Genomic DNA, 57671 nt, shown 5'->3' on the forward strand with positions numbered 1-57671 from the left:
TAACAAATGATATTCTGCGAATGAGCGAGCTAGCGTAAGAAAAATGAAATATAAGGAGGGAGACAATCTTCAGAATCTCTCTGTCTCTTCGCTAGAGTTTAGGTTAAGCGGTCAAGCACTAATTTCAAGATTGAGGCATAAGCTGAGACGGGTTCACATATATTGTGACTCGTTTTTTTGTGTTAGAACGGTGCCATGCTCAAAGTGATTGGTTATAATTACATGCTTAAAATTTGAAATAAGTTCACACTTTTTGATCGCCCCGTATATACTTTGTGCTATACTTTTTTGTATGAAAAAGATATACACAAGGAGGGCAAACTTACTATGAAATTACGTATCATTCCGATCTTAGCAACTATTGTTCTCTCCGTTTGTATTTTATTTGGCGGTTGGTATGCGTATCGTATATACGCTGTTAATCAACCCTTTAACAAAATAATTACGCAACATGAAGGTGTAAAGGACGCCACATTTACTGTGGATCGTTCCGATGTTAATGTACAGCTTGACCTACAGTCAGGGGCAAATTTAGCTGATATTGTGAAGCAAATTGAACAACAAGGCAAAGATATTATTGGGAATCGTAAATTGAATATAGATATTAAAAACCATTCCTCTAAAAGTTTAGATCAATTATGGGAAAAGACGTTATTTACCGTTGCGCAAGCAATGGAAAATAAACAATATACTGAAATTACGGCTGCGATGAAGCAGCTAGAGAAAGGCAATCAGAATGTAAAAGCCGATGCACAAATCGATGATACGAATATATATATTAGTCTTATTGAGGGACAGCATAGCAAATTTGTCATATTACCTCGTATCCCACAAAAGATAGGAGTGTGGAGCAATGCGTAAGTGGATCCCAGAAATTTTGGTTGGCTTTACACCAGTGCTCCTTGTTTTCCTAGCCTTTATTGGTGTTAACATTATTCCACTCGTTGCAGCTCTCGTTTTTGTTCTAGCGATGTATGTAGTGAATAAATTGCGTGGTGGTGGCGTGGCGATTGGGGCGTCCCAAGGCCGGAATAAAAATAATAAGCCAACATCTAAGCTTACCTTTGATGAAATTGGTGGACAAGAAAGTGCGAAAAATGAATTAAGAGAAGCGCTCGACTTTTTGGTGAGACGTGATGAGATTGAGAAGTTTGGCATTAGACCAATTAAAGGGATTTTGCTCACAGGACCTCCAGGAACAGGGAAAACGCTTTTGGCAAAGGCTGCGGCAAACTATACGAATTCTATTTTTGTAGCAGCATCAGGAAGTGAGTTTGTTGAAATGTACGTGGGGGTTGGTGCAGGTCGTATTCGTGATTTGTTTAAGGATGCACGAAAGCAAGCAATCCAAGAGAAAAAGGATAGTGCAATCATTTTTATTGATGAGATTGATGTTATTGGTGGCAAGCGTGAAGGTGGCGGACAACGTGAATATGATCAAACGTTAAATCAATTGCTCACTGAAATGGATGGCATCTATTCCGTCGCTACACCGCGTATCTTGCTGATTGCTGCAACCAACCGGAAGGAAATGCTAGATAGTGCTTTGCTCAGACCAGGACGTTTTGACCGTCACATTCAGGTTGATTTGCCTGATAAGCGTGGACGCGAGCACATTTTGAAGCTACATGCACTTAACAAGCCTTTACATGAAGAAACAAGCTTAGCGAAAGCGGCAGAGGAATGTTATGGTTTTTCTGGAGCGCAGCTAGAAAGTGTCATGAATGAATCGGCAATTTATGCGATGCGTGAAAATAATGCTTATATTGAGCAACGTCATCTATCTATGGCGATTGATAAGGTGATGATGGGAGAGCAAAGTGATCGAAAGTCGACAGAGGAGGAAAAACGTCGGGTTGCTGTTCATGAGCTTGGACATGCAGTAGCGGCGGAAATTGTTGCACCAGGCAGTGTGAATCAAGTTGTACTCAGCCCTAGAGGACGTGCACTTGGTTATGTACGTCATAATCCTCAGGATGATAAATATTTATATACAAAGGAATATTTAGAGGGACAAATTATCGTCGCTTTAGCTGGGGCGGCAGCGGAAGAAATATATTATGGTGGGCGTAGTACAGGCTCAAGCAACGACTTTGAACAGGCATTAAAGCTTGTAAATACGATGATTACTTCTGGCATGACCTCGCTAGGTATTGTTAATATGGAAATGTTACCTCAAGACGTGTTATTAAAGGAGAGTAATCTTATTCTGGATCAGCTTGCTGATAGGACAAAAAGAAAAATGTTGGAGCATGCGATCGTCTTTGAAACGTCATTAGAGGTGTTAATGAGAGAGGAAAGATTATCTGGAGAGCAATTCCGATGTCAATTTAGTGACAGTATCAATTTACCGGCATAAAAATTTGTGCCGGTAATTTTTTTTACTTTTTCTTCGTGCTAAGATATTATTATATGTTGGGTACTATGTATCTTTCGACATAATCAGTACAATATTAAATGTGTAGCAAACGAAAGGATGGAGACATTAAAACAATGAACTTCAAAAAGATAGGTGTTATTGGCGGCGGAACAATGGGCCAAGGCATCAGTGAGATGTTGGCGGCTAAAGGTTTAGATGTACTACTAGTGGAAGAAACTCCAGAAAAATTAGATCATGCATACAATATGATCGAAACTAGTCTTGATAAGCAGCTCGAAAAATGGGCGATTACCAAGTCTGAAAAAAAACTGATTATGTCAAAAATTCATAAAGTAATCCATTTTGCAGAGCTTGGAACTTGTGATATGGTCATCGAAACCATCTCTGAGAATTTGCAAGCAAAACAAGAAGTATTCCATCAGCTTGATCAAGTATGCCCAAGTAACATTTTACTTGCAAGCAATACTTCCACATTAAGCTTAACTGAAATTGCAGGCTCTACGAAATATCCTGAGCGTGTAATCGGTATGCATTTCATTTACCCAGTGGCTAAAATCAACCTCGTTGAAATTATTCGTGGTCTTAAAACGTCTGACGAGACCTTTGAAGCTACAAAAGCATTTGTAGAAGAAATTGTGGACAAGCGTGGGGTAATGGTGCACGAATCTCCAGGATTTGTTACTTCTCGTATAATGTGTGTGATGATCAATGAAGCATTACATGTACTAGGTGAAGGTGTTGCAACAGAAGAAGATATCGATGATTCTATGCGTATCGGTTATCAGTTCCAATATGGACCTCTTGAAATGGCGGATCGTTTTGGACTAGATTCTGTACTCGCTGCTTTAGAGCGCATGTTCCGTGAGTTTGGCGAGCTTAAATATCGTCCATCCTATGTATTGAAGAAAATGGTACGTGCCGGACATCTAGGTGTAAAAACAGGTGAAGGCTTCTTTAAATACAACAAGGATGGTGAGCGAGTGTGAAAATTTTAGTTATTAATGCCGGAAGTTCGTCCCTTAAATACCAACTATATGATATGACAAACGAATCTGTACTTGCTAAAGGACTTGTAGAGCGTATTGGTATGGACTCCTCGATTTTGACCCATAAGCCTACAGGGAAAGAAGAAGTAACAGAAGTTAGCGAAATTTTAGAGCATAACACAGCGATTCGTAAAGTTATTGATATGCTTACACATGAAGAGCATGGTGTGCTTAAGTCTGTTAGTGAAATTGATGCTGTGGGACACCGCGTTGTTCATGGTGGTGAATCCTTCACAGACTCTACACTCATTACAGGTGAAGTTAAATCTGAAATTCGCAGATTGTTTGATTTGGCTCCGTTACATAATCCGCCAGCCATTATGGGGATTACTGCTGCTGAGAAAAATATGCCAAACGTGCCCCATGTGGCTGCATTTGATACGGCTTTCCACCAATCGATGGGAGAAAAAGCGTATTTGTATCCAATACCTAAAGTATTGTACAAAAAACATCATGTTCGTCGTTACGGTGCTCATGGTACTTCCCATTTTTATGTAAGCCATATTGCTGCTGAATATTTAAACAAACCACTTGAAGAGTTAAAGATTATTACTTGTCACATTGGTAACGGTGCTAGCCTTACTGCTGTACAAGGTGGTAAGTCTGTGGATACTTCTATGGGTCTAACTCCATTAGAAGGTTTGATGATGGGTACACGTAGTGGTGATATTGACCCCGCAATCGTTACTTTTGTCATGAACAAAGAAGAATTAAGCTTCAGTGAAGTGAACTCCATGCTTAATAAGCATAGTGGTTTGCTTGCGATTTCTGGTAATAGTAGTGACATGCGTGATATTGAGAATGGTGTACATGAAGGACAACCAAACGAAACGTTAGCATTTGAAATGTATGAATATCGTCTTCGTAAATATATTGGTGCTTATGCTGCTGCTATGGACGGTGTGGATGTTATCGTATTTACAGCGGGTGTTGGTGAAAACTCTTCCTTCGTTCGTGAACAGGTATGTAAAAACTTAACTTACCTTGGCGTTGAGATTGATCCTGAATTGAACTCAATTCGTTCCGGTGATCCACGTCGTATTTCTACACCAAATTCTAAAGTAGAAGTATTGGTAATCCCAACAAATGAAGAGCTTGTCATTGCACGTGATACACTTCGTATTGCACAAGAAAATAAGAAATAATAAAATATTGTATCGTTAGAGGAGAGGTTAAAGCATGGCGATCAAAACTGTGATCCGTCAGGTTAATGAGCACGTCGGGGAAACCGTCGTGATCGGTAGTTGGTTAAATAATAAACGTTCCAGTGGTAAAATCCAGTTCTTACAGCTTAGAGATGGAACAGGGTATATTCAAGCTGTTGTCGTAAAAAGTGAAGTGTCTGAGGAAACTTGGGATGCTGCAAAAAGCTTGACACAGGAATCCTCCATGTATGTCACAGGCGTTATTCGTGAGGAGCCACGTAGTGCCTCAGGCTACGAAATGACTGTAACCGAAGTGAAGGTGCTTCATTTAACTGAAAATTATCCGATTACGCCAAAAGAGCATGGTGTGGACTTCCTGATGGATCATCGTCATTTATGGCTTCGTTCTGCAAAGCAACGTGCTATAATGGTTATTCGCGCTCAAATTATCTCTGCTGTGCAAGAGTTTTTTGATAAAAATGGTTTTACTTTGGTAGATCCACCAATTTTAACGCCAACTACTGCTGAAGGCACAACAAACTTGTTCCAGACCAAATATTTTGATGAGGATGCGTATTTGACGCAAAGTGGTCAATTATATTTGGAAGCTGCTGCAATGGCGCTTGGCAAGGTGTATTCCTTTGGCCCAACGTTCCGTGCAGAAAAATCCAAAACCCGTAGACATCTTATCGAGTTCTGGATGATCGAACCCGAAATGGCGTTTGTAGAGCACGAAGAAAGTCTAGAGGTACAAGAACAGTTCATGAGCCATGTTGTACAATCTGTTCTTACACATTGTAAGCCTGAGCTTGAAGCAGTAGGTCGGGATATTAGTAAGCTCGAAAATATTCAAGCACCGTTCCCTCGTATTACTTACGATGAGGCGATTGAATATTTGCATACACAAGGCTTTGATATTCCTTGGGGCGAAGATTTTGGTGCTCCACATGAAACCGCGATTGCTGAACGGTATGAAAAGCCTGTATTCATTACTCATTATCCTGCAGGAATTAAATCGTTTTATATGAAACCAGATCCTGAACGTCCTGAAGTTGTATTGTGTGCGGATATGATTGCGCCAGAAGGGTACGGAGAAATTATTGGTGGATCTCAACGGATCGACGATCCAGCATTAATGGAAGAACGCTTCAAGGAGCATAACTTGTCTATGGAGACATATCAATGGTATATGGATATTCGTAAGTATGGTTCTGTTCCACATTCCGGTTTTGGACTTGGCTTAGAGCGGACAGTGGCGTGGATATGTGGACTTGACCATGTGCGTGAAACGATTGCGTTCCCTCGTATGTTGTACCGTTTGTATCCATAACCGTTGGTTTGTAGCTCTGCCTTCGGTTAATGTGAAGGAGGGTAAAGGATATGGCTATGAATGAGGCGTGGAAAGTATGGGCTAAAGGCATTTCCTATGGTCTTGAAATGGAGGCTGTCCAAGTTCCAGCTGTGTTGCTTATGCATTATCGTAAGCTTGGTTTACAAATGTCTGAGCTTGTCTTACTACTGGAATTGGTTGCTTTTAAACAAAATCAGCGTGATGAATTTCCTTCCATCCTACAATTAGAACAGGTCACAGGGATGACGTCAGACGAATTGTCCTTGTCTTTGCGACATCTTATGCAGAGCGGTTGGATTACGATCGAGGAAATGGAAGATCCAACAACGGGAATTCATTCTGAACGTTATAATTTAACCGGAATATATCAAAAAATAGGACAACATATGGCAGAAGAACGTGAGGCTGCTCATCAGAGCTCTAAAAACCTTAAATCTGGTACGTCTGAGGACTTACAGGATGATATCGACGAGGAATTAGAAGCTTCACGTAACTTGTTTGCTATTTTTGAGAAGGAATTTGCTAGACCACTCACACCAATGGAATGTGAAACGATTTCGGGATGGTTGGATCAAGATGCTTATCCTGAAGAGTTAATTTTGTTATCTCTTAAAGAGGCCGTCTTTGCTGGTAAAGTTCATTTTCGTTACATCGATCGGATTTTATTAGAGTGGAGTCGTAATAGAGTTAAAACTGCTGAGGATGCCAAGGCGTATACCCAGCGTTTCCGAGCGGGTAGAGCATAAGGCTTATTACAAAAACAGCGTGAGAACGATTGAGTTCTCACGCTTTTTGTTTGTTACTTTTCTTTTTAGAGGTACATATTAGCAAGATAAAGTTTCGCTATTTAAAACGTTAAAGGGTAGTATACTTATGTTAAGTATCCATTAGTAATGTAATGAACTGAAACTACCTTTATTTAAAAACTCAAGGGGTGTTTAGAATTTTATTCATCTAAACTACTATTAAACTTATTTTTCTTGGCTATAGATATATTCTATTAAAATTGGAGCAAAGATACTTGAGATGAAAGTAAAGAGCATGATTGTCGTAGACAAATGCCCTTTATTTTTGTTCTTACAGTTGTATTACACTGTGGATAGTCAAATAAATTCTGGTTTTCTAGCCAAATAAAATTCAATCGTATCATATACTTGTAACTCGTTCCCATGTGCTAGGATGACTTCTTTTATCCTATCTTCAAATTTACCCTTAAGGTCCTTTGAAAGCATTGCGTGGTCTGAATAAGTTTGAAGCAAAGCAACGTATTCCTCTGCATTAAATTGGCGCTCATGATGAAGCAAACGAAATTCTAAATCAGTGAAGCCGTAGTTTAAAATGTTACTAATCGTTCTCTCATAGCGCTTTGTTTCATGCTGAAGTACCTTTCGACTAGAATCTGGGCGTAAAGCTGTATAGATTTCCCCAATCGCTTGATGTAGTGGATCATCCTCTTTACCTACAAAAGGACGGTTCCAAAACAAAGCGATGGCACCACCAGGCTTGAGCAGGTTAAACAGCTTTGGAAATCCAAGCTCTACAGGAATCCAGTGAAATGCAGTTGCAGAATAAATGAGATCAAAACTGTCCTGATCTCCTTCGTATTCCTCGAAGGGGATATTTTTAATGTCTAAATTCGCATATTGACTAAATTTATTTCTTGAATAATCCGCAAGTTTGTCCCCAAGCTCAATTGCAGTAATCTGACAGCCTGTATCCAAAATAGGTCGTGTTGCTTGTCCTGTGCCAATGCCAATTTCAAGGGCATGAGATTTTCCATTAATATTGGAATATTCAATCAAGGTTTTGAATAAGGCAGGTACGTATTGTGGACGATACTTTTCATATTTATCGGCAACTTCATTGAAAATAAGCCGCTCATCCATGTTCATTTCCCCTTTATCTAGCATCAATTTTCCAATGTTGTTAAGCTATGCTCATTATAATGCAGGTGAAGAATCAAGTATACAAAAATTGGATGAAGCTTGACTTTTTGAATTTACATTTGTAATATTAATGCTAAAATAAAACTATTACACTTGTAAAAGGTGAAACTTGTTAGTAAATGATGGAGGTTACAGTATGGATATGATGCCTAAAATTTCTGAATCAGAATGGGAAATTATGAAGATCATTTGGAGGGAGAACCCAATTACAGCAGAGCAAATTATGGGCTTGCTTCCCAAGGAATATGGCTGGAGTGATCAAACCATTCGAACATTTATTAATCGATTATTGAAAAAAAAGGTTATTGGCTTTGAGAAAACAGGTCGAAGCTATAATTATTACCCACTACTATCTGAGAAAGAATGTGTGTGGGCAGAGAGCCAATCTTTTATTAAACGTGTGTTTGGAGGCAAGTCTAACAGGTTGGTAGCAAATTTTATTGAGGAAGTAGACTTATCTCAAAATGAAATTGAGAAGCTGCAAAAAATATTACAGGAAAAGCAGAAAAAGATGGATCAAACAAATTAAAATACTGAACAAGACTTATTTTTATATTTTTATTTATTTTTCGTAAACGATTTGCACCTCCAATACGTCTTATATTATGGTTAGGGCTTTACATATACGCCTGATGAAGCTAGCAGGGCAAGAATTGTATCGTTCAGACAGTTATAAAATTGATGGAGTACTTAGTAGCACAAATGAATGAGGTCGTCTCAGCATTAATTACGGAACGTCCATTAGTGCTAAGGTAAGTAAGAGCAAGAGGATGGTGTCAGATGAAATTAGAGGATAGGGTTACAATTTTAAAGGAGTATCAAGTATATTGCTATCAGGTATGTCTATGTCTCCTTCATGAACAAAGACGAGCTGAGGCGGCGGCATGTACTGCTTTATTAAATATTGCACAGATTTCTGAATTTTTTACTGCTGATCCTGTTAAGAAAAGGGCAAAAGTAAGGCAAGCAGCAATTCATGCGGCTAATGAAATAGCAATGGAGAAAAGCTCCACAGCATAAATTAGTCATTTTATTTAACAAATAAAGTAGCTATATTTTATATTGGGCTGATATACTGAGCTTGTAGCACCAATTCAAATTAGGGGGAGTTTCTCTGATCGGCTGGATCATTTATAGACCTTCAAATAATGAAGTGAAGGCGGAAACGTTTGAAATTGATCGCTTTGTTGAAGTAGCTCAGGAGCAGGACATTGAAATAAGGGTGCTTGCACCAGAGCAATTTGAATTAATTGTCACCCGGGATGATCGTAAAAGTGTGCTTGTAGATGGTGAAGTTCTCCCATTACCTGATTTTGTATTACCCCGTATGGGTGCAGGTACGAATTACTTTGGCTTAGCATTGATTCGTCATCTTGAACGATTAGGGGTCAGAACGTTTAATTCCTCACAAAGCATCGATACTGTAAAGGACAAACTGTATACGCTTCAAATTTTAGCCGAGCATAACCTGCCTGTTCCTAAAACAATTTTAATTCGTTCTAAGGTGGATGTTGAATTAGTTGAAAAGCATCTTGGGTTTCCGGCCGTGGTGAAAACCATTTCTGGATCGCAAGGTAGTGGTGTATTTTTAGCTGAGACGAAATCCAAATTTATTGATCTAGTAGAAATGATTAACGCCTACAAAGAAAATGCAACAATGATTATTCAGGAGTTTGTGGAATCTAGTCGTGGCATGGATTTGCGTGTAATAACGATTGGTGGCCGAGCGGTTGCAGCGATGAAACGCACTTCAGGGAATGATAGCTTTAAAGCCAATTATTCAAGAGGCGGTTTTGTAGAGCCGTTTGAGATGAATCCTGAGGTGGAGTGGTTGGCGCTTGAAACGTCACGTCTGCTGAATTTAGATATTGCAGGTATTGATTTATTGTTTGATGGGGAGCATTACAAAATTTGTGAAGCCAACTCTTCTCCTGGATTTGAAGGCTTAGAATCCTGCTGCAATGTCAATATAGCAGATGAAATTTATAACTTTTTAAGGGTAAGATTAAATCGTTTTTAGTGGGTAAGTATTTTGACTACATGCTAAGTCTCTTTAGCTCACAAGCAAAATCAAAGGCCTCCAATCTTTGTATCGCTTGGGGTAATGAGTCTCCCCACACGTATACGCCTTGCTGATGTCCTAATAAAATGGGAATGTCTGGCTGAAGCGTGTTCGCTACTATTTGAGTCGGAGTAATACAATTTGCTATTTCTTGCTGAGAGAGAGCTGGGAAAATTGGAATATTAAGTGTGTTATCTAGACTTGAATCTAAATCGGCACATCTCGTCACTTCGTTATGATCCAAGCTAACATAAGATTGCGTATGAAAGTGGTCGCTAATCTCGTAATGTAGTGGCTTATGGATATGCAAAATCGCATTACAGCCCGTTAACCGATATATTTTTGCATGAATAGAGGCTTCCTTGTCTGAAGTAACCTTGGTTGCTTCACAAGGTAAGCCTTTTTCATTTATAAAAATAAAGTTTGGTTGAAAAGGATAGGAGGCAGAGGATATGGAGCCAACAACGGGCTGAGAGTGTTCTTTTGGATTCATATTAATTGCAAAATAGTAGCTTAAAGGGTCATAAGGGCCAACTCTCATGGAAATGCTGCCACAGCCTGCAGGAAAACAATGTTTTTGTTGCAGGGCATGGTAGGTGCTCTGCAACGTGTTTAACACGGTTATCTTTTCTGCCGTTGAAATGAGACTAAAATCCATTTCCATCTTCTCCTTTCCTTTTCTGTGTACACATTAAGTTAACTTCAGCAAACTTATTTAAATTACCTATTTTACTAGTTATAGCTATAGCTACACTACAGCAACGATGTCTTGACAGCTTCGCCCATTTCGTGCGAACGTGCTGCACAACGATGAACAGCCGCCTTAACGGTATTTGTAAAATCACCTTGATCTAATACTGCAAGTGCAGCTTGAGTTGAGCCGTTTGGCGAAGTAATATCCTTCCGTAGCTTGGCAGGCTCTTCGCCTGTATGCAGCATCATCTCAGCAGCGCCTTTAACCGTCTGAACGGTCAGTTGCCTCGCTTGATCTGGAGACAAACCACCTTCGACCCCCGCTGCAATCATCGCTTCCATCATGTAATAAATATAAGCAGGGCCACTGCCGGATATCCCTGTTAAGATGTCTAGCTTTTCCTCCGGGATCACAGCTACCATACCTACAGCTTCAAAAATTGCTAATATCTGCTCAGTTGCTTGTTCATTAACTTCATCGGAAAAAGATAAGCCAGTTACACCAAGGCCAATTGAGCTTGATGTATTTGGCATCGTACGTGCAATCGGAAGTGATTGTCCTAGTAATGCTTGAATCGTCGCGATCGATAAACCAGCAATGAGTGAAACGATGGTTTGTCCAGCATGAAGGAGAGGGGCAACTGCTTTAATAGCGTTACCCGCATCCTTTGGTTTCATCGCAAGCACAACGATATTTGCTTCTTTTAACAGCTTATGCTTGGTCTGCTCTTCATATCCAACCTGTACACCATATTTTTGCTGGAGTTCATTTAATCTAGTCTCATTACTACGATTGAGCATTGAAATTTGCCCTGCGTCAACCACTTGATTATGAATGAGACCACGAACAATTGCTTCAGCCATCGAGCCTGCACCATAAAAGCAAATCGTGGGTGACGTATTCATTGCCACGTTTACATTATTACCTACATTTTTTTGATTCCCTAGGTTCTCGTTATCCCTTATCGTCATGAAGCATAACTCCTTTCCTTAGTTTGTTAACTCCTAATCTGTCCGTTGCCTTGAATGAAATATTTGCTTGAGGTTAGTGCTGGTAACCCCATTGGTCCTCTAGCATGAAGCTTTTGCGTGCTGATTCCGATTTCTGCACCAAATCCAAATTCAAAGCCATCTGTAAAGCGAGTAGAAGCATTATGATAAACTGCCGCCGCATCAATTTCACGTTGGAAACGAGACGCCAATTCATTGTCATTTGTTACAATACATTCAGAATGCTTTGTACCGTAGGTTGCAATGTGCTGTAATGCCTCATCCATGTTGGTGACAATCTTTACGTTTAAAATGTAGTCGTTATATTCGGTTGCGTAATCCTCAGCAGTTGCTGTCTTCGCCCAAGGTACAAGCTTTAATGTCTTTTCACACCCACGAAGCTCTACACTAGCCTCCTTAAAAGCAAATGCTAATTCATTTAAATGTTCATGTGCATAGTCTTCATGGAGCAGTAAGGTTTCCATTGCGTTGCAGACAGAAGGACGTTGAGCCTTGGCATTCAAGCTAATGGATGTTGCCATAGCAGGATCTGCATTTTTATCGATATAGGTGTGACAAATGCCTGCGCCGGTTTCAATGACAGGAACAGTCGCGTTTTTCACGACATGCTGAATTAAAGAACTACCCCCACGAGGGATGATGACGTCAAGTAGACCGTTTAACTGTAGCATATCGTCCACGGAGGAGCGATTTGAATCCTCAATAAGCTGAAGGGCGTCCGCAGGGATATCGCTTTGTGCAAGTGCTTCATGAATGACGGCTACAATTTGACGATTGGAGGAAATGGCGGCTGAACCCCCACGTAAAACTACGGCATTTCCTGTTTTTAAGCACAAGCCAGCGGCATCAACAGTCACATTTGGACGAGCCTCATAAATAATACCGATGACACCGATAGGCACACGACGTTGCACAATATGCAGTCCATTTGGTCGATCAATCGTGGCAAGGGTTTCTCCAACAGGATCAGGCAAGCTAACGATTTGTCTTAGACCATCTGCAATGCCAGCAATGCGCTCCTCATTTAAAGCTAAGCGATCTAACAAGGAAGGGGAGGTTCCGTTTTCCTTTCCATGCTTTAAATCCTCTTCATTTGCAGCAATAATCGAAGGGGCTTGTTCCACTAAAGCATCTGCGGCAAGTAATAAGGCTTTATTTTTTTGCTCTGTCGTATTTTGACTTAATCGATGTGCAGCTTTTGCTGCTAACTCTGCTTTTAACTGGACTTCACTCATGGATAAATCCTCCTTTTAAAATTCAATATACTCCTAAAGTGTAACGAAATTTATTTTAATGAGATCCATTCATCACGATGAATCACTTCAAGACGGTGTATGCCGTCGATTTTTTTAATAACGTCACCACTCGATAATCCTAAAATCCCACTAAGCTGTGCTGTATCATAGTTAACAACACCTCTACCTAACAGCTCTTGTTTTGCATTTACAACCTCAACCACGTCCCCTGCGTGAAAATGCCCCTTAACTCCGCATACACCAACAGGTAACAAGCTCCGTCCACCTTGGAGCAGGGCTTCTTCTGCACCTTGATCGACCTCTAGGGTACCAATTGGGGTGGATAAAAAGCCTAACCATTGTTTTTTGCGAGGTAAGGCATTTGCTTGTGTAGAGAAGTAGGTGCCTTTTCCTTTGCCTTGAATAATGTGGAGTAGCTCATTTGCTTGCTTCATTTTTCCGACAAAGACAGGGACACCACTACGGGTAGCAATTTTAGCGGCATCAATTTTGGAGCGCATGCCTCCTGTACCGACGGCACTTCCAGCCCCACCTGCAATGCTGTAAATATGTTCATTAATATCCTCTACAGTGCTAATTCTAGTCGCAGCAGGGTCGATACGAGGGTCCTTTGTGTATAAACCATCCATGTCTGTCAAAATGATTAATTGCTCGGCTCTAAGTAAATTCGCAACAAGCGCAGATAACGTATCATTATCGCCAAATTTCAGTTCATTTAAGGAAACCGTATCATTTTCATTAATGATTGGTAGAACAGCATGTTTTAAAAGCTCCTCAATTGCCATACTCGCATTGCCGGTATGCTTACGATTTTGAAAATCTGAACGAGTTAGCAAAATTTGTGCAGTGACGATACCATGCTGGTGTAACGCTTCTCTATACTTTTGCATTAATAAGGCTTGACCCACGGCTGCGGCGGCTTGCTTTTCATGTAATAAATGAGGGCGTTCAAGAAAGCCCATTTCCCTAAAACCTGCGGCAACCGCACCAGAAGTAACAAGTACAGGCTGATATCCTGCTGCGTGAATAGTTGCTAGCTCTGCTGCAAAATAAGTAATCGCTTGCTCGTTAATCCCCCCTTCAGGGGTAGTTAGCGAGCTGCTCCCGATTTTAATGACAATCCGGTGTAACATAGGTTCACTCCCTTAGTAACAACTTATAACAAAAAAACCTTCATCCATTTGCTTATGCAAAGGACGAAAGTTTAATTTCCGCGGTACCACCTTTGTTGATGAAAGATTTATCTGTTCATCCAACTCTAAGCCTGTAACAGAGGCACTGTCCGAAGTATATTCGGCCGTTCAGGGGTAGGATTCAGAGAATTCGCATTGTTGTAAATTCTTTCAGCCTGTGGAATTTACTCTCTAACTGCAATGCTGTGTTTTACTCTTACTGGTCCCTTCAACACGTTTCGTGTTTATTCATTTTATTGCTTTATTGCGCTAATGAATATTAATTATTGATAGAATACCACGGGGATGTAATCATTGCAAAACAATTCTAAACGAAACTTAAATACCTGACTCAATTAGGCGTGATCCGTATCCTTCTGCATTTCAATCATATGACTTGGCATAACGGCTTGGAACGTAGCAATAAAAGCTTCAGCGGCCTTGGATAAATAGCGTCCTTTACGATAGGCAATAATCAGGGTTCGGCTTGGTGATGGATCTAATGGAAGAAAAACCGGAGTTAATTCACTACTTTTGGCACGTGCAATTAACCGTGGTACAAGGGATACCCCCATGCCTGCTGCAACTAGTGATTGTACAGTCTCCATATTGTTGCTTTCAAACACGACATTAGGTTCAAAACCCGCCTCCTTGCACAATTCAAGCGCTAGTCTACGGAAACCTTGCCCCTTTTTCAACAAAATGAAAGGTTCATCTGCTAGCTGAGCAAGCTTAACTGACTTATGAAGCTGACCAGATTGGGCTAAAGGATGCTCAGGTGGAACCGCAAGATCAATTTTTTCCTCTCCTATAATTTCATAGGTTAATGTTGGTTCTTGTAGTGGCAGGGATAACAAGCTTAAATCGGTTCCCCCTCCAGCCGTTAGCTTTTCTAAATGTAAGGAGCTGTCCTCAAGCAAAGTAACGTCAATGTGTGGATAAGCGGCCTTAAAAGCAGGCAACACATACGGTAATAAATGGGAGCCTGTGATCGGCATACTACCGATATGTACACGACCAGCACGTAGCTGTGATATATCGTCCATCTCTTGTCTTAATTGCTCCACAGCATCCATGATCCCTCTAGCATGAGTGATAAAGCTTTCGCCTGCATGGGTTAGCTCAACAGAGCTTGTATTGCGGTGAAAAAGCTTAACTCCTAGCTCCTGCTCTAGTTTGGATAACTGCTGACTAAGAGAAGGCTGGGCGATATGTAGTTTTTCCGCTGCTCTTGAAAAGTTTTTGGTTTCTGCAATTTGTAATGTGTATTGAAGCTGTCGAAATTCCATTGTGTTGCTCACTCCTGATTTATGTTTTTTGCTATAGAATATAATATCATTATAGGTTCTACCTATCAATTAAGCTGTGACTTCAAAGAAATTAGAAATGAGACTAGGTGTTAGAGTATAATATAAAGCAACACTTGTTATAGGAGGTTTTTTTGTGAAAGTATGGAAGGAAATTCGTGGTTGGGGATTATCCATCATTATTGGGTTTGTGCTTAGTGTTATTATTGGTATTTTTGTTATCCAACCCTACAGAGTAGATGGGCATTCTATGGAACCTACTTTAAATGATACGCAACGTATTTTTGCTTGGAAAACAGTGCATACATTAAGTAAGCTTCCTGCTTATGAGGATATTGTCATTATTGATAGTCGTGTTGATCGTAAACGCACGTTGTTTGATGATATTAAAGAAAATCCAATTGTGCAATTGTTTTCAGGTAACGGATCAGATGAAATCTTTTTTGTGAAGCGGGTAATTGGTTTGCCTGGGGATAAAATTGAAATTAAGGAAGGGCATCTATATCGTAATGGAAAAGAAGTAGATGAGCCCTACATTAAAGAACCGATGATGGCGGGGATGGATCAAAGCTGGGAGATTCCAGAAAATCATATTTTTGTAATGGGAGATAACCGTAATCATAGTAAGGATAGCCGTATCATTGGTCCCATTCCGTTAACACATGTGATGGGTGTAGATTTATAAGCGGAATAGGCGTATACCTGTTTCGCTTTGTGATATAGTAATAAGCATAGAAAATCAAACATTCTAGGGTGAGAATGAAAAGCCGGCAGGGAGCAGATGTTGGTGAATTTTCGATCTATACAAGGCACTTTTACGTAGGCCTACTCTGGGTAAGTCAAGGAAAAGTAACACAGTAGAGGGCGAAAAGGCGGGAACAGATGAACCTGAATGAGATTTCAAACGCGCCCAAGCACAGACAAAGGAGAAGAATGACATGAGCGAAAAAATCTATTCCTTAGTAGTGATTGGATACGGGGGAATGGGCAGTCAGCATGTTCGTATGCTTGAGAAGGTGGATCGAATTAAAGTTACAGGTATGTACGATACTAAGCAAGCTAGATTAGATGAAGCTGCATCACAAGGCTTTAAGACGTATGATTCTCTTGAATCGGTATTAACTGATGCCACCGTAGATATTATGTTAATTGCAACGCCAAATGATAACCATCATGACATTGCTGTTCGTGGTATGCAAGCAGGTAAGCATATTATTTGTGAAAAACCAGCGATGCTTAATAGTGGGGAAATTGAAGATGTGATGCAGGTATCTGAAAAAACAGGCAAGCTGTTTATGGTACATCAGAATCGCCGTTGGGACGAAGATTATTTAGCTGTGAAGAAGCTGATGGACGAAAATACATTAGGTGAAGTATTTTACTTAGAAACAAGAGTACACGGCTCCAGAGGTATTCCTGGAGATTGGCGACATGAAGCAAGCCGAGGTGGCGGAATGGTGCTAGATTGGGGGGTACATTTACTCGATCGTTTATTACTATTGTTCCCTGAGCCTGTGACAAGTGTGTATGCGAAATTAAGTTATATTCTTGGACATCAGGTAGATGACGGGATGAAGGCTTACATAACCTTTGAAAGTGGTAAAACAGCGCTAGTTGAGGTTGGGACTACGAACTTTATTCCTTTACCATTATGGTATGTGACTGGACGTTATGGTTCAGCTGCCATACAGGATTGGAGTATGAATGGTCAAGTGGCAACGTTGGATCGTGTCGATGATCATAAAGATGCTGAGCCGATTGTTGCTGGAGCAGGATTAACTAAAACGATGGCCCCTAGAACGAAAAAGGAAGATACAATTACAATAAATCCAGTGCCTAGAGTAGAATCTGACGTACGAGAATTTTATTATAATTTTATTGATAGCATTGAACAAACTAGCCAGCCAATTGTAAAAAATGAAGAGGTATTACGGGTCATGAAGCTAATGGAGGCGATTTTCGAATCGCATAAGTTAGGACAGGCTGTTCAGTTAAACTTATAGGTGGCGTATAATTTAGGCTCAATTGTAATTAGTGTTGACCAATTCCGCTACAGTACAAAGGGTGGTTTCAACCGTTGTTAAGGTTCTGTTTTCTGGAATCAATTGTTTTTGTCTGATGAAAATATAACCTTAAAGGCGGCCGCTTTGCTTTTACACCATCCCTTTGCCCTTCCGCCAGTATTGTTTGTTGGTCAATAAAAATTATAGATTAAGCCTCAATTAATGGATTAAATACTTATAAATAAAATACTTAAGTACCCTTGTTAATTTGGGGTACTTTTTTAGTTTGATTCCCCTTATAGGAAATACCTATCAATACGATAGCATCTATGTATTTCTAACATAACTTAAAATCTGATATAGTAGGATCATTAAAGAAACGGGATTCATAGTAAGGATTTATAGCAATTATTTTAGAAATATTTCAATTCAAGATAACCTATCTGAGGTGATTAAAAATGACAACTAAAAAAACGATGTATGAAAAAATTTGGGACAATCACGTTATTTTTCAAGAGGAAGGCAAGCCAAGTATTTTGTATATTGATTTACATCTTGTTCATGAGGTAACTTCACCTCAAGCCTTTGAAGGCTTAAGATTAGCGGGACGTAAAGTACGTCGTCCAGAATTAACATTTGCAACGATGGATCATAACGTACCTACGAAAGATCGCTTCAACATTAAGGATCCAATTTCTAAACAGCAGATTGATACCTTATCTAAAAACTGTGCTGATTTTGGTGTTACCTTGTATGACCTAGATACGATTGACCAAGGTGTTGTGCATGTCATGGGGCCTGAGCTTGGCTTAACGCATCCAGGGAAAACAATTGTGTGTGGAGATAGTCATACTTCTACACATGGGGCATTTGGTGCATTAGCATTTGGGATCGGGACAAGTGAAGTGGAGCATGTACTTGCAACGCAATGCTTGCAGCAAGCGAAAGCAAAAACGTTAGAGGTTCGTTTCAATGGTAAACGTAAACCAGGTGTAACCGCAAAGGATATGATTCTTGGTGTAATTGCTAAGTATGGTACTGATTTTGCAACAGGTTATGTTATTGAATATACAGGTGAGGCTATTCGTAGCTTAACGATGGAAGAACGTATGACTGTTTGTAATATGTCTATTGAGGGTGGAGCAAGAGCAGGTCTGATTGCGCCAGATGAAGTGACATTTGAATATTTGCGTGGACGTGAGCATGTACCTCAAGGCGAAGCTTTTGAGCAGGCAGTTGCAGCATGGTCTCAATTAGTAACTGACGAAGGTGCTAGCTATGATCGTATTGTCGATTTTGATGTAGATAGCTTAGTACCACAGGTGACTTGGGGAACGAGTCCTGGGATGGGAACAAGCATTGAAGCAGCTGTGCCTAATCCAGCTGATTTTGAAACTGAAAATGAACGTAAAGCGGCTGAAAAGGCGCTTGAGTATATGGGCTTAACGCCAGGTACACCAATGAAGGATATTGCCATTGATTATGTATTTATTGGTTCTTGTACAAATGGTCGGATCGAGGATTTACGTGCTGCAGCTGAAATTGCTAAAGGCTATAAGGTTTCAGATAAAGTCACTGCGATCGTTGTACCAGGCTCTGGACGTGTAAAAATTCAAGCCGAACAAGAAGGATTGGATAAAATATTTACGGAAGCTGGCTTTGAGTGGCGTGAAGCGGGATGCAGTATGTGTTTGGCGATGAATCCTGACGTATTATCTCCAGGACAACGTTGTGCTTCGACTTCTAACCGTAACTTTGAAGGACGTCAGGGTCGTGGAGGAAGAACGCATTTGGTTTCTCCAGCAATGGCTGCGGCTGCCGCAATTGAAGGACGTTTTGTTGATGTACGTGAGTGGGATATTAAGCAAGAGGTTGCTGCTAATTAATATATTAGGATAGCAGTTAAGGACAGTAATTAACGATTAAAGGAGTGTATTCTGATGGAGGCATTTACTAAGCACACAGGGGTTGTAGGTCCTGTTGATCGAGTTAACGTAGATACAGATGCAATTATTCCTAAGCAGTTTTTAAAACGGATTGAGCGTACAGGTTTTGGACAGTTTTTATTTTATGAATGGCGTTTTGATCCAGAAGGTAACGTAAATCCAGAGTTCGAGCTTAATAAAGCACGTTATGAGGGCGCTTCTGTCCTGATTTCAAGAGTTAACTTTGGTTGTGGCTCTTCGCGTGAGCACGCACCTTGGGCGATTTTAGATTACGGCTTCCGTTGTGTGATTGCACCTTCATTTGCAGATATTTTTTATAACAATTGCTTTAAAAATGGGATTTTGCCGATTAAGCTGTCTGAAGAGCAGGTAGAGCAGCTATTCCAAAAAACAGCAGCGAAGGAAGGTTATCAGCTTCACATTAATTTAGAAGATAAAGTGATCACCGATGATGAAGGCTTAGAAATTAAATTTGAGCTTGATGAGCATCGTCGCCAATTTTTACTTCAAGGTCTAGATGATATCGGCTTAACGTTGCAGCATGAGGATTTAATAACAGCATATGAGCAAAAGAGAGCAGCCCAAGCGGTATAACGTTAACCATAAGTATTAAAAGTTAACCAATTTACAAAATTCCCCTTCTTTATCCTTTGGATTTAATTTTTTGCATAGGATGAAGAGGGGGTTTTTTGTTTTTTTTTGGATTGTAAAAAAAGAAGATCCTACTTAATTTGTTGCCTGGCCGCAACTTTTGTCATACCTAAACGTCTAATATGTCGTCTGGTAAAACACAGAGGTTGCGGGATTCTCTTCTTTATCAGAAAAAAATTGAGAATGGTAGGGGTGACGGATGAAAAAAACAAGTTGGTTCGTAATGTTTGTGATTGTTTTTTTAATGGCTTTCCCGCAAAATGGGTTTGCTGCTTCAAAAACAGGGATTGTGCTGGATGGTAAGACCCTTAATTTGCCCAAGGATGTGCAGGTACAAAATATTAAGGGAAATATAATGATTCCAATTCGTGTCGTTGTAGAGGAGCTGGGATTTGAGGTCAACTGGGATAAAAACACGCGCACGGTAACGATAAAGCAGGACGCAACTACTTTACAGCTTGTCATTGACAAAAATGTAGCGAAGGTAAACAGTAAAAATGTTACACTTCCTCTAGCACCAATGATTAGTAATGGGACAACGTTAGTGCCTCTGCGTTTTGTAAGTGAGCAAATGGGACTTGATATTAAGTGGGATAACACGGCTAAAGTTGTTTATTTAACAAGTCCTAAAAAAGAGAATCCAGATCCTAATCAAAATCAGGATTTAGCCAAAGTGGGCGGGATTCAATTTATTAACAATCAATTAAACATTGAAGTAAGCAAGAAGGTGAAACCAAGTATTTTTAAAATGACTGCACCTGATCGTATTGTAGTAGATTTACCATACAGTACATTTGCAGACAATTTTTCAGCTAATCAGGTTTTAGATGCTAACAATACTGGTTACATAGATATAGTAGACCATGCTAATGTCAATAAAATCCGGTATGCTATGTTTAGCCAAGATCCTTCTACTGTTCGTGTTGTGATTGATATGAATGGAGCAAGCAATTATACAATATCAACAAATAACGATAATTTGGTAGCAATTACATTAAGTGATGATCCATCTTTGCCTGTTAATAACGGTAAAAAGTTAGTCGTGATTGATGCAGGTCATGGTGGATCTGATCCAGGAGCAATTAGCGTCAAGAAACGTAATGAAAAAGATTTTAACCTTGCGGTGGCTTTGAAGGTGGAAGCCTTGCTTAAAAAAGAGTCAGAAATTGAATATGTGATGACACGTGACCGTGATGTTTATCCTACATTGCAGGATCGCGTGGATTTAGCAAACCGGATTGGGGCAACAATCTTTATTTCTATTCATGCGAATTCGTCTACAAGTAGCGCTGCAAATGGAGTTGAAACGTATTATACACGTCCTGACAGCTTACCTTTAGCAAATGTCGTGCATAAGTACTTAGTATCTTCTACTGGCTCAGTGGATCGTGAGGTTCGCGTTAAAAGTCTAAAGGTGACTAGAGAAACCCAAATGCCGGCTGTATTAATCGAGGCGGGATATCTCAGTAATGCGACTGAGGAAGCTAAACTTTATACAGAACAATTTCAAAACAAGCTTGCAGCAGGAATTGTGGCATCCATTAAAGAATATTTAGATGTAAAATAGGCTAAGGGTAAGGGGGAAACTAAAATGAAGAGAAAATTATGGATATCTAGCCTGATGTTATTAACTGTTATCGTATTAGCTACAGCTTGTGGACAAAAACAACAAACTGCCGGTCCTAATAATGAAAAGAATAGTAATGTAACAACACCTGCGGCGGCAGATCCACAAAAGCCAAACGAACAAGATGAAGATCAAACGAAAGAAACCATTGATGCCTATTTTACTGATGAGCAAATTATGGATTTGAAGAAGGAATCTAAAGAGATCACATATAAAGACAACAATGAAAAATATATTGCTGCTTTAAAATCTCTGCAATCTGCAAATGATGATAAACTAATTTCCTTATGGGCAAAAGTGATTTTTAAAACTGCCCAATTTAAGGACGGTTTAGTAACTGTGGATATCACTCTCCCTAATGAAGCTAGATTGGGCTCAGGTGGTGAGTCATTAGCAATTGATGCACTTAAAAGCACCTTGTTTCAATTTACAGAAGTGAAAGAGATTGAGCTGCTTGTAGATGGCGCCAAGGTGGATACATTGATGGGACATGTCGAGCTAGAGCATCCCATGACGAGATCACAATAACGAACTAACCTATAAACGAGACACTTAATTTTATTTTTTTAAAGGAAATGAAAAGAATTTGTCGAATAGAATAGTTTGGTGTGTTGTCTAATGCAAAAACAGAAAGTATAATATTATACTTTCTGTTTATTTTGAAATGAGCATTTTACATATGCTGAATGACTAAACTTTGATCTATGAACTTTTGATCTATGAACTGAAGGGAGATATAATTAATGGCCTCATTTAAACGTAATATTAAGCGTAATTCTAAAAAATTAGTTTCAACCGTCTTGATTTCTGCCATGTGTCTAAGTGGAGGTGTAGCTGCTTTTGCAGATAATACTTCAACTACTGGAAATACAAGCAATAATAGCTCAAATACAGCAACAAATGCTGTTTCTATATTTAATGATGTGAAAAGTGGCTTTTGGGCTGAGAAGCATATTTATAAGCTGGCTTCACAAGGGATTATTTTGGGGGATAAAGGTAATTTCCGCCCGGGTGATAGCGTAACACAACAAGAAGCAATCACGATGGCAATTCGTTTTATGAATATGGAGAATAGCTTAGGTAGTGGAGAAGCTGCTCCTACTGATTTGAAGGTAGACAACTATTTTAAGCCCTATTTAGAGCTTGCACTGAAGCAAAACTTAATTCAGAAGAATGAAGAGCTAAAGCTTACAGGAGCAAAAGAAACATGGGGTAAAAAGAAAGCATCAAGAGAATGGGTCGCTAAAATTTTAGTCCGTGCGATTGGACAAGAGTCTCAAGCGAAGTTAGCAGCAAATACGGCTTCTACTTTTGCTGATGCTAATAACATTTCCAATGAAAATAAAGGTTATGTGAATTTAGCTGTACAATTAGAGCTTGCTAATGGAGTTGCAGGTAACAAATTTGATCCAAAGGGCAACGTAACGCGTGCCCAAATGGCAACCTTTTTAAGTCGTGGTGGCGAGCATTTTGATGCTAAATACAGCACCTCCTTTGAAGGGGTAGTAACAGAGCTGTCTGATTCAACTATCACTCTACTAGTAGACGGAAAGCTAAAAAGCTTTAAATTAGATAATCGTTCTGTTTATTTCACGAAAGATTCCGAGACTAAAATTGCTAAAGCTGATGTACAATTGTTTACGAAAGTATTAGTTATCGACAAAGTGGGCTCTGCGGCATACGTTGAAGTGAGAGATGCTAAGCAACAGCTTACAAGTACAGAAGGAACATTGCTACGTGTATTGGATAAAAATCGTTTGCTGATGCTTGTAGACAATGAATCTGTAACGTATACGTATGATGATTCAACTGTATTTACCGATCAAAATGGGACTAAGATCAAGGCTTCTGATTTAATTCCTGATAGTACATTGGTTGTAAAGCGCGAAACGTATTCTGGTCTAAACAAACCAGTGGTTGTACAGGTGAAATCAGCAGTAGTGAATGCAAATGATACTGGTGTTGTTGAACAAGTGGATACTACTAATAATACAATTACGATCAAAAATAGCGCAGGAAATACTGAAACATTTAAGCTGGATAGCAGCTCATTAGTTCGTTATCAGACGCAAATCTTGACACTGGCTGATGTGAAGTCAGGCATGTCTATCAAATATAGCGTTAAAAATAGCATCGTTGATGCGATTGAAATTAACAAGGGCGTTGAGCGTACAGTTACAGGTACTTTGCTAAGTGTAGATGGTATAGCATTCATTACGTACAGTAATTCAGCAGGCACACCTGAGGTGAAGAAGCTAGCAGATAAGCCGGTAGTTGAAATTACAGGAATTACAGATGCAAAATTAAGTGATTTGATCGCAGATGTTAGAGGTGGCGATAAGATTGAACTTACAATCAGTGCTGATGAGCAAGTATCCAAGATTGTAGTGTTAGGTCGTCAATCCGAGCAATTGACTGAAGCGACTGTAAGTAAATATGATGCTAAGCTAAAAGCACTTATGGTTATTGATTCTAATAAGAAATTACATGCCTTCAAGCTAGATGACAAAACAAAGGTAGAATACAATTCTGCACAACCGACATTAGCAGGGGCAGAATCCTTATTAACAGAAGGTAGAAAAATTAGCTTAACTGTAATTGGAGATCGTGTATTATCATTAAGCGTAGTTTATAAATATGATGGTACATTTGTTTCCGCAAATACCGCTGCAAAAACGGTAACGATTCAAGTTGCTGATGGTAGCACAGTTACTGTCCCATATCAAGGTACACAGCCGCCAGTTTCCTTGTATGGCAAATCCAGTGCCACGATTTCAGACCTTCGTGTTGGCGATGCAGTGACATTGGTGTTAAGTACAAATCAAGATACATTACAAACGTTAGCTGTAAAATCAGCAGTTCAATTTGAGATTGTATCTGTAAATAGCTCTACTAATCGTATTCGTGTATTAGATAGTAATTCAGTTATTGACGAAATTTACGTGGATGGTACAACAATCACGGATTACAATGGCGTTATTTTAAAGGTTGCTGATTTAGCGCAAGGGCAAACGGTAAACATTAATTTTAGTGGTCGGACAGCAAATTCGGTACAAGTTGTCAAGCTTACTTTAGGAAAAGTGTTAAGTGTAGATAACAACACATTGCAAATTAAAACCTTTGCTGGTGGTACTGAATCCTTTGCAACAAACAATGTTAAAGTGATTAAAAATAATGGTGTTTCTAATGGTATTGGGGTACTAAATACTTCAGATCATGTTGAGGTTCGCAAAAGTCCAGAAGGCCAAGTCGTGGTTAAAGTGTTAACCTCACTTGAAAGAAAAGTATCTCGTTATGACAATTTAAATAAAGAAATACTTGTCATTAGATCAAGTTTGAGCGATAATAATTATCGCTTTGCTGTAACTGCTGACACTTATGTTCATCAGGGAGATACGACAATATCTGTACAAACTTTAAAGGAAAATGATAAAATTGTTTTATATTTCAATGGTGATAAATTAGTTGAGGTTGAAAAGCAATAATCATTTACGTGTGAATAACCGTCTTGATGCGGGCTCACCCCTGAGTCAAGACGGTTATTTTGAACGTGAGGGAGAGGGTGGAGACATGAATGCTGCTGGTGTCCGTTACATCTTGGATCAGATTGGGCTCATGTTTCCAGATGCACATTGTGAATTAGTGCACAATAATGAGTTTGAACTCACTATTGCTGTATTGTTGTCTGCACAATGTACCGATGCCACCGTAAATAAAGTGACTGTGGATTTATTTCAAAAGTATAAGCAGCCAGAGGATTATGTTGCTGTTCCAATCGAAGAGCTAGAGCAGGATATTCGCCGCATAGGTCTGTTTCGGAGTAAAGCGAAGCATATTCAAAAATTGTGTGCCATCCTTATTGAGCAGTACGATGGAAAAATACCTAGGGAGCTTAATGAGCTAGTCAAGCTGCCAGGGGTGGGACGGAAAACGGCAAATGTGGTTATGTCCGTTGCTTTTGGTGTACCAGCCATTGCTGTAGATACGCATGTAGAGCGTGTGAGTAAACGGCTAGCACTTGCAGCCTGGAAGGATAGCGTACTAGAGGTTGAGCAAAAGCTGATGAGAAAGGTGCCAAGAGAAGAATGGACGCTAACTCACCATCGCTTTATTTTCTTTGGACGTTATCATTGTAAGGCACAAAATCCAAACTGCGAGGATTGTCCACTTTTGGATGTGTGTCGTGAAGGAAAAAAACGTATGAAACAGCTTCAAGTCAGAAAAGATAAGAAGTAAAAAGTAAAAAGTAAAAGTGGTAAACCTTTGTATTAGATGCTGCAAAGAAATGAGTATTAAAAAGCAAAGAGATGAATAGTAGAGGATGGGAATGGCATGAGATGTATTTCTGTATACACTGACAATTTTGAATTGTTTTCAGATGTGTTTGAACAAGTAGTTGCCCTTGATTTGCAAGAAAATGATGAGCGTGAGATTGACGGTTTAATCGTCAGTGATTCTGGGGAAGTACCTGAGCATTATTTAGAAAGAATGGCAGTAAAACCAGAGGTTGTTGTGATGAAGGATAAACAAAAAGGAATTACTATTTTGCAGCATGGTAAAGTATTTGAAATTTTAATTCCTTCTGAATCAGATGTGTTGGAAGGTAATAAGGAAATCATCTAATTTTGGCAAACGAGGAACTGTTTGCTTTAAGGTAGATATAAAAAATCGGTCTTTCTCGCGAAGACCGATTTTTTATATGTATAAATATGATGTAATCCCTTCCATGAATGTTGTGGGTGAGGTAGAATAGTTATATTTCATGTAAAAGGTGTATTAAAAATAAAATGTGTTTAATTATAGGTGGTGGTTATAAAAGGCAACTCTATATAGATATCATGTCGCTGATGTACATAGTCTAGGATTAGAGATGTAGAGGAGGGAAAGACTTGGAGGTTTTAAGGCAATTACGAATCTATTATAAAGAAAAGTTTAGCTATTTAATATTATCGATGTTGTGCTTGGCAGCAGCAACCGCATTAGGATTAGTTTTGCCACAGTTATTACGAGGACTAATTGATGATGTTATTATACCTGGTAATTATGGCGACGTGATTTGGCTAGCTTTAACGGCGATCGTTATCGTTATTTTCAAAGCAATATTGCAATTTCTACATGGTTTTTTTGGTGGACGCTTAGGTAACTTTCTTGCTTATCGTCTTCGCAATGCCTGTTATGAGAAGCTACAATTTTTATCATTTCGTTATTATGATACAGCTAAAACAGGCGATTTAATGTCACGTTTAACGGGTGACCTAGAAGCGATACGTAACTTTATTGGGTTTGGCTTCGCCCAATTATTAAATTTATTTTTGATGGTTACCTTTGGTTCTGTTGTCATGTTGTCAATTAGCTGGAAACTAACGATTTTGGCACTCATAACGATTCCTTTTCTTGCAGTTGTGGCGTTAAGGTTTGAAGGTAAAATTCATCCAGCGTTCCAAGAAATGAGATTGGCACTGAGCTCATTAACAACAGCAGTTCAAGAAAACGTTACAGGTGTACGTACAGTAAAATCTTTTGCGAGAGAGCCGTATGAAATTGAAAAGTTTTCAACTCGTAATGAACGGTATAAGGAAAACCAAATATTTGCCGCAACGTTATGGAGTCGGTTTTTCCCTTTTATGGAGTTATTAGCTTCGATTAGTGTAGCTGTATTGCTAGCTGGTGGAGGAACATTAGTAATTAAGGGTCAGTTAACCTTAGGGGAATTTGTCGCATTTTTTAGCTTGATTTGGTATATCATTGGACCGATGTGGGGATTAGGTTTCCATATTAATAACTATACGCAATCAAAAGCTTCAGGGGAACGTGTCCTTGAAATTTTAAATCATGAAATCGATATTAAAGATGAACCACACGCGATTGTTCTTCAACCAGAACAGATTCAAGGAAATGTTAGTTTTGACCATGTTACATTTGCTTATGGCAATAAAATGGCGGCGGTTCAGGATATTAATTTTGAAGCACCTTCAGGTTCTGTCATCGGATTTTTAGGGGGAACTGGTTCAGGTAAATCCACAATTATTCAATTATTGATGCGTGCTTATGAAGTAAATGATGGACAGATTTTAATCGATGGACATAACATCAATGATATTGAGATTAAATCCTTGCGTAGTCAGATAGCTACCGTATTCCAGGAAACATTTTTGTTCTCCTCAAGTATCGTAAATAATATTGCTTATGGTATGAGTAACGTCACGATGGAGCAGGTTGTTGCTGTAGCTAAGTTAGCTAAGGCACATGAATTTATTATGGAGCTGCCAGATGGCTATAACACTGTCGTTGGTGAAAGAGGAATGGGCTTATCTGGTGGGCAAAAGCAGCGGATCGCCATTGCTCGTGCCTTATTAAAAAATCCTAAAATACTAATTTTGGATGATGCTACAAGTGCTGTAGATATGGAGACAGAACAAGAGATTCAAGCTGGCTTCCAAGAGGTGATGGCAGGTAGAACCACATTTATTATTGCGCATCGTATTTCCTCACTTAGACATGCGGATGAAATTCTTGTGCTAGATGAAGGTCGAGTTGTTCAGCGTGGTAAGCATACAGATTTAATTAACGTAGAGGGACCTTATCAGGATGTATACCGTATTCAGTATGCAGATCATTTAGAAAAACAGAAAGAACGGCAAAGTGAGGTGAAGCCTTGATGAGTACAGAGGCAACAGCACCCAAAAAGAAAGTAAACAAAGTAAACAACTCCATTGAAGGTCGATTTGTTTATCAGGATGATGAAATCATCGACAAAGCATTTAACTGGAAGCAGTTTAGACGGTTGTTTTCTTATATGAAGCCGTATGCAAAGCAACTATTACCACTAATTGCGCTTCTGACTATTTTAGGTACAATTACAAAGCTAACTGTTCCTTATTTAACGAGTCAGGCGATTGACAAAGCGATCGCACCCGTCAATGGCACACCAAGCTTATCCTTATTGTATATTTTAGCGAGCTCCATCGTTGTTTTATATTTAATCCAGTGGGCGGCAGGGATATATCGTATAAAGTACACCAACATTATTGGGCAACGTGTCATCTACGATATTCGTTCTGATCTATTTAAGCATATTCAGAAGTTATCCTTCAATTTTTTTGACAAACGTCCCGCTGGTTCCGTTTTAGTTCGTGTAACGAATGATGTAAACTCTTTGCAGGATTTATTTACAAATGGTGTAGTCAATTTGATGATTGACTGTGTTCAGCTTCTAGGGATCGTTATTATATTATTAATTATCAATTGGAAGCTTGGTTTAGCCGTGATGATTACAGTACCAATCATGTTCCTTATTTCCACTAAGCTCAGAAAAAAAATAAGATATGCTTGGCAAGATGTACGTATGAAAAACTCTAGAATCAATTCTCATCTAAATGAATCGATCCAAGGAATCAGAGTCACGCAAGCGTATACACAAGAGCATGAGAACATGCGTTATTTTGATAATATGAATATGGACAGCAAAAAGTCATGGGATAAGGCTTCTGCCATGAACCAAATGTTTGGTCCACTGATTGAAATTACAGGTGGTGCGGGTACATTTATTTTGTTTGTGTTAGGTACGCACCTTATTCAGAGTGGGGAATTAACGATTGGTTTGCTTGTTGCTTTCTCCAATTACGTAGGTAATTTTTGGGACCCAATTAATCGGTTAGGACAAATGTATAACCAGCTACTCGTAGCGATGGCTTCCTCAGAACGTATTTTTGAATTTATCGATGAAGAGCCAAATATCGCGGATAAGCCAGGTGCACGTCCATTGCCAGACATTAACGGAAATATCAAATTCGATCATATCGTTTTTGAATATGAACAAGGTCGTCAAGCGCTTAAAGGAATTAGCTTAGATGTTAAATCAGGGCAATCTGTAGCACTTGTTGGACATACGGGTTCAGGTAAAAGTACAATCATCAATTTGCTAAGTCGTTTTTATGATGTGACAGAAGGTGCCATTACGATTGATGGTTATGATATTCGGGATGTAACGGTACAAAGCTTGCGCAGTCAAATTAGCGTGGTGCTTCAGGATACCTTTATTTTCTCAGGCACAATCAGAGACAATATTCGTTTTGGACGTCTCGATGCAACTGATGAAGAGGTAGAGGAAGTTGCGAAGTCTGTAGATGCACATGATTTTATTATGAAGCTACCAAAAGGTTATGATACAGAAGTTGAGGAACGGGGTAGCGCGTTATCAATGGGACAACGACAATTACTGTCGTTTGCACGAGCCTTGCTAGCGAATCCACGAATTTTAATATTGGATGAGGCTACAGCAAGCATTGACACAGAAACAGAACTGAAAATTCAAGAGGCGTTAAAGGTATTACTTAAAGGCAGAACTTCCTTTATCGTGGCACACCGATTATCTACGATTCGTAATGCAGATTTAATCGTTGTGTTGGATCATGGAGAGATTAAAGAAACAGGAAGTCACGCCCAATTAATGGAACAACAGGGTATTTATAATGGTTTAGTAGAAGCACAATTTAGATATTTGTAACAATTTGTCGAAAAGATTGTAAATTTAATAGAAGCCCCTTGCAAAATTGGTGAAAAACCATGAAAATAGAGATAGAATGTTTGAGAAGTATTAACTTCATGTTAAATCAGCATCAAGATTTGTCATAAATCTCATTTCGGGAGGTTTCATTTTTTATGTGGGGGGCTCCTTTATCTGAAAATGCCAAGTCTATCATGCTGCTTGGTAGTGGAGAATTGGGCAAGGAAGTTATAATCGAAGCTCAGCGCCTTGGTGTGCGTACAATTGCAGTAGATCGTTATGAACATGCACCTGCCATGGGTGTAGCTCATGAGTGTTATGTGATCGACATGCTCGATGGTGCAGCCTTAAGAGCGCTTATTGAGCGTATAAGGCCTGATGTTATTGTCCCTGAGGTTGAGGCAATTGCCACAGATATGCTGCTAGAGCTAGAGCAGGAAGGCTTTTTTGTTGTTCCAACAGCTACAGCAACTAGATTAACGATGGACCGAGAAGGAATTCGTAGACTTGCTTCTGAAAAGCTTGGCTTACCTACAGCAAGATATGGTTTCGCTAATAGCCTTGAAGAATTGAAGCAGATAGCACTTTCTATCGGTTTTCCTTGCGTGATTAAACCTTTGATGAGTTCATCGGGTAAAGGTCAAAGTGTGTGCCGTAGTGAACATGAGCTTGAGGCTTGTTGGAATATGGCGCTTGAAGGTGCACGAGCAAAAAAAATGCGTGTTATTGTCGAAGCATTTGTACCGTTTACAAGTGAAATTACGTTGCTCACGGTTCGTAGTATTAGTGGTACTACTTTTTGTGCCCCGATTGGTCATATTCAACAAGATGGTGACTACGTTGAGTCATGGCAACCTCATCCATTAAGCCAAGCACAGCTTGCGGAAGCGCAGCAAATGGCGACTGCAATTACAGATGAGTTAGGTGGATATGGGTTATTTGGGGTTGAGTTATTTGTAACAGACAATGGCATTGTATTTAGTGAAGTTTCTCCTCGTCCACACGATACAGGGATGGTAACGATGGTTACGCAGGATTTGTCAGAATTCGCTTTACATGTCCGTGCTATCCTTGGTTTTCCAATTCCTTCTGTTACGCTCCTAACAGCAGGTGCTTCAGCAACATTGAAGGCGGGTCAAGAAGGAGTACATTTTCAGATTGGTGGTTTGGATGAAGCATTAGCGATTCCAAGAACACAGGTACGCGTATTTGGTAAACCACTTTGTAAACCTGGTCGTCGTATGGCAGTAGCCTTAAGTGCAGCAGAAACAATTGATGAAGCCCGCAATCGTGCAAAAGCAGCGGCAAATTTATTAAAGGTGGTATGGTCCAATGAGTAGTCAAGCCTTTGCTCCAGCATTGGTAATCCGAAAATGTTGCTCTAATGATGTACAAGAAATGTTACCATTAATGCGCCAGCTATGTTATCCTACAACACCTAGTGTACTTAAAGAACATTTGTCCATGCTTGATAAGCATCCGCAAGAGTGCAGCTTGATTGCAGAAATAGATGGACATGTCGTTGGTACAACTTTCTTGAAATTATATCAAACTCATGACATGGCTAAGCCGGTAACCCGCATAACAGCCATGATTGTTGATGAAGAGCATCGTCTTTCAGGAATTGGTAAAAGACTACTGCAGGAAGCAGAAAAATGGAGTAAAGAACAAGGAAGCTCAAGGCTATACCTTTCTTATGGTGAGCATAACAGCGAAGCACGTGCTTTTTATGAACGTTTAGGATACACCTGTACTGGTTATCGCTTAAGTAAAAATATTTAATAAAAAAGAGTCATACCTAAAAATCATTGCATTTTAGGTATGACTCTCTTTTGTTAAGAGGGAACTTTTTGTTCTCTTAATGTATCATGGTATAGCCCTAAGCATCCATCATATATAAGCTCCAGCCCTTCATTATACTCAAAATCAGAAGGGGTAGTAAGCTTTACAGGTTTTTCAATCAACTCTATACCTCCTTGTCTTAGCACAGTATGTACAAACTGAGAACAAAAATAGGAGTCCTCTCCACCTAATTCTCGATTTAATATCACGCCTATAATACCAATATAATTATAGCTGTAACGCTCCTGGTTTAAGGAAAATTGTTCCACAAAGCATTGCATTGTGTTGTAGGTTTCTTCATTTACGGTATATTTGTATAGTGCACAACGTGCCTGTTTAAACAACTGAGAGTGTATCGTTTCCTGTACAAACCCACCAAAAATAGGAATTAGCTCGTGCTTACGTCCAAAGCTATACATTGTGTTTAATTGCTCATCAAAAGCGATCGATACGTGATTAAAAGGTGCTTTTGTATACCAACCGATCATTTTAGCTATAAATGAGCATGGATTACTGAGTACGATATAAATATTTTTTGTTCCAGCCATAACTTGCACCACTTCCATCCCAGTTTTCAAGTCATTTGAGGTCGTTAAACCTTAATGTATATCCTTATGTTACTTCAATTTAGGTCGCTACAAAACAGCCTTAGGTTGGGAAAAAAACTAGACTAAAGTTATAGTTTACCTTCCAATTTTTGCACATGCATATCTTACTTTATTCTGATAAAATAGGAAAGAACTCATTTTAAACAAATTTTGGGAGCTTAGGAGGCAATACAACATGGAAAAAAGGAATCAGAGTCCAACCACTAAGCGGATTTTTATCTCTATTTTAGTGTCTTCACTGTTAACATTATCTGTAATGTCTAGTGGGGAAACCGCACATGCTGCTTCTACCTCAAAGGCGATCAAACAACAAGAATTAGCAGTTGCATTTGCTAAAATCCAGAAGGAACGAGCTGCAGAGGTTGTTGATTTAGTTAACAAGGAGCGTGTGCAGGCAGGACTAAAGCCGTTAGTTGTACACACAAATTTAACGAATATGGCTAAAAATAAAGCAATTGATATGTATAAAAATAATTATTTTAGTCATACCTCGCCTAAATACGGATCTCCTTTTGATATGATGGACTTGTACAATATTACGTATCGTTATGCCGGAGAAAACATTGCCAAAGGGCAGCAATCTGCAAAGGAAGTTGTTAAAGCATGGATGGATAGCCCAGGCCATAAAGCAAATATTTTAAATAAGAACTTTGGACTGATTGGTGTAGGTTATTACAACGGCTATTGGGTACAGGAGTTTGTAGGTAAATAGAGGTCTGATTTTGGTTCTATATAAAAATTAGTGGTTGACAACGACTGGAGGTTGGCTACGATCCAGAGCGTTCTTGCGATTGTTGTTAAAATCATATTCCTTTTTATTGAAGTGAATTAATTGGTGGAATTTGATTTTAAGAGACAATCTTCAGAATCGCTCTGTCTCTTCGCTAGTTTGGGTTAGCGGTCAACCACTAATTTAAATAAAGAGCCAAAATTGATAAGAAAATGAATAAGCAAACACAAGTTTCCTATTGGAATGCTGTGTTTGCTTATTTGCATATTGTTTTCAGAACATTTATGTTTAATAATATAGACTCAATCTAAAAAAACAATATTTACTTTTTTTATATCAGCCAAGGAGGGACTCAGGTGAGATCAACATCTCGAATATGGATCATTACAGGCTTATTGTCTGGTTTAGCTACAATATTATTATTAGTTGGTTTTGTGTATGGCGTGAAAGATATATTATATCCTGCCGCCACGAGTGCTTCAGAGGATAAAGCAGCAGCTTCTCCGCCCAGTGTGGCAGATCAGCAGCCACCACTTCAAAACCATTTAGATGTAACTGCGATTGGCGATTCCTTAGCTAAAGGAACTGGGGATGATAAGGGACTTGGGTTTGCAGGCCGAACGGTGCAGACGTTAACGGAGCAAAAAATAGAGTCTCAGTTAAGAAATAATCTAGGCATCAATGGTTTAAAGACAGCGGGTCTTTTGGATATGTTAGAGGAAAAAGGAGTAAAGCATGCCTTACAGCAATCCAATGTTATATTACTATCTATTGGTGGTAATGATTTATTTCAAGGTGCACAGGCTTTACAAAATGGTGGACAGCTACCAACATGGAATGATCTAGAAAAAGCGATTAGAGATGCTGGTGAAAATTTTAAAAAGATTATAAAAAAACTAAATGAAATTAATCCAGATGCACAGCTTGTTTATGTTAGCCTTTATAATCCATTTACAGATTTAAAAGATATGAAAGGGATTGGTAATCGCGCGGTTTCAAGCTGGAATTTGTTAACCTCAGAGGTGTTATCTTCATATGAGCATACATTAGTTGTGCCAACCTTTGATTTGTACGTAAATAATGGTGGACGTTACTTATCCAGTGACCATTTTCATCCTAATCAGGATGGATACCAGATCATTGCGCAGCGAATTGTCCAAAGTATTTATATTGAAGGCTTAGTCAAAAAATAGGGGGAGGATAACATGCAAAAAGCTATGATTAATACGACGGATACAAGTGAACTTGAGCCAGTGTTATCCGTCTCACATTTAAAGAAAAGAATAGGAAAAAAGTGGATCGTAAAGGACGTTAGCTTTGATATTCGACCAGGTGAAATCTTCGGCTTTTTAGGTCCAAACGGTGCAGGCAAAACGACGACAATTCGCATGCTGGTCGATTTAATCCGTCCCACTGAAGGTAGCATTAAAATCGCTGGATATGATGTGCAAAAAAATCCGGAGAAAGCATTATCTTTTGTAGGCTCCATTGTAGAAAATCCAGAAGTATATACATACTTGACAGGATGGGAGAACCTAGAGCAGTTTGGGAGAATGATGCCAGGGATTGATCAAGCACGTATTGCTGAGGTTGCACAAATTGTTAGACTTGATGCACGTATTCATGATAAGGTTAAAACCTACTCATTAGGGATGCGGCAACGTTTAGGGATCGCACAAGCATTGTTAGGCAGACCTAAGCTTTTAATATTGGACGAGCCTACCAATGGCCTTGACCCTAAAGGCATCAAGGAAATGAGAAGCTTTATACGTGAGCTAGCGGGGACAGGCATGGCTGTATTTGTCTCAAGTCACTTATTAAGCGAAATTCAATTGTTATGTGATCGTGTTGCAATTATTAGCCAAGGTAGAGTTTTAACGGTAGGGACTGTAGAGGAATTGATCAAAGGGGGAGAAAATTACGTTATATGGGAGCTTGAGCCTCGTGAGCAAGGCTACCGCGTATTACAAGCTGACAATATCACAATGCTAGATGAGACCGATCATGTGCTAGATGATTCTGTATTAGTAGGAACGTCTCAGGATGCGATTGTAACGAAGATGGACACGAGTCTAGTGGATGGTATGGTGGCGAAGCTTGTACAGTCTGGAATTGCAGTAAAGGCAGTGCAACGGATCAACCCAACATTAGAACAGCTATTTTTGCAGCTAACGGAAGGTGAGCATATTGAATAGAATGAGAGACCTAGTCAAAAATGAAACGATAAAAATGATTAAGAAAAAACGTTTTTATGTGATTTTGCTTGTTCTTTTTGTCATGGTGCCCATTTTTTCGTATGCCCAAATGCGTATTGCCCAAGAAAGAATGGATAAATACGGTGATGATTGGCGTAGACAAATTCAGCAAGCGATTACAGATAACCAAAATTCGTTAGGTAGTGATCGTGTACCTGAGGAATATAAAAAGTATCGTAAAATTTATATCCAGCAAATGAGATATTACTTAGATAATGATGTTAATCCGCAGCAAAGTGGTGGCATTACCTTTACGAAGGAGTTTTTAAATAACGCGGCGACCTTGTTGATTCCGCTTTTAATTATGGGGATTGGCTCTGATATCGTTTCCTCTGAACGAAGTAATGGGACAATTAAAATGCTACTAACTCGTCCAATTCGTAGGTGGAAAATATTACTAAGCAAGCTCATCACGTTAGTGATGTTTGTCTCATTAATAGTTGTGGCAACGTACATCATTTGTTATGCTGTTTCAGGACTATTTTTTGGTTATGGTGGTTTTAATCTACCTGTTTTTACAGGATTCCAGTTAAATGGGACTGAGGTGGACATTTCTAATGTGCATGCAGTACCACAATGGCAGTATTTATTTATGCAGGCAGGATTAATTTGGTTTATTAGTGTAATCGTTGCTTTGCTTGCATTTATGGTGTCTGTTTTGGTTCGCAGTACCGCAGCTAGCATTGTCATTATGATGGCAACGTTAATTTCAGGTAGTATTTTGACCAATATGGCATCCTCATGGAGCAGTGCAAAATATTTATTTATGGTAAACCTTGGTTTGACAAACTTTTTATCAGGTTCACCTGCGCCTATTGAGGGGATGACTTTACCATTTTCACTTGCTGTTTTAAGTGTGTGGGGAATTGCGTCACTGTTTGTTTCATTCCTTGTCTTTACGAAACAGGATATTTTGAATTAAAATGTACAAGGAATCAAAACACTTGTTTGCATGAAGTAAGCAAGTAATCATAAGTATTACATAAAGAAGATTAAAGGGGGAGCATGAATGGCGGAACAAATCGATTTATTCGATGCGGATGCCACTTCCGGTAAAGTTCCTAGTGGTGCTAACTCGGGATACGAGGCGGACGACATTCAAGTGCTCGAAGGGCTTGTCGCGGTACGCAAACGACCAGGTATGTATATCGGTAGTACGAGTTCGTCGGGTCTTCATCATCTGGTATGGGAAATTGTTGATAATGCTGTTGACGAGCATTTAGCTAAATTTTGTTCGAAAATTGAAATCACGTTAAATCGAGATGGCTCGATTACCGTATTTGATAATGGACGAGGCATACCAACAGGGATGCATAAGACAGGCATTCCTACACCGCAGGTCGTGTATACAATCTTACATGCAGGTGGTAAATTTGGTGGCTCTGGTTACAAAAAATCAGGGGGACTCCATGGCGTTGGTGCCTCGGTTACGAATGCTTTGTCTGAATGGCTTGAAGTTAATATATACCGTGAGGGTAAAATTCACCGTATGCGCTTTGAGTATTGGGTAGATAAGCAAGGAAATGAGCATGTGGGCGAGCCTGTAACAGGGCTTGAAGTAATTGGAAATACGAATCGCACAGGAACTAAGGTGACATTTAAGCCGGATCAAAGAGTATTTCAAAGTGGAATCTCCTTTAACTATGAAACACTTGCTGAGCGCTTACAAGAGATTGCCTTTTTGAATTCAGGGCTTAGAGTTGTGCTTAAGGATGAACGCTCTGATCGTGCAGATGAGTTTCATTATGAAGGTGGAGCAAGCCAATTTGTGCAATTTCTTAATGAAGGCAAGGATGTGCTTCATGAGGTTGTGCATTTTTATGGTGAGCGTGATGATATTGAGGTTGAGGTTGCTTTACAATATAACGCAGGATATACCGAAACATTAGCTTCGTTTGTCAACTCAATTCCTACACGTGGAGGCGGGACGCATGAGACCGGCTTCAAAACTGCTTATACACGCGTCATGAACGATTATGCCCGTAAGAACGGTATTTTGAAGGAAAAGGACAAAAACCTTGAAGGTGGCGACTTACGTGAAGGCATGATGGCTGTCATTAGCGTGAAAATGTCTGAGGTGGAGTTTGTTGGTCAAACGAAGGATCAGCTGGGTAGCGCTTCTGCCAGAAGTAGTGTTGATGCGATTGTTGCAGAGAAATTGGCAGTTTTTTTAGAGGAAAATCCTCAGATCAGTCAATCCTTAATTAAAAAGGCATTACAGGCTGCTAAAGCTAGAGAAGCGGCACGTAAAGCTAGAGATGAGATGCGCTCAGGCAAAAAACGGAGTGAAGGCTCTAACCTTGGTGGTAAGCTAACCCCTGCACAATCTAAAGATTTTAGTCGTAATGAGCTATTTATTGTTGAAGGTGACTCTGCTGGTGGTTCTGCAAAACAAGGACGTGATTCTAAAATTCAAGCGATCTTACCCTTAAAGGGAAAACCGCTGAATCCGGAAAAGGCGAAGCTTGCAGATATTTTAAAAAATGATGAATATCGTGCCATTATTTCAGCGATTGGCGCAGGCATTGGAACGGAATTTGAAATTGGTGACAGCAATTATTCCAAAATTATTATTATGACGGATGCGGATACAGATGGTGCGCATATTCAAGTCTTGTTGCTTACTTTCTTTTACCGTTACATGAAGCCGTTAATTGATGAAGGTAAGGTATTTATTGCACAGCCACCTTTATATAAAATCACAAGGCGTTCAGGTAAGCTGGAGACCGTTAGATATGCTTGGACTGAGGAGCAGCTACAAAACTATTTAAAGGAATTTGGAAAAAACTACGAGCTTCAGCGCTATAAAGGGCTTGGAGAAATGAATCCAGACCAGCTATGGGAAACAACGATGAACCCAGAGGCACGTACACTATTACAGGTACAAATTGTTGATACTGCGAAAGCAGAACGCCGAGTATCCACGCTAATGGGGGATAAGGTAGATCCACGTAAAAACTGGATTATTGAAAATGTAGATTTTACAGAGTATGAGGAATAGAAGGTGACTTGATTTGAGCATGTTGGAGAATTTTTTACCAGCGTATCTGGAAGAGGTTGTAGGTGACAGGTTCGGCAGGTATTCCAAATATATTATTCAAGACCGCGCCATTCCTGATGTTCGTGATGGATTAAAGCCTGTGCAACGCCGAATTTTATATGCAATGTATGACTCTGGCAATACACCTGACAAGCCTTATCGCAAATCTGCGAAAACGGTAGGGGACGTTATGGGGAATTACCATCCTCACGGGGATTCCTCGATTTATGACGGTATGGTTAGAATGGCGCAGCCTTGGAAGATGGGGCATGTGTTAGTCGATGGGCATGGAAACTGGGGTTCTCAGGATGATGATCCTGCAGCAGCGATGCGTTACACAGAGGCACGCTTGTCGCATATTGCTTTAGAGCTTTTGCGAGACATTGATAAGCGAACAGTGCCATTTAAAGATAACTTTGATAATACAGCGATGGAGCCAGTTGTGTTGCCAGCAAGATTTCCTAATCTGCTTGTGAACGGGGTTAGTGGAATTTCTGCTGGTTTTGCAACTGAAATCCCCCCTCATAATTTACGTGAGGTGATAGATGCTTGTGTTGCTCTGATGGAAAAACCAGAAATGACCTTGGATGAAATCAGGATGTTTATAAAAGGTCCAGACTTCCCAACGGGTGGCATTATTATGGGCGAAGATGGAATTCGCCAAGCATATGAAACAGGGAAAGGCCGAATTTATTTACGTTCAAAGACTGAAATTGAGAGCTTACGTGGTGGAAAGCAACAAATCGTCATCACTGAAATCCCGTATCAGGTTGTTAAATCGCGTTTAGTTACGGCGATGGAAAGTATTCGTTTAGAGAAAAAGGTAGAAGGCATTGCTGAGGTTCGTGATGAATCAGGGCGTAATGGACTTCGCATCGTTGTTGAACTAAAAAAGGATGCTGATGCGCAAGGGATTCTTGCCTATCTATTCAAAAAAACGGACTTGCAGGTAACCTACAACTCCAATATGGTTGCAATTGTTAAAAAAGCACCAAGACAGCTTGGGCTTAAAGCGATGCTTGAGGCTTATATTGCTCACCAACGTGAAGTAGTGACTTTTCGGACGCAATATGACTTGGAAAAGGCGGAGGATCGCTCCCATGTGTTAGAAGGTTTAGTGAAGGCACTCAATATATTGGATGAAGTGATCGCCGCAATTAAAGCTTCGAAAAATCGTCAGGATGCTCAAAAAAATCTAGAATGGATGTTTGGCTTTACTGAACGCCAAGCGGACTCTATTTTAGCGTTACAGCTATATCGTCTAACCAATCTCGAAATTACTGCTCTGCAAAAGGATCTCGATGAGCTACAGAAAAAAATCGCAGTCCTACGTGGTATTTTGGAAAGTGATAAGAAATTAATTGCAGTCATTCGCAAGGAATTAGTAGAGATTCGTGATAAATATGGTGTAGACCGTCGTTCTGTCATTCAGGATGAAATTGAAGAATTAAAGGTTAACCTTGAAGTTATCGTCTCTCAGGAGGATGTACTTGTTGCGTTATCAAATGAGGGTTATATTAAGCGGACAAGTATGCTTTCATTTACCCGTTCGGGTGGTGAGCTAGAAACGAGTGGCGTTAAGGACGGCGACTATATTAAACATCTATTTGAAGTGAATACGCTTGAAAATATATTAGTATTTACACAGCGTGGTCAATACTTCTTATTACCTGTGCATCAAATTCCAGAGTTTAAATGGAAGGATAACGGGACGGCGATTGTTAACGTAATTCCGTTGTCGAAAGAGGATCGAATTATAAGTGTAATCCCAGTGAAAAGCTTTGATGAAGAAGGCATTAGTCTTGTCTTCGTCACAAAGCAAGGCCAAGTGAAGCGCACAGAACTGAAGGAATACGAGACAAAACGTTCTGGTGCTGTTGCGGCTTGTAAAGTGGGTCCTCAAGATGAAGTTGTTAGCGTTCAGGTTAGTCACAACAACCAGGATATTGTGTTAATTACGGAGCAAGGGATGTCGATTCGCTTTAATGAGCAAGAGGTAAACAGCATGGGACGTGTTGCTGGTGGTGTTAAGGGGATTACATTAAAAGACAATGACAATGTTGCTACCGCAATTTGGGTGGAAGGTGATGAAGGAGAACTCCTTGTCATTACAGACTTGGGATACGGTAAACGAAGTTTATTGCTAGACTATCCAATTCAAAGCCGAGGTGGCAAAGGCGTTCAAACCTTTGAATTTAAAGAAGGAAAAAGAGTCAAGCCTAATGGCAATGCCTTAATTAAAGCGTTCCATACGAAAGAAGCCTTGGAACTGGTTTTAATTACTGAAGCTGGAGAAGCACATGTAATTAGCTCTGAGAAGTCACCTATTGACGATCGGAAATCGATTGGGAAGCAGTTAGTTCCATTGCAGAAGCAAGAGAAGATTATTGATATTCTTCATAAGCAAGGGAATGAAATCAATTAATTATTGTTAAGCAGTTAGTATAGGGGAGACCTTGGACTAGCTGCTTTTTTATTAGTATTTTCGAGGTTACAACCTACTTATAAGTGAGGGGAAATTTGGAAGTAGGCAGGAGTTTTGTAGCATCATAGCGAATAAAGGTCAGATACATTTATTTAGAGAAGGTGGGCGAAGATATTGCATGCTGACAGTTTTGCCCGATTACTTGATGTCCTTATGAAGGAATATCAAAGTCACATGGAGCAGCATTTAGCACCTACTTTAACGACATCTCAGTTCACTGTGCTTGAGTTATTAGTGGAGCAGGGTTCGTTAAAGCCATCTGACTTGTTGCCATTTCTCACAACCACACCAGCGGCTGTGACGATGCTGTTAGATCGGATGGAGCGAAGCGAGCTTATACGCCGAGAACGGGATGAAGCAGATCGTCGTATTGTATGGATTTATATTACAGAGAGCGGATTACAGGAAGTACAAAGAGGGACCGAGGTTCGAAGAGCTTACTTAAATGAAATATTAGATCATTTATCTACACATAATCAGCAGCTACTTATTTATTTAATGGGGAAAATTACGAGTAAGAAAGAAACTGCTTCCTCAGAGTAAATTTATTTTCTTAAAAAAAGACACCCCAAGAACGTTGAGTTTTACAATGTTCATGGTGGTGTCTTTTATGTTATTTATTGTGTACTTACTGTGTACTGCGTAGCACTGGCAACTTACGGTTATAAACAGCCTCATCCCACTCACTCCAAGGAAATTGCCTTGGTGGTAGCGAGACCAGATCAATAGGTTCCTTTGTAACAGGATGAGGAACACCTACATAGAGGGACCAGAGTGCAATTTGCTGCCCAGGCTTATTTACCTGTGTACCATATTTTTGATCCCCATACAGTGGGCAACCCATCGCATTCATTTGCACACGAATTTGATGGGAGCGACCTGTGAGTAGTTCAATATGAATAAGGCTCAGCGGGTTTGCTCCTGAAGTGGTGCCAAGGACGTTATAGTTTAAAATCGCTTCCTTGCTGCCAGGGGTTCCTTTAGCAACGACAGACACCGTATTGTTTTTTTCGTTTTTCAACAAATAATGTTGTAGTGTTCCCTCAGGTGAAGTAGGAACGCCTCTAACGATAGCAACATACAGCTTTTCAAACCTTCTTGTTCGTACTGCGTCGGATAGTCTTGAAGCCGCTTTAGACGTTTTAGCAAAGATCATTGCCCCACCTACTGGACGATCAAGACGGTGGACAAGTCCTAAATACACATTGCCAGGCTTCTGGTAACGAACTTTAAGATCATCCTTGAGCAACGTTAATAGATCTAGGTCTCCACTGCTGTCCTCTTGTGTGGGGATATTCGGTGGCTTTACGATGCCAAGCAGATGATTGTCCTCATACAAAATTGAAATATCATGCAAGACGTTATTCCTCCCAACGCCCTAAAATGCCACATGGAAGGTTGAAACCTGATTTTGTAATTGGCAAGCCTAGCTCACCTGCTGAAATGGAGCCCCCATATTTTTTCTTCATCGTCATGCTTAAAATGTTATTTAATACACTTGGAGATAACCCAGTTGTATAGGAGTTAATTAACAGGAACAAAGGTTGATCTGACAAAATAGATAAGCAGGATTCTACGAATGGATATAAGCTTTGCTCCAGCTTCCATGTTTCACCATTAGGTCCTCGTCCATAGGAGGGAGGGTCCATAATAATTGCATCGTATTTATTGCCACGACGCTCTTCACGTTGTACGAATTTAAATACATCATCCGTAATAAAACGAACTGGACGATCGCCAATACCAGACAACGTAAGGTTTTCCTTTGCCCACTGTACCATACCTTTTGCCGCATCGACGTGTACGACAGAGGCACCTGCTGAAGCCGCTGCAACGGTAGCTCCACCCGTATAAGCAAATAAATTTAATACTTTAATAGGGCGATTTGCATTTTTAATTTTGTCCATCATCCAGCTCCAATTGGCAGCTTGCTCAGGAAATAACCCTGTATGCTTAAAATTGGTTGGTTTAAGATAAAATTGCAAATCTTTAAATGAAATCGTCCAGCGATCAGGGATAGATTTTTTCATTTCCCATTCACCACCACCAGAAGAACTACGGTGGTAGTGACCGTGTACATCATTCCATAGTTTTTTATCTGATCCTTTAGGCCAAATAATTTGAGGGTCTGGACGTCTTAAAATAATATCGCCCCAACGTTCTAATTTTTCACCGTCTCCAGTATCGATCACTTCATAGTCAATCCATTCATTTGCTACATACATAAAAGTTTAATCATCCTTCCAATTTAACCGTTTCTATAAAATAAACCATAGTGATGTTATTGTAACTCATTTGACTATTGACATGCTACCCTAAGTATCGTTTGTTTAGTATCTCTCTTTTATGTTGACATTGATAATCATTATCAATAAACTGAATATAAAGATTTTTATTTAAAATTTGGGGCTCAACTTAAAATTAGTGGTTGAGAGGAAGCGAAAATAGCGAAGGGGAAGAGGGATGGTGGGGAAGTGAACACGTCCGCCTTTACAGCCTGTTTTTCAACCGATAAATATCTAAGCCAAGAAAATCAGGTCTGTAACAGGGGTAGAAGCCACCCTCTGCGCCGTAGCTGCTTTCCTCGGAAGTGAGCAACCACTAATTTTGGTTTTGAGCCAAATTTGGAGGAGCATAACATGAGTCAATATATTGTGGTCTATTCCAGTTTATCAGGGAATACAGAGGATATTGCTGATTTGATCGGGGAAGGCATTAAATCAACAGGACATGAAGTGACGGTAAAGGATGCAATGGATTGTAATGCTTCGATTTTAAAGGAATATGATGCTTTTTGTATCGGTGCATACACTTGGGGAGATGGAGAGCTGCCAGATGAATTCCTTGATTTTTTTGAGGAAATGGATGAGCTAGATTTAACGGGAGTTTGTGCAGCCACTTTTGGCAGTGGAGATACAACCTATGAGCAATTTTGTGCTTCGGTAGATATTTTAGAAAAAAAGATTGTAGAGCGTGGGGGGACGATCACCCAACCTGGCTTAAAAATTGAATATTCCCCTACAGGAGATGAACGTGAGTTATGTCAGCAATTTGGCATTAATTTCGTAAGCCATGTCAAGAGTTGCTAGGTAATATGATTTAAAAAAACTACCATTCATAATAACATAAAAACAGAGGTGCATTAGGAAGAAAGAAGTTACTTTTTTCACAATACCTCTGTTTTTACATTTAGCTATAAAAGAATGAACGACTCCACTTATAGTAGCTTTGCTCGTGTTGTACTTGAAAACCTACAGATTCATAAAGGTAACGAGCATGATCGTTATTTAGTGCAACCTCAAGCCATACATTTACGCCAAGCTTAGATTCACGCTCAACAATATGCTCAAGTACAACTCGTCCAATTCCTTGTCCCCTCATCGCTGCCGAAATGACAAAACCATACAACCACACTTCATCTTTACTTTCATGTGAAATTCTTATTTTCCCTACGGCCTGATCCTCTTTCATAACAACAAAGTATTGAGATTGGTCTATGAAGCTTAATTTTTCGTAATATTCGATTGCTACGTCTTCACTTTCTCCAAAACCGTCAACATCTAATTGCGCAAAAAAATGTTGATGAAGTTCAGGTTGGTAAGGATCTAGCTTAATTGACTGATTTAAGTGATTATCATTTTGAGCTGTCCCAGCAGTTTTCTCCAGTGGGTAATACTTCATTTGATATTCTGTATAACCTAATTGACAAGGTATTTGACGTAAAAATGCTACACCAGATGATGAATTTGCAGGTGTATTCAGTAAAATCTCCTTGTATTGCTGCTCAAGCTTCATTGTAATGCTTTCTTTAATCAGCTTAGTGAAAATTCCCTGTCTACGGTAATCAGGATGCACCATCCCACATACTTCAACCTTGTCCCCAAAAGGGTACAACGCCAAAAATCCAACGAGTTGGCCTTCATGCAGATGGTAAAAGCTATTTTCATTATCATCACGTGCTTCTAACATATCCCAGTTTAACTTCAGTGAAAGGTTGTCATGCTGCTCTACGATATGTTGTAAATGTAAAATATTATGTTTCAAGCTCAATCACACTCCAATATAAATCAGTATAATACCTTGACAATCTTAAGGCTAGAGGCTTAGCTTATAGTATATTTAACGTTTATACAAGACTGATACAATAATAAATAGATTAACAGGATGATTAGGGGGACACCAAATTATGACTACACCTATTTTTGAAATGAGCAATATTAGCTGGGTTAGAGATGGAAAAAAGGTTCTTACTAACGTAAATTGGAAAATGAATCAAGGCGAGCATTGGGCATTATTTGGCTTGAACGGTTCTGGTAAAACGACATTGCTGAATATGCTAAATGGGTACATTTGGCCCACGACAGGGGAAATCTCGGTATTCGGGCACAAATTTGGGCAGATTGACTTAAGGGAATTAAGAAAATCGATTGGATGGGTAAGCTCTTCCTTTCAAGAAAAGCTCCATCGCTCACAAAAAAGCCAAGAGCTTGTCGTAAGTGGCAAATATGCAACGATCGGTTTGTATCAATCTCCAGCTGAGGAGGATTACGAGCGTGCAGATAAATTGATGCGACAACTGGGGGTTTATCATGTTAAAGATCGAACCTATGCTACTTGTTCGCAAGGCGAGCAACAAAAACTACTTATTGCTAGAGCGCTAATGGCATCACCTAAGCTGTTGATTTTAGATGAAGCTGCAAATGGACTCGATTTTATTTCAAAAGAAGGATTGCTTGATAGCATTGCAGAGCTTGCTACTAGCGAACAAGCTCCTCATTTATTATATGTAACACACCATACGGAAGAAATTTTGCCTATATTTACACATACCTTATTACTTCGAAGAGGTGAAGTTTTTGGGAGTGGAGAGACAAAACAAGTATTTAATGATGAACAATTATCTCAATTTTTCGAGATGCCTGTTGCTGTGAACTGGAATGATGATCGTGTCTGGCTACGCCGCAAATAAATGAAACCATATCTCCTTCTCATCCGTAATAAATTTAAACAAAGACGATATAGATTTAAAGAAGAAAGAGATTAATGGAGGGAAGTCTATGGCAGCAGAAACAAATACGACGAAAAACTTAAAGAAGATCCCCAATCCAGGGGCAATTTTTGCCGGGATCATCATTGTGCTTGTGCTGATTGTAGTGGGGGCTAATAGTGTTGCACAGGTGCAATACGGACATGTAGGACTGTATAAGACGTTTGGGAAACTAAATGATAAAGTACTCACACCGGGACTACATTTGAAAATGCCATTTGTCCAAGAAGTAATTCAGGTCAATACGCAGGTCGCGAAGACAGAGACAGATACGACAGCATCATCTAAAGATTTGCAGCCAGTGTCCACGCACGTCGTTGTTAACTACTCTGTGCATAAAGAGTCGGTATATAAGCTGATGAATGATATCGGTGCTAATTTTGATACGGTTATTATAAATCCTGCCATTCAGGAAATTATTAAGGAAGTAACTGCAAAATACCAAGCTGAGGAGCTCATTTCTTTACGTGACAAGGTTGCAGGGGAAATCAATGAGGACTTAACCAAACGTCTAGCGACGTATAACCTGGTCGTGAATGAGATTAACATCGTTAACTTTAACTTCTCAGATGCATTTAATCAATCCATTGAAGCGAAGCAGGTTGCACAACAGCAAGCACTTAAAGCAAGCAATGATCTGAAGCGGATTGAAATTGAAGCGAAGCAAAAAGTAGCGCAGGCACAAGCAGAAGCAGAGGCGCTCAAACTGAAAAAGCAAGAGGTTACGCCAGAGCTAGTACAGCTTAAGCAAATTGAGGTTCAGGAGAAGGCACTTGAAAAATGGGATGGCAAGTTACCCCAAGTTACAGGTGGAGCTACCCCTTTTGTAGATATTAATCAATTTTCTTCATCGCAATCAAAATAAACATAAAAATTATTTTGAAATTAAACAATCTACAATTATAAAAAATACTTCTTTAGTCGTTAAGCCCAACTTGACTAGAGAAGTATTTTTTTATCTTATTGTAAAAATAGGACTATAGGATTGTTTTTTCTTGATTTCCCATCAATTTATGTAAGAAAATTACCCAAATAAGGGTGTTTTGAACTATTTAGTCTTGTTGATTTTGATTCGATATTAATAGGTATAGATGAATAGAAGGGGGTCTTACTCGTTTGTTAGTTCACGTCATGGATTTGAAAACAGGAGATAAGCTACGATCTGATATTTTTAATTCGGCAGGTCTACATATTTTAGCTAAAGGGACTGTCATTCGAAATGAAGAAATTGCGTTATTAATTCGCCATAGTATTGATTTGATTGATATTGAATTAAAGGAAAACAAAGAGGAAGCTACGATAACGGAAGAAGAGGTGTTTTATCAGAAGCTGAAGGAAGATTTTGATTACACCATTCAGGCATATCAAGGCATTTTTCTAGATTCTTTAGTGAAAGGGAAATTTAATCCTGATAAGGTGCAGGAAAGACTAGAAACATTGCTGGAAAAAATAGATAGTCGTAAAAATGTAGTTAATTTATTGCTTGATCTTGGACGTGAAGACGAAACAATTTATAATCACTCCTTACAAGTTGGATTATTATCCTATTACATAGCAACATGGCTTGGGTATTCTAAGGAAGAGAGCTACGAAATTAGTCAAGCTGGATATTTGCACGATATTGGCAAAAGTAAAGTTCCTCATGCCATTCGAGATCATGTCGGAGAGCTTACAGGTAAGGAGCTTGAAATAATGCGAAATCATACCAGATATGGTTATGATATTATTCGTAACTCCATGTCTGATGGGAGTATCGCCTTAGTTGCATTACAGCATCATGAGCTTGAGGATGGAACAGGTTATCCGTTAGGGCTTGGGAAAAATGCAGTTCATCCTTATTCTCAAATTGTTGCCGTTGCCAATAATTATGTTGAACTCACATCACAGTATGAAGGAAAAGGGAGCCAAGGTTTCCTAAGTGTATTAAAAAAGATTTATGATTTAGGATTTGGTAAGCTAAACGAAAGACCTGTTCAAGCTTTAATGCAAAACTTATTACCTAACATTCTTAGTAAAAAGGCTTTACTTAATACAGGACAAGAGGGCATTATTGTTCTCAATAATCCTAATGATATTTTTAGACCACTTGTTAAGGTGGGTAGCGAGTTTATTGATTTGGCAAAAAATCGTAACATTTTAATTGAAGAGATCTATTTATAGCTATAAAAGCTCTATCCATGCTAGATATGGGTGGAGCTTTTTTGTCTGTTTATGTCGTAATCCATGAAATTGCGTGTAATTTATCCTTTTAACAAGTTAATGGGATGGGGTATACTAGACGTTAAGTGTTTTACAATAAAATGGGGGGTTGTTGTAGAATGCAACATTTTGAACAAGATGGAGAGGTTTAGATGAGTTTTAATAAAAATAAAAGCAAGAACGATCAAAAGCAAGAACGATTTTCTTCCGCAGGCTTTATTTTAGCTGCAATTGGTAGCTCAGTAGGGCTGGGAAATATGTGGAAATTCCCGTATATTACAGGGGAAAATGGTGGGGCAGCATTTTTCTTACTATTTATCGTATGTTTAATTATTATAGGTTTGCCTGTTTTGCTTGCAGAGCTTGCGATTGGTCGGACCTCACGAACTAGTGCAGCGACCGCTTTTTCCAAAATAACTGGGAAAAAGGGTTGGAATGGCTTAGGGATACTGCAGATTATTGCACCATTTATTATATTATCCTTTTATGTGATTATTGCTGGCTGGACACTTCATTATGCGATGTTGTCCTTTTCAGGTCAATTATTTAAAGATAGCGATTATAGTGCAGTTTTTGCTAACTTTAGCTCAGGGTACTTACCTATCATGTGGCAGGGAATATCGATTCTCATTTCTGCATGGGTTGTTATCAAAGGTGTCTCTGGTGGGATAGAAAAGTTTAATAAAGTATTATTACCAGGCATGGTTGTTTTATTAATTATTTTAATGATTCGAGCATTAACCTTACCTGGGGCGGGTGCAGGAGTTAATTTTTTCTTAAAGCCTGATTTTGCATCACTAAGTCCTGAATCGGCACTAATTGCCCTTGGACATGCCTTTTTCTCTTTATCACTTGGTATGGGTATTTTAATGACTTACGGAGCTTATGTTAATAAGGAGCAATCGTTAGGTACCGCTGCTTTGGCTATAGGCGCAGGGGATTTAATCTATGCTTTTATTGCAGGATTAATCATATTCCCAACAACATTTTCATTTGGGATTGCACCTGATAAGGGGCCCTCACTAATTTTCGAAGCTTTACCGGCTGCATTTTCTTCAATGCCTGCTGGAAGCGTTTTTGCAGGATTATTTTTTGTCATCCTTGCGATAGCGGCAATTACATCTTCTGTTTCATTACTAGAAGTTCCAGTAGCCTATGCAAGGGAACGTTGGAGTTGGTCACGTTCGCGTTCAGTTTGGACTATGAGTATTTTAGTTTTCCTACTAGGTTTACCTTCGGCATTATCCCTTGGCTTAGCAAAAAATATAACACTGTTTGGTGTAAGCTTCTTTGATGCAATGGATTTCATTGCTTCTAACATTTTACTTCCATTCATCGGACTGGTTGTGACTATTTTTGCCGGTTACTTTTGGAAAAATATCGCTGAAGAGTCTGGGTTAAATCAAACTTGGTTTAAGATTTGGTTATTTATGCTACGTTATATTGCACCAATCTTAGTGCTACTCGTGTTACTTCATACATCAGGCGTAATTAAGTTTGAATAACATATAAGTTGCAGTAGAAAAGGAACCCTGGCCAACTATTAATGGTTGCCCTAGAGTTCCTTTTTCATGATTCAATGATTCAATTCAAGTAATTTGATTATAATATTTAAATTGAGTACCGTTATACTTTTATGATTGCTGTAATTTCTTCATCAAGATCGAGCTGTACATCCTGACGGAAAACTCTTGCTTGATATTCAGAGTGAACGTAACGAATGATTGCTTCAATCATTTGGGATTCAGACATGAACTGATTACGTGCTTTAGCCCACACTTCAGCACTGTATCCTGCATCTTCCTCCCAGCTTAACTCCACCTGAACCTCAGTAGGCTGAATGTCATTTCGTTCTGCAATATGAATACAGATTGCATTGATGATTTCATCCATACTTAAAATAATACGTGACATTAGTAACGTGTACCCCGATCATCGGAAGGTTGGGGCTGTGGTTGTTTTCTCCGGAATAATGCCATTACTAGCATAACTAAGATATATATAGCAAACACGTTAACCGCAAGTCCTAAAATATTACCCATCATTCCCATTCCTGAGAACATAGAGCCAAATAGTAAACCTGCAATACCACCCATCATCATTCCTTTAAACAAGCTACCCCCACTAAAAAATCCACGGCCATTTGAAGCGGTAGAGCTTGTACTTCCTGTACTGCTTTTTGATGAATCTGTTTTTCGAACTCCACTATCTGTTGTCTTTTTTGGTGTTGTTGTATAGCTACGAGTGCCTGATTTAAACCCTCCACCACGTCTAGCATCTGCTAAATCCGGTGATACCATTGCAAAGAAAACAGTTAAAGCCACAATCACTAAAGAAATACGTTTGGTTAGTTTCATCATCGTTAGTAATTACCCTCCAAAAAAAGTTTGACCCCTAATCGTCTAGTGTCTAGCTAATTCTACGTTTATCTATTAAAATGGTTTCAATTTTATTTGAAATTTATATTTTTATAGATCAAAAACTAAATATGAGGTTAATGGTGCATAAAGCTTAAATATGTGTGGAAATATAGGACAAATGAAGACAATGTTTAATTATTCTGAAGGAGTGAGTGTATGTCGCTTGATATTTATTTAAATTTTGCTGGCAACTGTCGAGAGGTGGTTCTTTATTATGTAGACGTTTTTGGTCTAGAGCAGCCACATATTATGACTTTTGGGGAAATGGAGCCAGATCCTAGTCACCCGATACCAGATGAAGCTAAATCTTTAGTAATGCATACTCGCATAAGTATAGGTGGCAATACCCTTATGTTTTCAGATACTTTTCCGGGTATGCCCTTTACACAAGGGAATAATTTTAGCTTAAGCCTAACTTTAAGAAGTGCGGATGAGCTTAAGTCAGCATTTGAAAAGCTAAAGGAAGGCGGAAAAGTAATTATGGAGCTGGGGCCAACATTTTGGAGCGAGCTTTACGGCAGTATTGTTGATAAGTTTGGTATACAGTGGCAATTTAATTTGGAAAAATAGGCTCTATTATATAAATCAGTTCTTGACAATGACTGAAGGCTGCTAGCTACGATATAGAGAGTACTTTCAATTGTTGTTAAAATCATACAAGACAATCTCCAGAATCTCTCTGTCTCTTTGCTAGTTTGGGTTGGCTGTCAATTACTGATTTATGATTCCATAATATACGAGATCCTCAAACTTGTTTTCCTTTTTTACATGTTGATGAAGCACACCTTCCTGTACCATGCCAGCCTTGAGCATTACTTTTCCAGAGGCAGGATTTGAAGCGAAATGCGTTGCGTACACCTTATGATATTTCTTGTGATTAAACGCAAATTCGATCATTGCTTTCGCTGCTTCGCTTGCAATTCCCTTTCCCCAGTACTTTTCACCGATCCAATACGCTAATTCACCATGCTTATGACCTTGGTTGTTGCTTATTCCAATTCCGCCATATAACTCTTGTGTCACTTTATCTGTAATTGCAAATTGATACATGACATCCTTAGAGAAATTACCCTCGTGCCTTTCGATCCATGCTACAGCATCACTTTCACTATAAGGATAAGGTAAAGAAAGTGTACTTTTATAAATATTGTAGTTATTACATAATTCAGACACGATGGGTGCATCTGAAGCTAAAAATGGTCTAAGCAGCAGTCTTGTTGTTTCGATCGTTTTATTGTGTGGATTGTACATAGATATAGATACGCCTCCCTAAAAGATTTTTAACAGTATAACAGTGTTCCGTTTATTTGTTAATATTTAACTTTGGACAAATCAATAACAATTCACTTACATATAATTCATATTAGAATTCTAGGAAATTTCAGCATAAAAATATGAATAAAATGGAACTTGTGTGATATTTCATTCAGAATTTGTCTCACTCCCGCTATAATAGAATTAACTTCATGTATTTTCATAATTTATTTTCAAAAATTAATTTTTTGCGATGGGAAGGATGGAAGTATGGACGCTAGATTTACTCACACTAAATACCACATTAGAAGAAAGGTAATTGCTTTAGTGGGGGCCAAGCTTCATGTTTTTGATGAGAATCAAAATGTGATCATGTATGCTCAGCTTAAAGCTTTTAAATTGAAAGAGGATATTGCTATATATACAGATGAAAATAAATCCCAAGAATTAATTAGAATTAAAGCAAGAAATTATATTGATTTTTCTGCTACATATGATGTCATTGATAGTCAAAGCGGGGAGACAGTTGGTGCATTAAAGCGTAAAGGAATGAAATCGATCTTCAAGGATGAATGGATCATATTAGACAATAACGATAATGAAAGGGGGTTAATTAAGGAAGATAGTCGTTTTAAGGCATTTTTACGCCGCTTTTTATCTGGTTTGATACCTCAAACCTACTATACTTTTATTGGTCAACAGCAGGTTGCCACTTATAAACGCAACATGAATCCGTTTGTTTCGAAGCTCGATTTAGATTTATCCGCAGATACTACTTTACAATTTGATCGCCGGTTAGCTATGGCTGCTGCAATTTTATTATGTGCAGTTGAAGGAAAGCAAGACTCATAGAATCGAAAACACACAGTAGTTAACAGAACCGTAGGAGATGTTTACATTGGACAATAAAACAACGGATTTAAACCAAATTAAAGAAGCGCTTGCGATTTCACTTCCGCTTATTCAGCAGGTGTTTCCGCTTGATGTCATGTTTGGGCTAACAGATCAGGAGCAATTTCTTTATTACTTAGCTGGTAAAGAGATTGATATTCATGCAGATGAAGGGATGGCTGTCCCTGAAAAAAGTGGGGTAAAACAGGCTTTACTTACGGAGCAGGTTGTGTCATCAAATATAGGTGAAGCGGTGTATGGTACTCCATTTAAATCAACTTCTCTTCCTCTTAAGAATGAAACAGGAGAGGTAACGGGTGTATTTACAATTGGAATTAGCCTTAAAAATCAGGTTGCTTTAAATGGCGCGGCAGAGCATTTAGCTGTAAGCTCCAGTGAAATTAGAACCGTGACTGATGAAATTGCAGGGACTGCAACTGTACTTGCGAATAACATTAACCAAGTTCAAAATTTAGCTGTAAAAGTGCTTGAGGAACTGCACAAAACAGACGAAATTTTAGATTTTATTAAGCAGGTGGCAGATAGCTCTAATTTATTAAGTATAAATGCATCTATTGAAGCCGCTCATGCAGGTGAGCATGGAAGTGGATTTGGTGTTGTCGCTAAGGAAATTAGAAAAATGGCGGACTCTAGTACAAAAGCAACAAAGGAAATCGAAGGTATACTAAATGCGAGCCAAAACAACTTTAAGGAGCTAGATGTTACCTTATCAGATTGCTTCCTCCAAAGTGAAAGACAAGCGGCTTCTACGGAGGAAATCGCGGCTTCAGCACAGCAATTAGCCGCTTCTGCTGAAAATATTAAAGAGGTGGCGCAAGTAATATAAAGGAGATTATGAATGAGCACATTAGTACAACAGATTGTGCAGCAATATTGGGGAAATTGGACTGGACAGCAAAAAGAAGGTAAGGGTGGCTGGAATAATACAACCTACTTTGTACAAGAGGGGCCCAAACAAGCTGTAGTACGTATTTATAACACACATCAAGATATAGAAAAAATAAAGTTTGAACACCATGTGTTAGAGCTGTTGGGGCAACAAACCTATACTTTCCAAGTGCCTCAACCACTAACTGCTCTTAATGGAGAAACTGTTGTTCAAGTCTCTGACGGCTCTGGCCGTTATGCCTGTTTATTTGAATATATAGAGGGAGCGTCGATGGAGGAACGTGATGCGCTGTTGCCAAGCGTGCTTGGTGAAGCCACAGGGGAATTGTCGTTAGCGCTAAGCCGGATCAAGCTAGAACGGGCTTCTATTTATCCTCCTTATTATGAGCTTAAGCAGGCTTATCCTTTGTGTACAAATGAGACATTATTGTCCTTATGTTATGATCCTCCAGACTCGCTACGGGATGTACAGTGTTCATTGGCTGAGCTTTGTGAAGCCTTTCAAATGATTATAGTTAAGCTGGATAACCTTAGAAATCTACCACATCAACTTGTGCATGGGGATTTGAATCACTCCAATTTACTGACTGAGCAAGGACAAGTCAAGGCATGGCTGGATTTTGAATTTTGTACAAACGATGTAAGGGTAATGGAGATCGCAGTTTTGTTGGGTGATTTACTTGGAGATGGAGAGGGAGTCGATTCGGAGCAACATATTGAGCAGTTTTGTTTAGGTTTCCGTCATTTTGTGAGGCTTGAAGAAGAGGAAATTAAGGCCATTCCGTTACTAATGTTATTACGTAAGGTTGATGTTTTTCTTCATTTCACAAGTAGGTATTTGGAACAAATTGACCCCCCATCGGTATTAAGTCAGCAAGCAGAGCTGTTATGTCAAGATTTACAACAATTACGAAATAGTGATCAGTGGCTTACCTCGCTGCTATTGAAATCTTTGGGCTAATCTTGGGCAAATTATAGGCTATTGTGTAGCACATTCCTCCTAAGCTGCATAACGTAAATTAGACGTTAACCCATGAGGAGGATTCAACTTTATGATCGACCCAATTTTAAAGTCTCCAAACTTAAATTTGGCGGCAGATTCTAACCAATATGTATTTTATAAACGTGATGCGCACAATTGTGTTACTCAATTGTTTGGGGAGCAGCTTCCAGCAATAAAAAATGGCTTTTTTAATGTGTACTTAAGTAAGGGTATTATTGTTCAGCCACACTGGCATCCCAATGCGACGGAGATGGTGGTCGTTATTCGAGGTGAGGTTGTTACAGCAGTGTTTAATCCCTTCACTCAAAAAGTGATGGCTTATTATTTGAAGCCAGGGCAAGTTGCAGTTCTACCTCAAGGCTGGTTCCATTGGATTATTGCTGAGACAAATGATGTATATGTTTTAACTATATTTGATGTGCCAACGCCCGACGTTGTGCTTGGTTCAGACTTTTTACGCTGTATACCTAAGGAAGTGCTTGGGCGAGCCTATTGCATTAACGAAGAGGATTATGCTAGAGCGATCGCACCGCTGCAAGAATCCGTTATTTTAGGTCCACCACTTGATTGTGGGAAATATAAAGGAAACTGCTAGAGAAATAAATTACAAAAAGCACACAATTCTGCCTTTGCATTATAAAGGGGAACTGTGTGCTTTTAATTATGCGTAAATGAAACTAACGTTTTTTTAATTTTAAATTAATACGATGGCTAATAATGTAAATAAACTTAATGTTAAAATTTCATTATTATAGTTGTTGTAATAATTAGGATAAAGTCCAGAAGTCTTGACATTCCTGTTGCCTGCTGTTTTCAAGTAGACGTTATTTCTATCTACATCTGTAATAACTCCTTCATATTGCTGACCATGTATGGTCATGAGACGAACCTTTTTGTTTTTGTAACGACAACATGTGTAATAGGCTTCCATATAATCATTCCTCCTTTTTTATAATTTATGGAAAGAAGGAAAGTATGGAACGGCGTTATGCCCGTGGTAACAATTAAGTTGTTGTAGGAGCTGTGGTTAGATCGTCAATATTTGTTGAACCGTAAAAAAATAAACTAACAAGGATAATTACAATCAAAAACTCTGAAAATTTTACTCCATCAAAGCTATCCATAATTTACCCTCCTAATTACCTGCCTTTTTTTTGAGAGCATTGATGAAATCGTTAAATGTTAAATCGCCATGATTATCAAGAAATTGAACCATTTGCTCTACATTGTTTTGATTTATATCGTTGCTATTATATTGACCAACTAGGGTAACAACAAAGGAAGCCTCCCGGAATATTTCTACGGAGTCAACTTTAAGTTTTCCCGTCAGTAATAACGCGGCCACTGTATATTCTAATCCCTTTGGTTTTTTAGGATTTGTACGGGGAGATTGTTTTTTCGTTTTATTATTTTTTTTCGAAAAAGCCATCTTTGTCCCTACTTCCGTATAACTGTACTTAAAATACAGAATATGCAAAAAAGATTGTAGGGGTGCGAATCATATATCTTGTTTGCTTGTACTATTGGAATCCACTTTATTAAAACTTTATTTTTCCGCCAGTGTAACTTTATTTTAAGATGATACATTTTTAAGCAAGAACTATAAATAAAGTTGTGGAGGAAAGTAATGTGAAAACAAACCAAATTCCTGTGTTGCAAATTACAAATCTCACTAAAAAAATTAAAAATAAGGTGATTGTAAACAAGTTAAGCTTTAGTCTTGAAAGAGGGGATATTTATGGATTTTTAGGACCAAATGGTTCTGGTAAAACAACGACGTTACGTATGATAACTAGGTTAGTTTATCCCACTGCGGGAGATATTCTCATCAATGGGATTTCAATTACAAGCAACACCAAAAAAACGACAGCTTCAATTGGAAGTATTATTGAAAATCCTGCTTTTTATTTGAACATAACGGCAAAGCAAAATTTACAATTAAGCGCAACCTTATCTAATAAAGAAATTAAATCTACGAAAATGGATGAAGTGCTAGAGCTTGTGAAATTAACGGATGCTAAAAATGATAAAGTAAAAACCTTTTCGCTTGGGATGAAGCAACGTCTGGGCTTTGCCAACGCGCTTTTAAGCGATCCAGACATAATTATTTTGGACGAGCCAACAAATGGTGTTGATCCGATGGGATTATATGAAATGAAGACTCTAGTGAGACACTTAGCAGAGCAACATAATATTACTTTTCTTATTTCAAGCCATATGCTTAGAGAGATGGAGGATTTATGTAACAAAGTCGCTATTGTTCAAAAAGGAACTTTAATTGAGAGTGGCAGGGTAAATGAATTGTTGGAGAAATATTCAGTTAATAATTTGGAGCAGCTCTTTTTTTCGTCTGTTAAAGGGGTGTCATTATGAGCAATGTAAAGTCGCTGGTTTCCTTTGAAGTGAGAAGGTTTTTAACTGCTAAAAGTACACTCATATATGCCTTTATTTACTTCGTGAATTTTATTATATCTGCATTATTTTATAAATTATATGGAAGTGAACTAACCGTACTTACAGTAGGAAATGGTCAATCTTTTCCAATTCAGCATTTACAAGCGAGTTACTTGTTCTCGGGTGTGTTTATTGCGATTTATGTTGGACAAATTATTATACAAGAACGCACCGCGGGAACAATTAAATTACAGCTGCTACAACCTGTATCAAGAAATGAATATTTTTTTAGCAAAGTCCTTTCTATTTTTGTTTTTTCAATCTTTCTTTCCTTTTTAATGATTAGTTTAGGGTATGTTGTTGGAACCCTCTTTTTTGGGTGGGGGGATCAACTTATTATCGCTTCTCTTACTTATAGTGGTTTATCTGGTGTTTTTGTAACTTTAAAGAGTGGTTTAGCTCTAGCTTTACCCTATTTTGTTTTTGGACTTA

The 57671-nt window shown here is 39.0% G+C and carries 56 protein-coding genes (1 of these 56 running past the window's edge); 41 read left to right on the plus strand and 15 right to left on the minus strand.

What is annotated here, in order from left to right:
• Window positions 1-327: 327 nt before the first annotated feature.
• From J2Z32_RS19275 to J2Z32_RS19300, 6 genes are all read left to right on the plus strand, one after another.
• The gene (locus tag J2Z32_RS19275; RefSeq protein WP_210090829.1) at window positions 328-861 is read left to right on the plus strand and encodes a hypothetical protein; all 534 of its coding nucleotides are present in this window, start codon (window positions 328-330) and stop codon (window positions 859-861) included.
• On the plus strand, window positions 854-2359 hold the full coding sequence (locus J2Z32_RS19280; protein WP_210090830.1) for an AAA family ATPase: 1506 nt from the start codon (window positions 854-856) through the stop codon (window positions 2357-2359). The genes J2Z32_RS19275 and J2Z32_RS19280 overlap by 8 nt, the downstream gene beginning before the upstream one ends.
• Before the next feature lie 134 nt (window positions 2360-2493).
• Window positions 2494-3366, plus strand: a complete 873-nt coding sequence (locus J2Z32_RS19285; RefSeq protein WP_210090831.1) for a 3-hydroxyacyl-CoA dehydrogenase family protein — start codon at window positions 2494-2496, stop codon at window positions 3364-3366.
• A complete protein-coding gene (locus J2Z32_RS19290; protein ID WP_210090832.1) occupies window positions 3363-4571 on the plus strand; it encodes an acetate kinase in 1209 nt (402 codons plus the stop codon). The genes J2Z32_RS19285 and J2Z32_RS19290 overlap by 4 nt, the downstream gene beginning before the upstream one ends.
• A 34-nt stretch (window positions 4572-4605) precedes the next feature.
• Window positions 4606-5901 carry an asparagine--tRNA ligase gene (asnS, locus tag J2Z32_RS19295; protein ID WP_210090833.1) on the plus strand — a complete coding sequence of 432 codons (1296 nt, stop codon included), beginning with the start codon at window positions 4606-4608 and terminating at the stop codon, window positions 5899-5901.
• Between the two features lie 50 nt (window positions 5902-5951).
• Window positions 5952-6668: a DnaD domain-containing protein gene (locus J2Z32_RS19300; RefSeq protein ID WP_210090834.1), complete on the plus strand. Its 717-nt coding sequence runs from the start codon at window positions 5952-5954 to the stop codon at window positions 6666-6668.
• A 357-nt stretch (window positions 6669-7025) separates the two neighbouring features.
• Here J2Z32_RS19300 and J2Z32_RS19305 read toward each other — a convergent pair whose 3' ends face one another.
• A complete protein-coding gene (locus tag J2Z32_RS19305; RefSeq protein ID WP_210090835.1) occupies window positions 7026-7808 on the minus strand; it encodes a class I SAM-dependent methyltransferase in 783 nt (260 codons plus the stop codon).
• 196 nt (window positions 7809-8004) lie between these two features.
• Between J2Z32_RS19305 and J2Z32_RS19310 the strand changes: the two genes are divergently transcribed.
• The 3 genes from J2Z32_RS19310 to J2Z32_RS19320 all read left to right on the plus strand — a co-directional run bounded on the left by J2Z32_RS19310 (window position 8005) and on the right by J2Z32_RS19320 (window position 9888).
• Complete coding sequence (locus J2Z32_RS19310) at window positions 8005-8397, plus strand: BlaI/MecI/CopY family transcriptional regulator (RefSeq protein WP_210090836.1); 393 nt, start codon at window positions 8005-8007, stop codon at window positions 8395-8397.
• A 251-nt stretch (window positions 8398-8648) separates the two neighbouring features.
• The gene (locus J2Z32_RS19315; protein WP_210090837.1) at window positions 8649-8888 is read left to right on the plus strand and encodes a hypothetical protein; all 240 of its coding nucleotides are present in this window, start codon (window positions 8649-8651) and stop codon (window positions 8886-8888) included.
• A 133-nt stretch (window positions 8889-9021) separates the two neighbouring features.
• Entirely contained in the window at window positions 9022-9888 is an 867-nt protein-coding gene (locus tag J2Z32_RS19320; RefSeq protein WP_342453982.1) for an ATP-grasp domain-containing protein, read from the plus strand.
• Window positions 9889-9904: 16 nt separating this feature from the next.
• Here the strand turns inward: J2Z32_RS19320 and J2Z32_RS19325 are convergent, their stop codons facing one another.
• The 5 genes from J2Z32_RS19325 to J2Z32_RS19345 form a co-directional block, all read right to left on the minus strand.
• Window positions 9905-10588, minus strand: coding sequence for a class II aldolase/adducin family protein (locus J2Z32_RS19325; RefSeq protein ID WP_210090838.1), 684 nt, complete (start codon window positions 10586-10588; stop codon window positions 9905-9907).
• A 95-nt stretch (window positions 10589-10683) separates the two neighbouring features.
• Window positions 10684-11529, minus strand: a complete 846-nt coding sequence (gene proC / locus J2Z32_RS19330; protein ID WP_210090904.1) for a pyrroline-5-carboxylate reductase — start codon at window positions 11527-11529, stop codon at window positions 10684-10686.
• A 92-nt stretch (window positions 11530-11621) separates the two neighbouring features.
• Window positions 11622-12869 carry a glutamate-5-semialdehyde dehydrogenase gene (locus J2Z32_RS19335; protein ID WP_210090839.1) on the minus strand — a complete coding sequence of 416 codons (1248 nt, stop codon included), beginning with the start codon at window positions 12867-12869 and terminating at the stop codon, window positions 11622-11624.
• A 50-nt stretch (window positions 12870-12919) separates the two neighbouring features.
• Complete coding sequence (proB, locus tag J2Z32_RS19340; RefSeq protein WP_210090840.1) at window positions 12920-14023, minus strand: glutamate 5-kinase; 1104 nt, start codon at window positions 14021-14023, stop codon at window positions 12920-12922.
• A gap of 395 nt (window positions 14024-14418) precedes the next feature.
• Entirely contained in the window at window positions 14419-15351 is a 933-nt protein-coding gene (locus J2Z32_RS19345; protein WP_210090841.1) for a LysR family transcriptional regulator, read from the minus strand.
• A 154-nt stretch (window positions 15352-15505) separates the two neighbouring features.
• Between J2Z32_RS19345 and lepB the strand changes: the two genes are divergently transcribed.
• From lepB to J2Z32_RS19410, 13 genes are all read left to right on the plus strand, one after another.
• A complete protein-coding gene (gene lepB, locus J2Z32_RS19350) occupies window positions 15506-16054 on the plus strand; it encodes a signal peptidase I (protein ID WP_210090842.1) in 549 nt (182 codons plus the stop codon).
• 253 nt (window positions 16055-16307) lie between these two features.
• A complete protein-coding gene (locus tag J2Z32_RS19355; RefSeq protein ID WP_210090843.1) occupies window positions 16308-17372 on the plus strand; it encodes a Gfo/Idh/MocA family protein in 1065 nt (354 codons plus the stop codon).
• 458 nt (window positions 17373-17830) lie between these two features.
• Entirely contained in the window at window positions 17831-19258 is a 1428-nt protein-coding gene (gene leuC / locus J2Z32_RS19360) for a 3-isopropylmalate dehydratase large subunit (protein WP_210090844.1), read from the plus strand.
• Window positions 19259-19312: 54 nt separating this feature from the next.
• Window positions 19313-19912: a 3-isopropylmalate dehydratase small subunit gene (gene leuD, locus J2Z32_RS19365; protein WP_210090845.1), complete on the plus strand. Its 600-nt coding sequence runs from the start codon at window positions 19313-19315 to the stop codon at window positions 19910-19912.
• 256 nt (window positions 19913-20168) lie between these two features.
• Complete coding sequence (locus tag J2Z32_RS19370; protein ID WP_210090846.1) at window positions 20169-21536, plus strand: N-acetylmuramoyl-L-alanine amidase family protein; 1368 nt, start codon at window positions 20169-20171, stop codon at window positions 21534-21536.
• Between the two features lie 24 nt (window positions 21537-21560).
• Window positions 21561-22124 (plus strand): GerMN domain-containing protein, encoded by a 564-nt coding sequence (locus J2Z32_RS19375; protein WP_210090847.1) that lies wholly within the window; start codon window positions 21561-21563, stop codon window positions 22122-22124.
• Between the two features lie 215 nt (window positions 22125-22339).
• Window positions 22340-25081: an S-layer homology domain-containing protein gene (locus J2Z32_RS19380; RefSeq protein WP_210090848.1), complete on the plus strand. Its 2742-nt coding sequence runs from the start codon at window positions 22340-22342 to the stop codon at window positions 25079-25081.
• 85 nt (window positions 25082-25166) lie between these two features.
• Complete coding sequence (gene nth, locus J2Z32_RS19385) at window positions 25167-25832, plus strand: endonuclease III (RefSeq protein ID WP_210090905.1); 666 nt, start codon at window positions 25167-25169, stop codon at window positions 25830-25832.
• A 96-nt stretch (window positions 25833-25928) separates the two neighbouring features.
• Window positions 25929-26219, plus strand: a complete 291-nt coding sequence (locus tag J2Z32_RS19390) for an NAD/NADP transhydrogenase alpha subunit (RefSeq protein WP_210090849.1) — start codon at window positions 25929-25931, stop codon at window positions 26217-26219.
• A gap of 266 nt (window positions 26220-26485) precedes the next feature.
• Window positions 26486-28255, plus strand: a complete 1770-nt coding sequence (locus J2Z32_RS19395) for an ABC transporter ATP-binding protein (protein ID WP_210090850.1) — start codon at window positions 26486-26488, stop codon at window positions 28253-28255.
• Window positions 28255-30102, plus strand: coding sequence for an ABC transporter ATP-binding protein (locus J2Z32_RS19400; protein ID WP_210090851.1), 1848 nt, complete (start codon window positions 28255-28257; stop codon window positions 30100-30102). Before J2Z32_RS19395 ends, J2Z32_RS19400 begins: the two co-directional genes overlap by 1 nt.
• 155 nt (window positions 30103-30257) lie before the next feature.
• On the plus strand, window positions 30258-31442 hold the full coding sequence (gene purT, locus J2Z32_RS19405; protein WP_210090852.1) for a formate-dependent phosphoribosylglycinamide formyltransferase: 1185 nt from the start codon (window positions 30258-30260) through the stop codon (window positions 31440-31442).
• The gene (locus J2Z32_RS19410) at window positions 31435-31884 is read left to right on the plus strand and encodes a GNAT family N-acetyltransferase (protein ID WP_210090853.1); all 450 of its coding nucleotides are present in this window, start codon (window positions 31435-31437) and stop codon (window positions 31882-31884) included. The genes purT and J2Z32_RS19410 overlap by 8 nt, the downstream gene beginning before the upstream one ends.
• A gap of 53 nt (window positions 31885-31937) precedes the next feature.
• On the opposite strand, the gene J2Z32_RS19415 is transcribed toward J2Z32_RS19410, so the two are convergent.
• The gene (locus J2Z32_RS19415) at window positions 31938-32492 is read right to left on the minus strand and encodes a hypothetical protein (protein ID WP_210090854.1); all 555 of its coding nucleotides are present in this window, start codon (window positions 32490-32492) and stop codon (window positions 31938-31940) included.
• A gap of 235 nt (window positions 32493-32727) precedes the next feature.
• Between J2Z32_RS19415 and J2Z32_RS19420 the strand changes: the two genes are divergently transcribed.
• The 7 genes from J2Z32_RS19420 to J2Z32_RS19450 all read left to right on the plus strand — a co-directional run bounded on the left by J2Z32_RS19420 (window position 32728) and on the right by J2Z32_RS19450 (window position 41605).
• Window positions 32728-33264: a CAP domain-containing protein gene (locus J2Z32_RS19420; protein WP_210090855.1), complete on the plus strand. Its 537-nt coding sequence runs from the start codon at window positions 32728-32730 to the stop codon at window positions 33262-33264.
• Window positions 33265-33638: 374 nt separating this feature from the next.
• Window positions 33639-34475 carry a GDSL-type esterase/lipase family protein gene (locus J2Z32_RS19425; protein ID WP_210090856.1) on the plus strand — a complete coding sequence of 279 codons (837 nt, stop codon included), beginning with the start codon at window positions 33639-33641 and terminating at the stop codon, window positions 34473-34475.
• A gap of 12 nt (window positions 34476-34487) precedes the next feature.
• Complete coding sequence (locus J2Z32_RS19430; protein ID WP_245251631.1) at window positions 34488-35477, plus strand: ABC transporter ATP-binding protein; 990 nt, start codon at window positions 34488-34490, stop codon at window positions 35475-35477.
• Between the two features lies 1 nt (window position 35478).
• Window positions 35479-36459, plus strand: a complete 981-nt coding sequence (locus J2Z32_RS19435; RefSeq protein WP_425343024.1) for an ABC transporter permease — start codon at window positions 35479-35481, stop codon at window positions 36457-36459.
• A gap of 87 nt (window positions 36460-36546) precedes the next feature.
• Window positions 36547-38538 (plus strand): DNA topoisomerase IV subunit B, encoded by a 1992-nt coding sequence (gene parE, locus J2Z32_RS19440; RefSeq protein WP_210090858.1) that lies wholly within the window; start codon window positions 36547-36549, stop codon window positions 38536-38538.
• Window positions 38539-38551: 13 nt separating this feature from the next.
• A complete protein-coding gene (gene gyrA, locus J2Z32_RS19445; RefSeq protein ID WP_210090859.1) occupies window positions 38552-41002 on the plus strand; it encodes a DNA gyrase subunit A in 2451 nt (816 codons plus the stop codon).
• A gap of 174 nt (window positions 41003-41176) precedes the next feature.
• The gene (locus J2Z32_RS19450) at window positions 41177-41605 is read left to right on the plus strand and encodes a MarR family winged helix-turn-helix transcriptional regulator (protein WP_210090860.1); all 429 of its coding nucleotides are present in this window, start codon (window positions 41177-41179) and stop codon (window positions 41603-41605) included.
• 85 nt (window positions 41606-41690) lie between these two features.
• Here J2Z32_RS19450 and J2Z32_RS19455 read toward each other — a convergent pair whose 3' ends face one another.
• Window positions 41691-42419 carry an RluA family pseudouridine synthase gene (locus J2Z32_RS19455; RefSeq protein ID WP_210090861.1) on the minus strand — a complete coding sequence of 243 codons (729 nt, stop codon included), beginning with the start codon at window positions 42417-42419 and terminating at the stop codon, window positions 41691-41693.
• Between the two features lie 4 nt (window positions 42420-42423).
• Window positions 42424-43287, minus strand: coding sequence for a class I SAM-dependent methyltransferase (locus tag J2Z32_RS19460; RefSeq protein ID WP_210090862.1), 864 nt, complete (start codon window positions 43285-43287; stop codon window positions 42424-42426).
• A 414-nt stretch (window positions 43288-43701) separates the two neighbouring features.
• On the opposite strand from J2Z32_RS19460, the gene J2Z32_RS19465 reads away from it, so the two are divergent.
• Window positions 43702-44151, plus strand: a complete 450-nt coding sequence (locus tag J2Z32_RS19465; RefSeq protein WP_210090863.1) for a flavodoxin — start codon at window positions 43702-43704, stop codon at window positions 44149-44151.
• Between the two features lie 100 nt (window positions 44152-44251).
• On the opposite strand, the gene J2Z32_RS19470 is transcribed toward J2Z32_RS19465, so the two are convergent.
• Complete coding sequence (locus tag J2Z32_RS19470) at window positions 44252-45106, minus strand: GNAT family N-acetyltransferase (protein WP_210090864.1); 855 nt, start codon at window positions 45104-45106, stop codon at window positions 44252-44254.
• A gap of 142 nt (window positions 45107-45248) precedes the next feature.
• On the opposite strand from J2Z32_RS19470, the gene J2Z32_RS19475 reads away from it, so the two are divergent.
• From J2Z32_RS19475 to J2Z32_RS19490, 4 genes are all read left to right on the plus strand, one after another.
• Window positions 45249-46031, plus strand: a complete 783-nt coding sequence (locus J2Z32_RS19475; RefSeq protein WP_210090865.1) for an ABC transporter ATP-binding protein — start codon at window positions 45249-45251, stop codon at window positions 46029-46031.
• Window positions 46032-46119: 88 nt separating this feature from the next.
• On the plus strand, window positions 46120-46974 hold the full coding sequence (locus J2Z32_RS19480) for a prohibitin family protein (protein ID WP_210090866.1): 855 nt from the start codon (window positions 46120-46122) through the stop codon (window positions 46972-46974).
• 251 nt (window positions 46975-47225) lie between these two features.
• Window positions 47226-48269: an HD-GYP domain-containing protein gene (locus J2Z32_RS19485; RefSeq protein WP_210090867.1), complete on the plus strand. Its 1044-nt coding sequence runs from the start codon at window positions 47226-47228 to the stop codon at window positions 48267-48269.
• Between the two features lie 191 nt (window positions 48270-48460).
• On the plus strand, window positions 48461-49813 hold the full coding sequence (locus tag J2Z32_RS19490) for a sodium-dependent transporter (RefSeq protein ID WP_210090868.1): 1353 nt from the start codon (window positions 48461-48463) through the stop codon (window positions 49811-49813).
• 121 nt (window positions 49814-49934) lie between these two features.
• On the opposite strand, the gene J2Z32_RS19495 is transcribed toward J2Z32_RS19490, so the two are convergent.
• Entirely contained in the window at window positions 49935-50213 is a 279-nt protein-coding gene (locus J2Z32_RS19495) for a DUF2653 family protein (RefSeq protein ID WP_210090907.1), read from the minus strand.
• An 8-nt stretch (window positions 50214-50221) separates the two neighbouring features.
• On the minus strand, window positions 50222-50668 hold the full coding sequence (locus J2Z32_RS19500; RefSeq protein WP_425343023.1) for a hypothetical protein: 447 nt from the start codon (window positions 50666-50668) through the stop codon (window positions 50222-50224).
• A gap of 216 nt (window positions 50669-50884) precedes the next feature.
• Here J2Z32_RS19500 and J2Z32_RS19505 point away from each other — a divergent pair, with 216 nt between their 5' ends.
• Entirely contained in the window at window positions 50885-51298 is a 414-nt protein-coding gene (locus J2Z32_RS19505; protein WP_210090869.1) for a VOC family protein, read from the plus strand.
• 141 nt (window positions 51299-51439) lie between these two features.
• Here J2Z32_RS19505 and J2Z32_RS19510 read toward each other — a convergent pair whose 3' ends face one another.
• Window positions 51440-51979 carry a GNAT family N-acetyltransferase gene (locus tag J2Z32_RS19510; protein ID WP_210090870.1) on the minus strand — a complete coding sequence of 180 codons (540 nt, stop codon included), beginning with the start codon at window positions 51977-51979 and terminating at the stop codon, window positions 51440-51442.
• Window positions 51980-52252: 273 nt separating this feature from the next.
• Between J2Z32_RS19510 and J2Z32_RS19515 the strand changes: the two genes are divergently transcribed.
• The 4 genes from J2Z32_RS19515 to J2Z32_RS19530 all read left to right on the plus strand — a co-directional run bounded on the left by J2Z32_RS19515 (window position 52253) and on the right by J2Z32_RS19530 (window position 55380).
• Window positions 52253-52834, plus strand: coding sequence for an LURP-one-related family protein (locus J2Z32_RS19515; RefSeq protein WP_210090871.1), 582 nt, complete (start codon window positions 52253-52255; stop codon window positions 52832-52834).
• 37 nt (window positions 52835-52871) lie between these two features.
• The gene (locus tag J2Z32_RS19520) at window positions 52872-53720 is read left to right on the plus strand and encodes a methyl-accepting chemotaxis protein (RefSeq protein ID WP_210090872.1); all 849 of its coding nucleotides are present in this window, start codon (window positions 52872-52874) and stop codon (window positions 53718-53720) included.
• Between the two features lie 12 nt (window positions 53721-53732).
• Complete coding sequence (locus tag J2Z32_RS19525; RefSeq protein ID WP_210090873.1) at window positions 53733-54743, plus strand: phosphotransferase; 1011 nt, start codon at window positions 53733-53735, stop codon at window positions 54741-54743.
• Between the two features lie 91 nt (window positions 54744-54834).
• Window positions 54835-55380 carry a cupin domain-containing protein gene (locus J2Z32_RS19530; RefSeq protein WP_210090874.1) on the plus strand — a complete coding sequence of 182 codons (546 nt, stop codon included), beginning with the start codon at window positions 54835-54837 and terminating at the stop codon, window positions 55378-55380.
• A gap of 99 nt (window positions 55381-55479) precedes the next feature.
• On the opposite strand, the gene J2Z32_RS19535 is transcribed toward J2Z32_RS19530, so the two are convergent.
• Both J2Z32_RS19535 and J2Z32_RS19540 read right to left on the minus strand, forming a co-directional pair.
• Window positions 55480-55716 carry a hypothetical protein gene (locus tag J2Z32_RS19535; RefSeq protein WP_210090875.1) on the minus strand — a complete coding sequence of 79 codons (237 nt, stop codon included), beginning with the start codon at window positions 55714-55716 and terminating at the stop codon, window positions 55480-55482.
• 204 nt (window positions 55717-55920) lie between these two features.
• Window positions 55921-56214 (minus strand): hypothetical protein, encoded by a 294-nt coding sequence (locus J2Z32_RS19540; protein WP_210090876.1) that lies wholly within the window; start codon window positions 56212-56214, stop codon window positions 55921-55923.
• Window positions 56215-56414: 200 nt separating this feature from the next.
• Here J2Z32_RS19540 and J2Z32_RS19545 point away from each other — a divergent pair, with 200 nt between their 5' ends.
• A complete protein-coding gene (locus tag J2Z32_RS19545; RefSeq protein ID WP_210090877.1) occupies window positions 56415-57158 on the plus strand; it encodes an ABC transporter ATP-binding protein in 744 nt (247 codons plus the stop codon).
• Window positions 57155-57671: the 5' portion of an ABC transporter permease gene (locus tag J2Z32_RS19550; RefSeq protein WP_210090878.1), read on the plus strand. The gene runs 266 nt beyond the window's last position; 517 of the gene's 783 nt are visible here — the first part of the coding sequence; it begins with the start codon at window positions 57155-57157; its stop codon lies off the right edge, out of view. Before J2Z32_RS19545 ends, J2Z32_RS19550 begins: the two co-directional genes overlap by 4 nt.

This window comes from Paenibacillus turicensis (genome assembly GCF_017873435.1).
In the GTDB taxonomy this organism is placed as follows: Bacteria; Bacillota; Bacilli; order Paenibacillales; family Paenibacillaceae; genus Fontibacillus; species Fontibacillus turicensis.

Coding starts and splice junctions, on each gene's coding strand:
- J2Z32_RS19275 (WP_210090829.1), top strand. CDS start 328: ATGAAATTACGTATCATTCCGATCTTAGCAACTATTGTTCTCTCCGTT.
- J2Z32_RS19280 (WP_210090830.1), top strand. CDS start 854: ATGCGTAAGTGGATCCCAGAAATTTTGGTTGGCTTTACACCAGTGCTC.
- J2Z32_RS19285 (WP_210090831.1), top strand. CDS start 2,494: ATGAACTTCAAAAAGATAGGTGTTATTGGCGGCGGAACAATGGGCCAA.
- asnS (WP_210090833.1), top strand. CDS start 4,606: ATGGCGATCAAAACTGTGATCCGTCAGGTTAATGAGCACGTCGGGGAA.
- J2Z32_RS19300 (WP_210090834.1), top strand. CDS start 5,952: ATGGCTATGAATGAGGCGTGGAAAGTATGGGCTAAAGGCATTTCCTAT.
- J2Z32_RS19305 (WP_210090835.1), bottom strand. CDS start 7,808: ATGGATGAGCGGCTTATTTTCAATGAAGTTGCCGATAAATATGAAAAG.
- J2Z32_RS19310 (WP_210090836.1), top strand. CDS start 8,005: ATGGATATGATGCCTAAAATTTCTGAATCAGAATGGGAAATTATGAAG.
- J2Z32_RS19315 (WP_210090837.1), top strand. CDS start 8,649: ATGAAATTAGAGGATAGGGTTACAATTTTAAAGGAGTATCAAGTATAT.
- J2Z32_RS19325 (WP_210090838.1), bottom strand. CDS start 10,588: ATGGATTTTAGTCTCATTTCAACGGCAGAAAAGATAACCGTGTTAAAC.
- proC (WP_210090904.1), bottom strand. CDS start 11,529: ATGAATACGTCACCCACGATTTGCTTTTATGGTGCAGGCTCGATGGCT.
- J2Z32_RS19335 (WP_210090839.1), bottom strand. CDS start 12,869: ATGAGTGAAGTCCAGTTAAAAGCAGAGTTAGCAGCAAAAGCTGCACAT.
- proB (WP_210090840.1), bottom strand. CDS start 14,023: ATGTTACACCGGATTGTCATTAAAATCGGGAGCAGCTCGCTAACTACC.
- J2Z32_RS19345 (WP_210090841.1), bottom strand. CDS start 15,351: ATGGAATTTCGACAGCTTCAATACACATTACAAATTGCAGAAACCAAA.
- J2Z32_RS19355 (WP_210090843.1), top strand. CDS start 16,308: ATGAGCGAAAAAATCTATTCCTTAGTAGTGATTGGATACGGGGGAATG.
- leuC (WP_210090844.1), top strand. CDS start 17,831: ATGACAACTAAAAAAACGATGTATGAAAAAATTTGGGACAATCACGTT.
- leuD (WP_210090845.1), top strand. CDS start 19,313: ATGGAGGCATTTACTAAGCACACAGGGGTTGTAGGTCCTGTTGATCGA.
- J2Z32_RS19370 (WP_210090846.1), top strand. CDS start 20,169: ATGAAAAAAACAAGTTGGTTCGTAATGTTTGTGATTGTTTTTTTAATG.
- J2Z32_RS19375 (WP_210090847.1), top strand. CDS start 21,561: ATGAAGAGAAAATTATGGATATCTAGCCTGATGTTATTAACTGTTATC.
- J2Z32_RS19380 (WP_210090848.1), top strand. CDS start 22,340: ATGGCCTCATTTAAACGTAATATTAAGCGTAATTCTAAAAAATTAGTT.
- nth (WP_210090905.1), top strand. CDS start 25,167: ATGAATGCTGCTGGTGTCCGTTACATCTTGGATCAGATTGGGCTCATG.
- J2Z32_RS19390 (WP_210090849.1), top strand. CDS start 25,929: ATGAGATGTATTTCTGTATACACTGACAATTTTGAATTGTTTTCAGAT.
- J2Z32_RS19400 (WP_210090851.1), top strand. CDS start 28,255: ATGAGTACAGAGGCAACAGCACCCAAAAAGAAAGTAAACAAAGTAAAC.
- purT (WP_210090852.1), top strand. CDS start 30,258: ATGTGGGGGGCTCCTTTATCTGAAAATGCCAAGTCTATCATGCTGCTT.
- J2Z32_RS19410 (WP_210090853.1), top strand. CDS start 31,435: ATGAGTAGTCAAGCCTTTGCTCCAGCATTGGTAATCCGAAAATGTTGC.
- J2Z32_RS19415 (WP_210090854.1), bottom strand. CDS start 32,492: ATGGCTGGAACAAAAAATATTTATATCGTACTCAGTAATCCATGCTCA.
- J2Z32_RS19420 (WP_210090855.1), top strand. CDS start 32,728: ATGGAAAAAAGGAATCAGAGTCCAACCACTAAGCGGATTTTTATCTCT.
- J2Z32_RS19430 (WP_245251631.1), top strand. CDS start 34,488: ATGCAAAAAGCTATGATTAATACGACGGATACAAGTGAACTTGAGCCA.
- J2Z32_RS19435 (WP_425343024.1), top strand. CDS start 35,479: ATGAGAGACCTAGTCAAAAATGAAACGATAAAAATGATTAAGAAAAAA.
- parE (WP_210090858.1), top strand. CDS start 36,547: ATGGCGGAACAAATCGATTTATTCGATGCGGATGCCACTTCCGGTAAA.
- J2Z32_RS19460 (WP_210090862.1), bottom strand. CDS start 43,287: ATGTATGTAGCAAATGAATGGATTGACTATGAAGTGATCGATACTGGA.
- J2Z32_RS19465 (WP_210090863.1), top strand. CDS start 43,702: ATGAGTCAATATATTGTGGTCTATTCCAGTTTATCAGGGAATACAGAG.
- J2Z32_RS19475 (WP_210090865.1), top strand. CDS start 45,249: ATGACTACACCTATTTTTGAAATGAGCAATATTAGCTGGGTTAGAGAT.
- J2Z32_RS19480 (WP_210090866.1), top strand. CDS start 46,120: ATGGCAGCAGAAACAAATACGACGAAAAACTTAAAGAAGATCCCCAAT.
- J2Z32_RS19490 (WP_210090868.1), top strand. CDS start 48,461: ATGAGTTTTAATAAAAATAAAAGCAAGAACGATCAAAAGCAAGAACGA.
- J2Z32_RS19500 (WP_425343023.1), bottom strand. CDS start 50,668: ATGATGAAACTAACCAAACGTATTTCTTTAGTGATTGTGGCTTTAACT.
- J2Z32_RS19505 (WP_210090869.1), top strand. CDS start 50,885: ATGTCGCTTGATATTTATTTAAATTTTGCTGGCAACTGTCGAGAGGTG.
- J2Z32_RS19510 (WP_210090870.1), bottom strand. CDS start 51,979: ATGTACAATCCACACAATAAAACGATCGAAACAACAAGACTGCTGCTT.
- J2Z32_RS19515 (WP_210090871.1), top strand. CDS start 52,253: ATGGACGCTAGATTTACTCACACTAAATACCACATTAGAAGAAAGGTA.
- J2Z32_RS19520 (WP_210090872.1), top strand. CDS start 52,872: ATGTTTACATTGGACAATAAAACAACGGATTTAAACCAAATTAAAGAA.
- J2Z32_RS19525 (WP_210090873.1), top strand. CDS start 53,733: ATGAGCACATTAGTACAACAGATTGTGCAGCAATATTGGGGAAATTGG.
- J2Z32_RS19530 (WP_210090874.1), top strand. CDS start 54,835: ATGATCGACCCAATTTTAAAGTCTCCAAACTTAAATTTGGCGGCAGAT.
- J2Z32_RS19535 (WP_210090875.1), bottom strand. CDS start 55,716: ATGGAAGCCTATTACACATGTTGTCGTTACAAAAACAAAAAGGTTCGT.
- J2Z32_RS19540 (WP_210090876.1), bottom strand. CDS start 56,214: ATGGCTTTTTCGAAAAAAAATAATAAAACGAAAAAACAATCTCCCCGT.